Genomic DNA, 56,738 nt, shown 5'->3' on the forward strand with positions numbered 1-56,738 from the left:
TTGAGGATTAATCACCATCGTTCCCTCCTTGTTGATGTAGCCCCAGCGCTCGCCGACCTGGACTTGCGCTAGCCCCTCTGAGAAATACCAAGCCGAATCAAATTGAGGATTAATCACCATCGTTCCCTCCTTGTTGATGTAGCCCATGCGCTCACCGACCTGGACTTGCGCTAGCCCCTCTGAGAAAGTCCCAGCCCTATCAAACTGAGGATTGATAACTATCGTTCCTTCTTTGTCGATATAGCCCCAGCGCTCACCAACCTTAACTGGCGCCAGCCCCTCTGAGAAAGGGCCAGCAGAATCAAACTGAAGATTGATCACCATTGTTCCTTCTTTATCGATGTAGCCCGCGCGACCACCGGCCCAGACAAGAGCCAGCCCCTCCGTGAAAGGTTCAGAATAATCAGATTGAGGGTTGATCACCATCGTCCCTTCTTTATCGATATAGCCCCAACGATCGCCGACCTTAACTGGCGCTAGCTCTTCCGAGAAAGGTTCAGCCTCATCAAACTGAGGGTTGATCACCATCGTCCCTTCTTTATCGATATAGCCCCAGCGATCGCCGACCTCGATTGGCCAGAGGCCGACCGTTTCTGTCTGTTGATCTGCTTCTGTTTGCTCTGCGGTATTTTCAATAGGATCACCCGTTCCACTACTAAGCTGAGAACAGGCGACGGTTCCTGATGCAGCACCCATCATTAGTAAGGCGGTTAGAACGGAAGAACGGATTTTTTTCTGAAAAAACATATGCCGAAGTGTAGGTTTAAAGTAACTGTAGATTTTTTTGGGAAACAGCTTTGCTGAGGACGCCAGCGAAAAAAAAACGAGAAAGGCCGCAGCTTGGGGGAGAGGAATGCTAAATAAAAAGCTTTTAGTCTGTATCATGAAATACTACTCAGAAGAACATCAAATTTTCTATTGAAAATTTTGACAAAACTTAAAAAAGAGCCTCTATAATACTTTTAAATGTGTATCTTCTGTCCTATAATTAATTGACACAATTCTTAAATCAAGAAATAAAGAGTCATGAATTCGCAAGAAAAATCCTTTTTTCAAAGACTTGATTTCACCCAAAAGCTTTTGGTCGCCACTTTAGCCTTGTCGCTTTTGAATTTTTTGATTCTATTTAGTTTTTTGCCAACTATGTTCCGAATCGATAATCTAACAAGGGAAATAGAAAGCACTATCGAGGAACTCTCTGACTGGGGATTGTAAAACATATCCTCAGAAGTACTTTTGCGGAAAAATAAAATAAATCAATGTATTCTCAATTGTCTGGATTTAGATTGCTTCAATTTATTTCGGACGTATAGAATTCGTCTTAAACTAAAGTAAGCTCAACTTCTGAGAATAAAAAAATGCACAAAATACTTTGTGACACTTATTGACATGGTGACTTTAGTAATGCTACTTCAGAGTTTATTAAAGAAGTTTACAATGTTTACTTAGGTATGTCTTAATGAGTTTGACGTGCCGACTGAGCAACTAATCTTCCCCTAACTTTCTAACTATTTCTTTAAAAAATTTCTTCTCGTCTCATTTGAAGAAAGTTTCGGCGATCGCGTATGATGGGACGCTGGTTCACATAAGGAAATCGCGGATATGGCACGTCGTTTAGCACTATTGAGCGTCTCAGACAAAACTGGCATCGTTGAATTTGCCCGGCAACTCGTAGAAGAATTTGAATTTGACATCATCAGTAGCGGCGGCACCGCCAAAGCCCTCAAGGATGCAGGCGTCCCCGTCACCAAAGTCAGCGATTACACCGGTTCCCCAGAAATCCTCGGTGGCCGTGTAAAAACTCTCCATCCCAAGATCCACGGGGGCATCCTCGCTCGCCAGGACTTCCCTGAACATTTACAAGACTTAGACGACAACAAGATTCGGCCCCTCAGCCTCGTCGCGGTCAATCTTTATCCCTTCGAGCAGACCATTGCCAAAGCGGGTGTAACTGTTCCCGAAGCCGTTGAACAAATTGATATCGGTGGCCCCGCCATGCTCCGGGCAGCGGCGAAAAATTTCGGGAGCCTTACGGTCATTTCTAATCCCCGCTATTACGACGAATATTTAACGGAACTACGCAATAACAGCGGCACTGCCACGATTGAATTCCGTCAACGGATGGCCGGAGAAACCTTTGCCCTCACCTGCGCCTATGATCAGGCCATTTCCAGTTATTTTGCTAGCACCGTGAATGCTGAAGCTGACTTACCTCAACGATTGGGAATGAGTGGTGAAGCAGTGCAAACCCTCCGTTACGGCGAAAACCCCCACCAAAAAGCCACTTGGTACAAGACGGGCACCCAAGTTAGTGGTTGGGCCGCCGCTGAAAAACTCCAGGGCAAGGAACTCAGCTACAACAACCTCGTGGATCTCGAAGCGGCACGACGGATCATTGCGGAATTCCCCGATGGCGATCCTGCCGTCGCAATTCTCAAGCACACTAATCCCTGTGGTGTCGCCCTGGGTTCGACGTTGCGAGAAGCTTACGAAAAAGCTTTTGCCGCTGATTCTGTGTCTGCTTTTGGGGGCATTGTCGCCCTCAATAAACCCCTCGATGGCCCTACTGCCGAAGCCATGGGGAAAGTCTTTTTAGAATGTGTGGTCGCCCCTGACTGCACCCCAGAAGCCAGAGAAATTATCGCGAAGAAAAAAAATCTGCGGGTTTTAACCCTCCCCGATCTGCTCACTGGCCCGACCCAAACCCTAAAGGCGATCGCCGGTGGTTTTTTGGCCCAGGATGCCGACATTCAAATTGAAGACCCCAAGGATTGGCAGTGCGTCACGGAGAAGCAACCCAGCGAAGCGGATCTCGCGGAATTGTTCTTCGCCTGGAAACTGTGCAAGCACGTTAAATCCAACGCGATTCTTGTTTCCAAGGATCGCACTACCGTCGGTGTTGGCGCAGGCCAGATGAACCGAGTCGGTGCCGCAAAAATTGCCTTTGAACAGGCGGGCGAAAAGGCCCAGGGTGCGTATCTGGCCAGTGATGCTTTCTTTCCCTTCGATGATTCGGTACGGAATGCGGCCGCAGCAGGGATTAAGGCGATCGTTCAACCGGGTGGCTCCATTCGGGACGAAGATTCGATCAAGGCGGCTAATGAATTGGGGCTGATCATGATGTTCACGGGTTCCCGCCATTTCCTCCACTAGGATGTTGTACTGAAATAAAGTGAGAAGGTGTGTCGTAAAACTTTTGATGCACCTTTTTTTATTGCCTATTTGAGCCTACTTGATCAGTTCCACAGCGTCGCGGCCATCTAAATCCTGGAGATAAACTTTGACTTTTTCGTCTTTGGCGGTGGGGAGCTTTTTCCCGGTAAAATCTGGCTGAATCGGCAGTTGGCGATGACCCCGGTCAACTAAAACCGCTAGGCGGATCACTTCCGGGCGACCATAATCATTCACGGCATTGAGGGCGGCGCGGATGGTGCGACCTTTATAAATCACATCATCGATTAGGACGAGATTCTTGCCATTGAGATCAAAGGGAATATCTGTTTTTGAGGGTGTGCGTACCCGAATTTGGTCGAGGTCATCGCGATAAAACGTGATATCAAGGGCACCGACGGGCACCGCAATGCCTTCGAGGGTTTCAATTTGCTTGGCGATATTTTCAGCAAGGGGAACACCACGGGTATGAATCCCCAGCAGAACTAAGTCGGTCAAATCCCCCGCTTTTTCGACAATTTGCGAGGCTAGGCGGGTGATGGTGCGACGCATCTCCTCAGCGGATAAAATTTCGATGACGCTCTTTGTCATGGGCAAATTTTGAGGGAAAGTATTGCCATTGTAGAGCTTGTTTCGGGTCGATGGGAATCAACAAGATACGGGGCTGTAACCGTTAGAAAAATTCATAAAGCACGGCGTTTTAGCGGTGGAAATGCCATGCTAGAGGTAGATTAGGGGGCAGTAACGCTCGATTTTTCTGCTTTTTGACCTAGCAAATAAGATAAAAGCTGCTGCCGAAAGGCGATCGCCTTTTCCTTAATCAATTGGGCTTAGGCCAGATATTAAGCTGATTAACTTTAAAATTACGCGCCGATTTTGTCGATAAATCCCTGACACGCCTGAGCCTTGTTGCACCTCAACCACTTTGAAGTTGCCACGGAGGTTTCCAATGTTTCTCAACCACGCCCCAGAACAGGTCTTGATCGAAGTGCTGAACCTGCCCGAATTATGGGATCCGTTCAAAACGAAAGTTTGGGCCCGTGCCCATGCCGGGGAAGAAATGCAAGATCCGGAATTTTATCCGAAAGCTGAACTTATTTTCCCTTCGGGGGAATCGCTCCCCAAAGCTTGGGTTGATCCCCACTATCGCGCCAATGTCCCGATGCCAGAGCATTTGTCTGCCGCTGCGGCGACGGGCTAAGATCAGCCTCTTTTTGAAATCCCATTGAGCTTTTGAGGCTCTCCCCGTCATTGTTGTGGATCAAGGGAGAGTTTTTTTATGCTCAGTGAGGAAATTAGCCACAGAAATCGTCATAAAAAAAGAGGGCCAGTGAGCTAACTTTCACGGCACCCTCTATTTCCTTACAAATCAATTTGGCCGATTACTTAGGAATGACAAAGTTCACCAATTTGTTCGGGACAACGATCACTTTTTTAATTTCTTTGCCCGCAATATAGCGTTGGGCAATGTCGGAAGCTGTGGCAGTTTTCTCTAGATCCGCTTTGCTAATCCCTGCTGGTACTTGGATTGTCCCCCGGGTTTTACCGAGGATTTGGATCACGATGGTAATTTCGTCCACTGTCAGGGCAGCTTCATCCAATTGTGGGAAGGGAACGGTGTGGATCGATTCACTGTGACCGAGATTTGACCAAAGTTCATCGGCGATGTGGGGCGCAAAGGGAGCCAGCAGTAAAATCAGCGTTTCGATCGCCTCTTTGTACACGGGGGAATCCACGCATTTCACGTCTTTGATCGCGTTATTGAGCTTCATCAGTTCGGCGATCGCCGTATTAAATTGATAGTCCCCTTCGAGGTCTTCTTGGATTTCTTTAATCGCAGTGTGCACGGCCCGACGCAGATCTTTTTCTGCCTTAGACAGTTCGCCTGTCGCTTTAACGCTAGTTTCTGCCGCTTCGTAGCCAGCGACTAAATTCCAAATCCGGTTCAAAAAGCGGAATTGCCCTTCCACATCGGCATCGTCCCACTCTAGATCCTTTTCGGGGGGCGCTTTAAAGAGAATGAACATCCGCGCCGTATCCGCGCCGTATTTGTCTAACACCAGAGCCGGGTCGACGCCATTGTATTTCGACTTCGACATTTTTTCGTAGAAGCCTGCGAGCGGTTCGCCGGTTTCTGGATCTTTGGGATCATTGGGATCAACTTGATCAGCGGGTACATATTTATTCGTGCGGGAATTTTTGTAGGTCAGTGCCTGCACCATTCCCTGGGTTAACAAGCGCTTGAAGGGTTCATCTACGCTCACCAGTTGGCGATCGCGCACCACTTTTGTAAAGAAACGGGAGTAGAGCAGGTGGAGAATCGCGTGTTCAATGCCGCCCACGTATTGATCCACCGCCATCCAATCGTTAACTGGGTCAAGGGCGAAGGGTTTTTCGGTATTGTTGGCGTCGGTGTAGCGCAGAAAATACCAGGACGAATCAATAAAGGTATCCATCGTATCCGTTTCCCGGCGGGCCGCTTTCCCGCAACAGGGACAGTCCACCGCTTGCCAATCTGCCATCTGGGCCAAGGGCGAACCACCCCGCGCCGAAAATTCGACATCTTCGGGCAATACAACAGGAAGATCACTGTCGGGCACCGGCACCACACCGCAATCATCGCAGTAAATCATCGGGATTGGGCAGCCCCAGTACCGCTGTCGAGAAATTAGCCAATCTCGCAGACGATATTGAATTTGTTCTCGACCGAAACCATTTTCAGCGGCAAATTTGGCGATCGCCTTTTTCCCTTCGGTGGAAACTAGGCCATCGAACTGGCCACTATTCACCATAATGCCCGCATCGGTATAAGCCTCTGTGAGTGCCGCCGTCGCGTCGCCCCCTTCCGGAATAATTACTGTTTTGATCGGTAAATTATTTTCCTTAGCAAACTTAAAGTCACGGCTATCGTGGGCCGGAACCCCCATTACTGCCCCTGTGCCATATTCATACAGTACATAATTGGCGATCAGAATCGGCACTTCTTCCCCAGTGAAAGGATTCGTCACCATCCCTCCGGTTGCCACCCCTTTTTTCGGCTTATCATCGGCGGTGCGATCCTGTTCGCTTTCCTGGCTCACCTCAGCGATAAAGGCATCAACGGCAGCTTTTTGTGCGGGCGTTGTCACCTGTGCCACGAGGGGATGTTCCGGCGCGAGGACAACGTAGGTGACCCCAAAGACCGTATCTGGGCGCGTGGTAAAGACTGCGACTTTTTCAGCGCTACCGACAACGGGAAATTCTAGGTGCGCCCCGGTGGATTTGCCGATCCAGTTTTCTTGCATTAATTTCACCCGCTCCGGCCAACCGTCGAGGGTATTGAGATCCTGGAGAAGTTCTTCGGCGTAATCGGTGATCTTGAGGAACCATTGGCGCAGTAATTTCTTTTCAACGATCGCCCCCGACCGCCAGGAACGGCCTTCCGCGTCTACCTGTTCATTGGCAAGTACCGTTTGATCAATGGGATCCCAATTTACTGCCGCTTCTTTTTGGTAGGCTAATCCAGCTTTATAAAACTGCAAAAAGAGCCATTGTGTCCATTTGTAATAGTCGGGGGAACAGGTCGCTACTTCTCGATCCCAATCGATAGAAAGGCCCAACTGTTTGAGTTGCTCACGCATTTGAGCAATATTTTGATACGTCCATTTCGCGGGCGGAATCCCCCGGTCGATGGCGGCATTTTCTGCGGGCAGCCCGAAAGCGTCCCAACCCATGGGATGGAGCACCCGATAGCCTTGCATCCTTTTGTAGCGGGCAATGACATCGGTGATCACATAGTTGCGCACATGACCCATGTGGAGCTTGCCGGAGGGGTAGGGAAACATCGACAGAGCGTAAAATTTTGGCTTGTCACTTTGGCTAGGGGTTGTGTCTAAGCCAAGCTCTAGCCATTGTTGTTGCCATTTCGCTTCAATATCAGCGGCACTGTATCGCGTTTCCACTCTTGGTTCTCCGTGTTGTAAGGGTCAGTGGCTTATTTTAACCTCCGAGTGGATGGGTTGCTGCCTAGGAGGGCCAGGGATTTTTTTAGGGGCGATCGCCTTTATTCTCGCCTCGGAAAAAGATCGGGCACAATGGGAAATAGGGCCACAGGAGAAAAGATGTCGCCAAGCGATCGCCAATGTAATGCACGTTCTTCTTGAGCAAAGATCAAGAAATTGAGAAAACATCGACAAGTCTATCCTGGAAGTTGATGATGGATAATTGGAAAACCACTTTTTGAAATAGACAGCTTTTCATCAATCACTGGAAGCGTTGGAGAAGATTACCCATGGTGAAGCACATTTATCGGCTAGGGATTGTCGCTGTGTTGTTGGGTTTAAGCGCCTGTGAGGTAACCATTGGATCGGATCCGCAAACGCCCTCGACAGAGGATGTGACCGCCCAAGAGCCGCCAGCAAATACGGCAACCCGGTCTGAGGCCAGTGACGAGGGGAGCGCTGAAACAGGCACTGGTGGAGGGATCGCAACATCAAGACCGACGCAACCGCAACCCCCGGTACAACCCCAATCACCGCCACAACCCGTTGCCCAAACCTCAACCAGCTTTGAAACCCGCTGTGGCTGGTTCTCGAATCCGACTCCCGGCAATATTTCTCTCTACGATGCCGACCGCGAATGGATCATTGGCGTTCAAGGGGGGCACCAGGTAGCAACAGACTGGAACTGGCCGAATTTTGCGCCGGATCAGTGGGTGGTGACCAATGTTGGCAGTTACGGCTATGGTTGCGCTTGCATGGATGTGCGGACGAACCCAGCGGCAGGAACCATCAATGACATCCGCAATGTGCGCGCCCAGGCGATCGCCATTTGTCAGCAGGATCCGGCCCTCAATCGCTGGGCAAATCTTTTCCCTTAAAATTCATGTCCGATTTTGTAATCTAGGGAAAAAGGCGATTATTCGCTGCTAATCGCCGTCGCCGGAGAGGCGGAAAGCCTTACCAGAAAAGAGTTTTAAAAAACTTACTAATCTGCCAGTGTAAATGTTGCCTAAATTTTTCTGCTGGTTTAGTGTACGATTTCTGCTAACTGGCTATAATTGGAAAATCTACACCTACTTGCCCCAGCTCCGGTGCCATTATGACGGATTCTATTCACGAACCTACCTACGACGGAAAACCTGGCTCTCACCGAGTATCAGGATATACAAGGCACGATGGTACACAAGTTGATGGATATTACAGAAGTAATCCGAATGAAACGACTGCGGATAACTTTAATACTGATGTAGATGGTGATGGAATTCCGGGTTTTTTCGACCCAGATGCTGATGGGGATAACATTCCCGACATTGCTTATCTTGGGGCAAATTTTAACAACGAATTTCTTAATGAAGGACAATCTGATCTTGCATGGGTAGAATCCTATGTCCATGGTGCTTCAACAGTCATTGATGGTGATGGAACAACAGCGGTAAATGAAACTATCGCAAATGGCTTTGATATGGACATCGACGGCGATGATATTCCGGATTTTTTTGATGCGGATGCCAATGGTGATGGATGGTTAGAAGCAGTTGATACTGACGGTGATGGTGTCGCGGATGTGTTTCAAGACTTCCTCGCGAGTCTCGAAAATGTTTTTGAAGATTTACTTTAACTTAATCACTGTTTTAGAGAATAAAAAATGGTTTTGCCACTAATTGCGCCACTGATCGGTGGTGTTCTTTCAGGAGTTGGTCTTGCAGCGGGAAAAACATTATTTGACAAATTTACAAAAAAGAATAGTTCGAGTATCACACCAGCAACGCCTGTTGCCATTGAAAAAGACGATCGATATCAAAAACGATTGCAGCAGTATGTCATTCAGCAAGAAAAAAGAGAGGCTGAATTAAAGCAGTTGGTTATTGACTCTAATAAAATGCAAGGTGAGATGATTTTGCAGGAGGAAAAATGGAAAAAGTTAACCTATCAACAACAGCAGCAACTGATTAATAATACTGCCCAACATAACCAGCGTATTGCAGAGCTAAAAGCCCAGGAGCTAAAACAAATTAAAGAACTGGAACAGTTAAAGCTGTCGCTGATGGAGCAATGGCATCGAGAAAAGTTTAGCCAGCAAAATCGCCAAATCTTGCAGCAGTGGGATCTCAGCAACTGGAACTCTAAATTAAATCGAGAGGAAACAGAAGATTTACTGCAACCAAAAAAGTTTAAGCATCGATTGCTGACGTTGGTCTCACGCCCCAAAATTGTGGGCAATGATCTTTTTTGTCCTGATGTTCTCCATGAGCAAATCAAAAGCACTCTTTTTGACTTGAATGAACATATTCCTAGATCAGAATTAGAAGTTTATTGTGACTATTTTAAAAGTCCAATCGAAGATACTGATATTCCTAGGGTACAAAAAATCCTAAATAGTATTCCAACTCTAATTCTCTCAACCAAGATTATCCGCAATCGGATCTATTTTAGTGGTGTCTTTTGGGGAATGGGAGACGAAGAAAATACAACAATTCAGCTGTCTGCTTGGGATATGTCTGAGATTTTTAAACAATTAGATGATCAGGAGGAAGCAATCCTCCAAATTGAGGAAACAATTTCTTATATCCAAAAAATTCTCATTGTTTACATCAAGGATCTATATTTCTTGAGTTTTAATTTTCACTATGAACCAATAATACTTTCCAATAACTTCCAAAATATCTTTCCAGAAGATATCGCCAAAATTCATGCTATTTTAGCAGAGCCTCTCAATAAAGTTTATGCCGAACAAGTTAATCAATTGAAAGCTTTACAGGAAAAAATAAAGAGGCAATCACAGAAGAAGGAAGATTTAAAGTCAAAAGCTATTTCTTTGTTCGCCAAGAACGAATATCATTTGACTATTACGACTTGTAAACAAATATTAGGGCTAGATCCTTCCGAACAAGAAATTTTGTTTCTTAAGGGCAGAGCCTTGTCTCAATCAAAAAAACATGAAGAAGCCATAAAAGATTTTGATGAATTGATTGCGCTGAATCCGAATAATGCTTGTTGGTATAATTGGAGAGGCTGTTTGTATCAACAATTAGACGAGCATGAAGAGGTGGTAAAAAATTTCAATGAAGCGATCAGACTAGATTCAAACGATGCTTATTATTACAATCAGCGAGGTCTTGCCTATTATCACCTAGAAAAATATGGAGAAGCGTTACAAGATTTCAAAAATGCCGTCAGATTAGATCCTCAAAACTCAACATACTTGAAAAATAAAGCTCAAGCAGAAACATGTTATTTGTACCATATTCCCTTTTGAAAAGGGTTCTGATATTTTTTCTTGAGTACTTCTTATTCAGTGGCGAAGCGATCGCCATTTGTCAGCAGGATCCGGCCCTCAATCGCTGGGCAAATCTTTTCCCCTAAAATTTATCCCCAGTTTTGTAATCTAGGGAAAAAGGCGATCGCCCCTGAAAATCTCCCATGTTTTATCTATCCCAAGCCCACCTCGAACGCTTCCAACGTTGCCCGCCAGCTTTCCAAGCTCTTTATCTGGAGCAACTGACGGCTCCCAACAACCCCAATTATCTGGAAAATCAGCAATGGGGCATCCGGTTTCACCAGGCGATGCAACAACTCCAGCTAGGCTTGCCCCCAGCGCAAATTACCACCGATCCCAATCTCCACCAGAGTCTCCAAGCCCTACTCACCGCCCAACCCCAACTCCTCGACCAACAGCAACAGACCGCTGCCGAATATCGCCGCACCCTGATGATGGGAAATTTTCTGCTCACCATTATTTGTGATTGGATCAATTTTGGTGCTGACACCCTCCAGATTTACGACTGGAAAACCTACCGTCAACCCCGCCAAAGCGATGATCTAAAAGACCACTGGCAAACGAAGCTCTATCTTTATGTCATGGCCGAGACCACGGGTTATCAGCCTGAACAACTCGCGATGACTTACTGGTTTATTGCCCCAGGCCAACCGCCCCAATCCCTGACGTTTCAATATGATCAGACTTGGCATCAGCACATTCACACTGAACTGGTCGCCCTGCTGACCCAACTGCAACGGGATTTAGAGCAATACTTTCAAGACGGTACGCCTTTGCACCATGGCGATCGCCAAATTTGTCCCCATTGCCCACCCCACCAGCATTTGTCTAGGGCTGAAACCTTGGATTTTCTCAGCGGGAAAAGCCTAGAGGACTTTCTGGGGGAGATTGAAGCAGTACAATTGTAGACGCACCATTCATCCAGAAGCACAAACCCCAGACCAGATTTATGGCGACAGAATTGCACACAGAGCTAGAAGAAGCCGTCCGATTGCGACGGAATTTTGCGATCATCTCCCACCCGGACGCAGGTAAAACCACCCTCACCGAAAAACTTTTGTTGTACGGAGGTGCCATTCACGAAGCCGGGGCCGTCAAAGCCCGCCGGGAACAGCGCAAAGTGACCTCTGACTGGATGGAGATGGAACAACAACGGGGGATTTCCATTACCTCGACGGTGCTGCAATTTTTATATAACGGCTATCAAATTAATCTGCTGGATACCCCTGGTCACCAAGACTTTAGTGAAGATACTTACCGTACCCTCGCAGCAGCGGATAATGCGGTAATGCTGGTGGATGCGGCCAAGGGTCTAGAGACCCAAACCCGTAAATTATTTGAGGTCTGCAAACTGCGATCGCTGCCCATTTTTACCTTTATCAACAAATTAGACCGTCCGGGGCGAGAACCCCTCGAACTCCTCGATGAAATTGAACAGGAACTGGGTCTGCAAACCTATGCGGTCAATTGGCCCATCGGCATGGGCGATAGATTCCAGGGAGTTTATGACCGTCGCCTCAAGGAAGTGCATTTATTTGAACGGACGGCCCACGGCACCAAGGCCGCCACGGAAACTGTTTATAAAATTGATGATCCGGCCCTCGAAGGTATTTTAGATGCGGATCTTTACGAACAACTCCAGGAAGAATTAGAAATTCTCGAAGAAATTGGTGCCGACTTTGACCTAGAAGCGATTCATGCAGGCAAACAAACCCCCATTTTCTTTGGCAGTGCAATGACCAATTTTGGGGTGCAACTTTTCCTCAGTGCGTTCCTAGAATATGCCTTGAAGCCGGAGCCCCGTGCTTCTAGCCTCGGTGATTTGGAACCGACGTACCCGGAATTTACTGGGTTTGTCTTTAAGCTCCAGGCAAATATGGATCCCAAACACCGCGATCGCGTTGCCTTTGTGCGAGTCTGTACCGGGAAATTTGAAAAGGATATGACCGTCAGCCATGCCCGCACCGGGAAAACAGTGCGCCTATCTCGCCCCCAGAAGCTTTTTGCCCAGGGCCGCGAATCCCTCGAAGAAGCCTATGCGGGGGATGTGATTGGTTTGAACAATCCGGGGGTCTTTGCCATTGGCGATACGATTTATTGCGGCAAAAAATTGGAATATGAGGGCATTCCTTGCTTTTCACCGGAACTATTCGCCTATTTAAAAAATCCGAACCCCTCGAAGTTTAAACAATTCCAAAAAGGGGTCAAGGAACTCCAGGAGGAAGGGGCCGTACAAATCATGTATTCCGCCGATGAATTTAAGCGGGAACCCATTCTTGCAGCGGTGGGACAACTGCAATTTGAAGTGGTGCAACATCGTCTCAGAAGCGAATATGGCGTGGATAGCAAGCTCGAACCGATCCCCTACAGTGTGGCGCGCTGGGTCACGAATGGTTGGGAAGCTCTGGAAAAAGCAGGCAAAATCTTTAATACGATGATCGTCAAAGATCTCTGGGAACGGCCAGTGATTCTCTTTAAAAATGAGTGGAATCTTCACCAAATTCAAGGGGATCATCCGCACCTAAAATTGTCGGCGATCGCCCCCATTGGTTCTTCTGTTAAATGATGTTTCGCTTGGTAAAAGCCCATGGCAATTCAACTGAAAAAAGGCAACCGCATTTCCCTCAAAAAAGAAGCCCCTGGCCTTAAAAAAGTGATGCTTGGCCTCGGCTGGGACATGGCAACCAGCAGTTCAGGGGGCGGTTTCCTCGGCATTTTTAAAAAGCCCGCCGGTAGCATTGACCTCGACTCCGGGGTTCTGTGCTTAGATTCCCAAGGGAAACTCAACAGTGCCAGTGACTTTGTGTATTACGCCAATCTTAATCACAAATCTGGGGCGATCGCCCACCAAGGGGACAACCTCACTGGCGCCGGCGAAGGGGATGACGAGCAAATTTTTGTCGATTTAGAGCAGGTGCCTGCGACGATCCAAAGCTTGTTATTTACCGTCACCATTTACCAAGGCCGACAACGGGGCCAGGAATTTGGCCAGATTAAAAATGCCTTCGTGCGCCTCGTTGACCTGAGCAACAACCAAGAGATCGCCCATTACAAACTGTCCGGGGAAACCTACCAAGGTAAAACGGGAATGTTGATGGCCGAATTACGCCGAGAGGAAAATGGCTGGGCCATGACTGCCCTTGGTGATGGCCTTGACCCCCAGGATTCTGAAAATCTGCTCAAAAAATATCGCTAATGGCCCAATTTTTAGAGGTGATCAATCAAAGTAAATTAATTGGCTCAGTCTCTCGCTCACTCCAGGTTGGGGATCAATTTTTTGAGATGTCCCATCAGTGACGGGAGGGATTTTTGCGTTGTCAGCCAAATTCGTTTATGACTAACTTTTTCATATTGATGGGAAATAATATTGCGCTGGCCAATCAGTGCACTCCATGGAATTTCAGGATGATTTTTCTGAAACTCTAAAGAAACTCTCCGAGCAGCTTCTCCTAAGATCTCAAATTGTCTTTCTACAGCACTTTGGACTAATCCATTTTGACGATAGTTTTCCCACGTTAAGCCCTGAATGAATGTTTGAATTTGTTTACATGCCTCATACATGTCCCAAAGGTGAGCATAGTTTCTATCCATGGCTAGAGTAAAGAATTCGATGATTCTCTTTGATTGATCTCAAAATGAAAGGATTAGAAATACTTTCCTGTTCGATGAGATCAACTTGTCTATCAAAAAGATCGGAGAGTTTCTGTTTTAGTTTTATAATATCCAACAAATCCCAGTCAGCATCTTCTGAGAATTTTACCAAGCAATCAACATCGCTTTCTTGATTAAAACCTCCTTGCACAATAGACCCAAAAACTGAGAACTCTTGAATTTTCCATTGTTGGCAAAGGGCATTAAGAAGTTCTATTTTTAGAGTATTAATTAAAGCAACTTGGCTAACCATAACATTTGGTGATTCTTGAGTGATGTTTTTAAATTGAAATCACAAATTTGCTAAAAATATCGCTAACGGTTCAGCTATTTTTTTGCGGCACGATAAAAAGGTTTTTTCACCACCTGGGCTGGGTACTGTTTCCCGCGGATTTCTACGGTGACAGCTTGACCGACTTTGCTAAATTCCAATGGGAGATAGGCTAAGGCGATCGCCTTTTCGAGGGTGGGGGACATCGTCCCACTGGTCACAAGGCCCACTGCTTCACCATTCACGAGCACAGGATAGTCATGGCGAGCGATACCGCGTCCCTGCATCTCTAGGCCCACCAAACGCCGTCGAATGCCCGCTGCTTTTTGGGTCTGCAAAATACCCTTAGCGATAAACGTATCTTTTTCTTGCCAGTGGATCAGCCACCCCAAACCCGCTTCCAAGGGGGTTGTCTCGTCGTTCATGTCCTGACCATAGAGGTGTAACCCGGCCTCTAGTCGCAGCGTATCCCGTGCTCCCAAACCACAGGGCATCACCCCCGCATCGATTAAAGCGCTCCAAAGTTTTTTCCCTGCGGTCGGCGCGACCATCACCTCAAAGCCATCTTCGCCGGTGTAGCCAGTCCGGGCAATAAAAGCCGTTTCCCCGAAAATTTGTCCTTGACCGTGGTTAAACAGCTTCAGGGTCGCTAAGTCTAAATTTTCCACAAAAGGTTGCAAGGCTTTCTCCGCCTGGGAGCCTTGGATCGCCAGCAAGATATTTTCTTGGGAGACATCGGTTAAAGTGATCCCCTGCGCTGTCAAATGGCGCGTTAACCAGTCCCAATCCTTCTGGGTGGTAGCCGCATTCACAATCAAAAAGCCCTGGCGATCGCCCTGGTGATAGTAGATCACATCATCGATGATGCCGCCGTGGTCATTGAGTAGCACGGTGTATTGCGCTTGACCGGGAGCAAGTCGTGCCAGATTTGAAGGCACCAGTTTTTGCATGGCTGCCATGAGGTTTTCCCCAGCCAACTGAAACTTGCCCATGTGGGAAATATCAAACATTCCCGCTTCTGTGCGCACCGCCTGATGCTCCACCTTTAGGCCTTTGTATTGCACGGCCATCTCCCAACCGGAAAACGGTACAAATTTGGCACCCGCTGCAATGGCGAGGTCATGGAGGGGCGTGCGCTGTAAAGTCATAGGGGCTTCATCTAAGAGACATCACCACCAATGATACGAGGTTCTTAGAACGGAATCTCATCGTCCGGGGCAACTGGCACAGGTGGACGGCCTTGGACAATGGGGGTAGTTGGTGGTTCGGGGACAGATGGCGGAGATTTTTCGGGTTCGGTAGGCAGCACAACCTGCACATCCGTTTCTTCTGGGGGGACAAAGTGAGTCAGTTCGATCACCTCTCCGTCAAACAATTCTGCAAACTGTTGGGCGATCGCCTGAATATCATCGGTCGTTTTTGGGATCTCTGCTGCGGCTGTGGGTTCAGGCGATGATGCTGATTCAACGGTTGGAGGAACCGCTGGGGCTGGCGGGGCGGTCTCTCCGAGATCTGCTTTGCGGTGCGCCGTTGGTGTTGGTTCCGGAGGTTTTGGATCTGGTGCTGGTTTGGTTGGCGACCCTAGGGGCGGTGGGGCCATGGGCTGCGGAGTTTCCGTAACCGGGGGCGGCGGCATCTCGACAGGATTTCGCGCCGGAGAAATAACTGTTGGTGCTGGTGCAGGCGTAGATAAAATCGGGGTTACTGATGTTCCCCCCTGGCCATTTTCTAAACCATGGCCTACTTGTAAGGTCACCTTAAGGGGATTGCCACAGATTTTCTCAAAGGCCGCCTCAAGCTGGAGGGTTTTATTTTTGGCAATTTTGAGTAAATTGGCGCTTTTAATGCCGATGAGGGCGGTGTGCTCTGTAAGCTGGAGCAGTTTGCCATGGTCTCGAAACAAAGACTGGCTCAACAGGGGCAATTGGCGCACAATGCCTTGCCATAGTTCCTCCCGTTCCAGGGCCGAAATTGTCGGGCTGGTGGTTGCAGGAGGTGAAGGTGATAAAGGGGGTGGCTCGGTGGGCTGAACCGTTGGAGGGATTACATCCTGGGACGGTGGCGCTTTGGCGATCGCCTTTGCTTCTGGTACAGGGGCCGGAACTTGGGGAACTTCGGGTTTGGGAGGAACTTGGTGAACTTGAGTGTCTACCGGAGATGGGGGCGTTCCAGAGCCATGGCCATTGGTTGCAGGGGGTGTTTCCCCAAAGGGATGGGGAATGTCCTGCTGTGGTGGCGGAGAAGTCGGCGGTGTCGCGGTAGGCTGCGTTTGTAGATTGGTTTGAATATTTAAAGGAGTGGTCGCGGTTCGAGTAGTTTGGGTCTGTCCAAAAGCAGCGGGAAGTAATCCCAACAGGGTAATTTCTAACCACAGACGCGGTTGGGTCGTATTTTTGAGTTGATATTCACTTTCTTTGAGGTGTTGCTGTCCCTGCAAAATAGTCGAAAGCTCCCACTGGTTTGCTTCCTGGCAAAGGATTTCCCACGTTGGTTGGGTCACAGCGATCAGATCTCCCCGTTGGGGGGCAGTTTTGGCAATGAGCAAATTTAGATAAAAGCTCGCCAAATTTTGCAGCACAACCAGGGGTTCCCGACCTCGGTTTAACAGGCTCCGGCATTGTTGAATAACTGCCTCTGGATCATTGCTGTGAATCACTTGGAGTAATTGCAATAGATCCCGCTCCGGCACGGCCCCTACTAAATCCCAGACCTTATCAGGGGTAATTTCACCGGACAACAAACTCAGTTGATCCAATAAACTTTCTGCATCCCGCAACCCTCCGTTGGCAATTTGCGCAATTAACGTCACCGATTCGAGGGGAATATCGATATTTTCTAAATGGGCAATTTTCCGTAGGTGGGCGACCATCGCATCGAGGGGAATGCGTCGATAGTCAAACCGTTGACAGCGGGAAATAATCGTGGGTAAAACCCTTTGGGGATCCGTTGTTGCCAGGACAAATACGACGTGGGCAGGGGGTTCTTCGAGGGTTTTCAATAGGGCATTGAACGCCGCCACACTCAACATATGGCATTCGTCGATGACATACACTTTGTAGCGGCACTGGACAGGGGCAAACTGCGATCGCTCGATGAGTTCGCGAATATTATCAACGCCTGTATTACTCGCGGCGTCAATTTCAATCACATCCAAGGCTGACCCGTTGGCGATCGCCCGACAAACTTCACACTCGCCACAAGGGTGGGGCGTCGGTTGGGCTGCATTTAGACAATTTAGAGACTTAGCCAAGATCCGCGCACTGGAGGTTTTCCCTGTCCCCCGTGGCCCTGAGAATAAATAGGCCGGGGCAATGCGTCGCTGTTCGAGGGCATTACTCAAGGTTGTGGCGATCGCCTCTTGGCCAACCAACTGCGCAAAAGTCTGGGGACGGTATTTGTGGTGGAGCGGTTCGTAGGCCATGGGAAACAACGAAAAATTCGGTAAAGGACGGCGATCAGTAAACAGTTATGGATCCAGCAGCAACGATAAAGAATCGATATCTAACGTCCAATGTCTAATATCTGGGGGTTAACAACATAAAATGGGTGAGTACAAGAACGACTAGAGCAAGCAAAAGGATTATTAAGGATATGGCGGGTTGGTTAAAAAAGCTATTTTCTCCCTCTCAGGGTCGGGGCCAAACACCCACCGTAGACCTTCCCCCCCTCACCGACGCAGATTTTGAATTTTTATTGGCGCAGCTCCTCCAGGGAATCTCGCGGGGATGGCAGCCTGATCGCCTAGAAGTATTTATCGCTGATTTGGGGATTCGCGGTAAAGTCACCGCCTGGGAAGCATGGTTAGAACGCTACAGTACGCAAATACTAGCACAGGCACAACCCCCCCAACAACAACAGGTTGGCACACGACTGCTCTATATCAGTAATGCCTTTAAAAACTCACCAAAGCTACAGCGTTTCGCCCGTGCTTTCGGGGATACAGGGCAACAATTAGTGACCGGACGCGGAAAAATCGCCATTGAAATTTGGGAATATGCTGGTGCCGATCAACTCGCTGAGCAAGAAGTGGCCCCAGAAAATACCCCAACATCAGCACAACCCCAAGAAGCGTCCCCAGAAGTAGCAGAACCAGTTGCCACCCCCGAAGCAGAAATGATGGTGGAGCCCCTGCCTGAAACTCCGGAAACGATCAATCCAGAAGCATCAGAACCACCAACCCAAGAGGCACCAGAGGAATTCACCCAAGAAGCCACAATCGAGGCCTTATTTCAGACTGGTCTGACAAAAGCCGATCAGGGGGATTTTGCCGGGGCGATCGCCGCCTGGGATGAGGTGATTGAAATTAATCCAACAATTTCTGCAGTGTGGCATAACCGGGGCAGCGCCTTTGGTCGCCTCAAGCAATATGACCAAGCCCTCGAATCCCTCAAACAAGCAATTCTGTTAGCTCCCGATAACGTTCTCATTTGGCGCGATCACAGTTATGTGCTCATGGCCCTTGAACAATGGCAGGCGGCTCTCAAGAGCTGGAATACCACCATCGAATTGCAAGAAGACCTCACCGAAGCTTGGTACCAGCGGGGCCTCACCCTCGAACAACTCAACAAACTAGAAAACGCCCAAATCAACTACCGTCGCGTTTTGCATCTTGCGCCGGATTTTGCCCAGGCCCAGGAGCGTTTAGAGGCCATCGAAGCAGTGCTCAATGCCCCGTCCTCACCGCTACCGACAGATCCTTGGGCTGAATAATTAAGCGCGGCCACTGCTCTGTCCCCATCTCCATTGTTCTTTCCCCGTATTTCATGGCACAACAACGCACAATTGACCGCATTTATACCGACGGTGGCTGTATTCGCAATCCTGGCCCCGGTGGTTGGGGAGTGGTGATCCAGTTTACCGATGGCACCGTTCTGGAAATGGGCGATCGCCAACCCGAAACCACCAATAACCGCATGGAAATGCAAGCCGCAATCCAGGCTCTCGAATTTGTCCGCGACTGTCCCCAGCCGGAACCGGTGCGCCTTTTTACCGATAGCAAATATGTCATCGACGGCATCACCAAATGGATTAAAGGCTGGCAAAAAAAGGGCTGGAAAACCGCCACCGGCAACCCCGTTTTAAATCAAGACCTCTGGCAGCAGCTCAATCAACTGAACCAACCGACCATCTCTTGGTGTCACGTCAAAGGCCATAGCGGTGAGGCGGGGAATGAACGGGCCGATGCGATCGCCAATGGCTTTGCCCGGGGTCAAGCTCCTAACCTACGCAGCCCCAATGCAACCAAAGATCTACCAAAATCTAGAGGTACGAGCACCAACAGCCCGCCACAATTGACAATAGATTACCCAAAATCTAACGTTGTAACGCCGAATCCATCTCCCCAAGAGCCCATGACAGATCTCACCAGCCTTGCCCCTGAAGACATTACCCTGCCCTACCATGAACGAGTTAAGCGCTTAACAGACCTCATCGAAAGTCTCCGCATTGCCGATGAAATTGCGGAAAATGGTTATTTTATTAGTAGTTCTGAGTTGGCAGATCTAATGGATGTAAATGCCAGTGCCGTCACCAGTCGGGGCCATGAATGGACTTGGCGCAATTGGATTGTCTCCCGGGTCAAACGAGAAGGTAATCAGATCCTTTGGCAACTCGACCGCATTATCGGTGATGAGACGACGACCTAAACTCACCTATGACCGGGGCACCCTGATCCTCCATCCCCCACCCCAGGGTAAAACTTGGCTAGATTTCGTCACTTGGGATGACCGCATTGAAAAATTTAGGCTTTCGGCCCAGGATTATCGCCCCCTCGTGGAACGGTTACGAAACGAAGGGGTGGATTTTATCGATGCGGCCCAACAATTTTCACCCCTAGATTTTGATCCGGCCTTCCCCCTCGAACCCTATCCCCACCAACGGGAAGCCTTGTTAGCCTGGAAAAAAGGCGATCGCCAGGGGGTTGTGATCTTGCCTACTGCTGCCGGAAAAACCTACCTTGCCCAACTGGCCATGGCCAGCACTCCCCGCACGACCTTAGTAGTGGTGCCTACCCTCGATTTGATGCACCAATGGTATGCCCAGCTCAGCACTGCTTTTCCGAACATTGATGTGGGGCTGTTGGGAGGCGGCTCCCGTGATCGCACCCCTATCTTGATTGCCACCTACCACAGCGCCGCGATCCACGCCGAAACCCTCGGAAACCAATATGCGCTGATTATTTTCGATGAATGTCACCATTTACCCAGTGACTTTTTCCGGGCGATCGCCGAATATTCCATTGCCCCCTATCGTCTCGGTTTAACCGCCACCCCTGACCGGAGCGATGGCCGTGAGCAGGATCTAAAACACCTCATTGGGCCTGTCGTATATGACCGTACCCCCAGTTCCCTCTCCGGGAAAGCCCTAGCCGAGCACCAAATTATTCAGCTCAAAATTCCTCTGACTACCACCGAGGCCGACCAATATCAACAACTCATCACCACCCGCAACCAATTTCTCCAGGACAATAATATCTATCTGGGTTCCCTCGAAGGTTGGCAAAATTTTGTTGCGCTCAGTTGTCGTTCCGCTGCGGGTCGCCGTGCCATGTTAGCCCACCGTCAGGCCAAAGATATCGCCGCTGGCACCGCCGGAAAATTGCGCACCCTCGCCCAGTTGATCGAGCGTCATTACCCCGAAAAAATTCTGATTTTCACCAACGATAACGCCACTGTTTATCGCATCTCCCAGGACTTTTTAATTCCCGCCATTACCCACCAGACTCCGGTCAAGGAACGGCACCAAATCCTCGAAAAATTTCGTCGCGAAACATACCATATCCTGGTGACTTCCCATGTTTTGAATGAGGGGGTTGATGTGCCCAATGCCCGGGTAGCGATTATTCTCTCCGGTAGTGGTTCGAGTCGAGAATATGTACAACGTTTAGGGCGAATTTTACGCAAAGGTAAATCATCGACAAAGTTGGCCCTTTTGTATGAATTGGTAGCAGAAAATACAAATGAAGAGCAACTTTCCCAACGGCGACGTTCTCCCCTTAACCAAACAAAGCAATCACTTACCTCTGTCAATTTAAACAGCAATTTACCACGGGTTGCAGAATCCCAGAATTCTTACAGAGCAAACTCTTCAGGAGAATCTACACCCCCCAAAGTTCCACCAGATTTAGGTCTTCCTGACGACTAAAATGCCCTTGATTTCGCCCATAAAGCGCCTCTTTTTACAAAGAAAACTGCTCAGAAAAATCGTTAACCAAATTATAACTTAATCTTTTTTAAACTTTGGAATTATAATGTAAGAATAGTCTCTATAAAAAGCGATATAAAGAAACGCAATTTAAAATCTATGCAATTGTTTCATCAGTCACCCCAAAGAGAACGAACGCAATTTGAACGTTCCTTACAACGTTTAGAACAAGAAGTTTTGCGGATGGGGGCGCTGGTCGAGCAAGCCTTTCGTTTAGGTCATAATTGTCTGTTTAAAGAAGATTTAGAGGCCTATGAAACACTCCGGGCCTTAGATAAAGAAATCGACCGCTACTATCGCCGGATTGAAGCTGATTGCTCGGCAATGCTGACTCTGAAGGCCCCAGTGAGTCAAGATTGTCGGTTTGTGAGTGCGTTTATGCAGTTGGTGCGAGATTTGGAGCGGATCGCTGATTATGCTGAGGATTTGGCGGAAAAGTCCATGCGTTTAGTCCCCTATCCGACCCACATTCTGATGGCGGATATTGAAGGGATGTCGGAACATGCCCAGTTGATGTTGTCCACAAGCTTGGTGGCCCTAGCGGATCTAGATCCCAATGCCGGTGCTTATGTGAAGAGATTAGATGATCGGGTCGATGATGATTATGATCGCATTTATGCAGCCCTAGCCCAGCAGCAAAATCAGCCTGGGGTGATTGAACCGTTCATTTTGATGGCGTTGATTATCCGAGATCTAGAACGGATGGCTGACCACGCGACAAATATTGCCCAGCGCGTTTCTTATATCATTACCGGACAACGGGGCTAACGATAGAAAGAATATCCTTCTAGCTTTTCTCAAGTATTGACACCCCCTCTAGCTCCCTTAAGTACTAACACCCCTCTGGCTCCCCTCAAGGACTGACACCCCTCTAGCTCCCCTCAAGGGGAGAAGCCCCTTCCGGCCTAGCGGCCACCTTCCCCAAGGAAGGATAGTGGGTTTATTGGGTGGCGTCGGAGAGATCGACGATATCGAGCCAATTTTCGAGGGCATCCCAGCCGAGGCCTTTACGGATGAGGGTCGGTTGGCGATCGCAAAAGTCGAGAATCGTTGAAGTCTTTGTGCCAGGTTCGCTGTCACTGTCGATGATGATATCCACAAGGGATTCTAGGGCATCAAATAGGCGTGCTTTCTCGAGGCCGAGGGTAAAGGGTTCACCATCTTCGTCGGGTAGATGGGCGGAAGTGGAAATAATCGGATTACCAAGGGCCTGGAGTAAACCCTGGCAGATGGCATGGTCGGGGACACGAATTCCGGTGCTGCGGCGTTTGGGGCTCATCACCAGCTTCGGCACCTGTTTTGTGGCGGGAAGCAAAAAGGTATAGGGGCCAGGAATTGCCCGTTTCATAATCCGGTAGGCTTCGTCACTGACCAAGGCATATTCAGAAATATTTGACAGGGACGAGCAGAGGAAGGTGAGGGGTTTATCGTTGGCGAGGCGCTTGAGTTGGCGCACTTTTTGCACGGCTTGCTTTGCGGTGAGATCACAACCAATGGCGTACACTGTATCTGTTGGATATAACATCACGGCCCCAGCCCGGAGTTGTTGGGCGATCGCCTCTAAATCCCGTTGTTGGGGATTTTTCGGGTGGAGTGAATAATAATTAGCCATTGTTTTTGCCGCTATGAAAAAAATTGCCTATCTCGAATGCCCGACGGGGATTGCAGGAGATATGTGTCTCGGTGCATTGGTAGATGGGGGCGTACCGCTGGAATATCTCAAAAATCAGCTAAATCGCTTGGGAATCGCCGCTGAATACGATCTTCGGGCGGAAACGGTGATTCGTCAAGGACAGCGGGCGACAAAGGTCTTTGTGGATCTCAAAACTAAAGCAACTCACCATGACCATGATCATTCCCAGGATCAGACCCATCACCATCATGCTGACCATGCACCCCACCGCCATCTGCCAGAAATTCAGGCCATGATTAAAGGGGCAGGCTTACCAGAGCGGGTCGAACGTTGGAGTTTGGCAATTTTTCAGAATTTGGCGATCGCCGAAGCAACGGTTCACGGTACAACCCCAGAGCAAGTACATTTCCACGAAGTTGGCGCGACCGATGCCCTGGTGGATATTGTGGGGACTTGTTTAGGACTAGATTGGTTAGAGATTGATGAACTATATTGTGCGCCGATGCCCACTGGTGGCGGCACGGTGAAAGCGGCCCACGGAATTTTGCCCGTCCCGGTGCCGGCGGTACTCCAACTTTGGCAACAACGCCAGGTTCCGGTTTATAGCAATGGCATCGACAAAGAATTAGTCACTCCCACCGGCGCGGCGATCGCCACCACTTTAGCAACGGACTTTTGTCAGCCACCCGCCATGACCCTCGCAAAAATTGCCCTGGGTTCCGGCACCATTGATTTACCCTTGCCGAATTTATTGCGGCTCTGGATCGGCCACCTGCCAGAAACGCCCCATCTGGAAACCATAGCTACCCTCGAAACCCAAATTGATGATCTCAATCCCCAGGCGATCGCCTATGCCTGCGAAAAATTACAAGCGGCCGGGGCGTTAGACGTTTTCACCCAGGGGATCACGATGAAAAAAAATCGCTTGGGTACTCTCCTAACGGTGATTTGTCCCGTGGCATTGGTCGAGATTTGCGAAGCAATTCTATTCACCGAAACCAGCACCCTCGGCATCCGTCGCCACACCCAAACCCGGTCAATTCTCCAGCGGCGCTTTGAAACTGTTGTTACCCCTGCTGGAGAGATTCAACTGAAAATCGGCTACCGGGGTGAAAAAATCTACAACGTCCAACCGGAATACGAAGACGTTAAGGCGATCGCCCAACAAACTGGACAATCCTGGCAGGCGATCGCCCAACAAGCCCTTTGCCAATTCCACACCGAGTCTTGACCTCTGAAAAAATCCAGCACCGTCGTCCCCTATGCCTTACGAATATTCAAAAAACGCTGGTATTTCTGATAGAGGGGTAAACCGGGGAAATCCTGCTTAAAAACATCCGGCACATCATAATCATTGGGAGGATAGGTATCTTTAATGCTCTGTAACTCCCCGGCAATTTGCTCCCACTTTCGGAGATCCCCCAGGAGAGCCTTAAACTCAGCCCCTGCATTTTTATTGCGGTAGTTCAATGCGAGAAAGTGAAACACTTTGACGTGGCCCAAAAGGTTATTTTGGTTCCTCGGCATCCCCATCGCCGAACACAGTGTGTAAACTGTTTCCTCGATCTCCGAAACCCGCTGTTCCAAAACCTCTAGATCGGTGCCAATCGGCTGTGTTAACACTTCCTGGGCCAGTTTAAAGGTTGATAACAGCAGAGAATAGCGGGATTTCAGGTTTCTCAAAATGTTCAGCAACTTCACGCCACTTTTATAACGACTGACCTCTTTAATCGCCAAAATATAGTTTTTGGTGACCCGCAGGCCCTCATCGGTTTTAAATTCCTTGAGGAAAGGGGTGACTTTCGCTTTCATTTCGAGGACAATTTCGGTGCTGTCGGTGTGATGGTCTAAAATATCGGCGATCGCCTCGTAGACCTTAAGCTGAGTCGGGCTGCGATACAGAAATTCCGTTTCGTTAATCAAGACAAAACTTTCAAGGGAAAATAACATCACCTCAAACAAATCAATCGTATTCTTGAGGTTTTTGAAGGTGCCCATGTTCAGATCGATTAAAATCCGAATCCGAAAGAAATCAAGGAACTCCTGATTGCCGAATTTTCGATTTTCCAAGCCCTGGAGAGTGATCGCCTTCGTTTCAAGTTGCTTCCAAAGCTGCCCATAGCGATCAAGAGAATAAGGCGGAACCGCAGGCTTCGCAAAATAGTTTGTGACCTTCTCCACCAAGCTCTTGTTGCCAAAAATCGGCTTCTTCCAAAAAGAATCGGCGGTTTTTTCTTCCGTCGATGGAGACTCTGGGGCCGCAGTCGCCTGATTCGTCGTACCTTGAGGGGTGGGAGTTATTTTGAGGTCAAAGTGAGCCTGGAGTACACCAAACTCCTCCTGGGTAAGCTGACCTTCCTTGACTAAAGAGAGTAGACGCTCTAATTGTGGTGCGTTATTGATGGGCATGCTTTCCTCACTGATTTGATCAAATAACCCCAGCGCTACCATGTAGTGTATCTCTCCCCTGGGGTTTGTTACATTGCGTTGTTGATCTTTTACGAAACCGCCGAAAAATTACCGAAATAATTTTTCCATTGAGCGAGGCGTCAACCCAAGGACAAAAATTCCTCACCCCTTGCCCAAGATTGGGCCTCAACATTGGGTCTTACTATTCGTTCCTAGAAGCGAATTTGGCTAGAGTGAATCATCCCCATGCCGCCGCAGACATCGGTATAGAACCAATTTCCTTGGTTGCCGTAGAGGTTGATGGTTTGGCGCGATCGCACGGTGCACAAAATTGGCCCATTGGGGTAAGTGCGGACATTCGAGGGGGGAGCAAAGACAAAAGCAGTATCATTCGCGCCCGTATTACCAGGATTACCATCACAGACAAAGTTCAGCATATTTTGGGTGGCCGTGGATCTGGGGCTATGGGTCACACCATCATGGAAGCTCGTCCAGGTATTATCCCAACAATGGGCCTGGGCATTAATCTTCATTTGGCCGAGGTAGTACGTAAAGTTAACACTTCGTTCACTGGCCCGCCGGATGGAACAACGATCCACATTGATACTCGCGCCAGTCACCGCTTGACCCATATAGACGTTGCAGGATTGGGCATTGAGATTTTTCTGGGGGCCTAGGGCTGTGGCCAGGACTAAACCGAGGGGGACTAGCAACAGACTTAGGGATTGGTGCATTGTAGGGTGTAACATCTCAGTTACCTCCACCATCAAAAAAGTAATGTAGGGCTAATAATATTGTCGCTATTTTTCCCTGCAACAACGGCTTATTTTTATAAAAAGTAATAACAAATGGCTTGAAAAATTTAATTTTTCTTTATCTTATTTTTTAACCGATTTAAAAATTATTCAATAAGAGAACTGTCCCTAAAAACAGAGGATTTAAGCCATTAACCAGAAAAATCACTTTAGAAAGTAAGGCTTGACCCGATGGGATTGAGGGGTGATCCCCCACATTCGGGGATCATTTGACTCTTTTGAAGGATTTATAACCCAGAGAAAAATAAAAAGTTCTGGGTCGTATTTCTATATTTTTTTTATTGATATTTTCTCACTACTTTTTATTCAGATTGAAAAAGATTTTTTTTTCGGCAGCAATCTATCAAACATCGCACCATTGGTAAACTTTGGGCGTGATTTTCGTCATGAAGATGTACTTGATAATCCTGTCAGCTGACCAGATAATTTTTGGGTAGTGCGACAGCGGCCTGACGTGGCTTTGTGCTTTGGGGGGAGAAGCGAGGCGATCGCCAAGGGAGTTTTGACCGATAAACTAATAGGTAGTGGTACTGTACTTCTTGGAATCTCAAAATGTTTCAGCAAATGCAGCTGCATAAACACGCCCCAAAAAATATGTTGCCCCGATCGGTCAGGCGATGAAACGTTTTTTGCGATTTTTTTTATTTCTTAATCACCGAACGCTGTATTGGACGATCCGCCAGGCGTTACGACGGCGACTGTTGGGGCTTTCGGCGGAGATTGCCTTTAACGTCATGCTGTCTTTGTTCCCGACGATCATTATGGCGTTAACGGCCCTGGGCTTATTCACGGCCACCCTCGATAACCAAACCATTCTACAGTTGGCGAGCTATTACGAAGATGTGATGCCGGTGTCGGTATGGACGCTCCTACGGGAGTTCGCAGCGGAAATTAGTAAGACCCCCAGTAAAAGTTTATTTTCGGTGAGTTTTGTCGCGACGATCTGGGTCTCGTCCGGGGCGCTGAGTGCGGCAATGAATGCCCTCGATCAAATCCACGAAATCCCCCCGGAACAACGGCGTCCTTTCTGGAAAGCAAAGTTGATGTCGATTTTTATTACCCTGGGGGCGATCGCCCTTTTGATTTTTGCCTCATTTCTGGTGCTGGTGGGCGATAGCGTCATTAAAGTCGGACTCGATTTAATTGTGCGCTTACCTGTAGATACGACGGGGGTCAATGTTTTAGTCACCCTCTGGCGGCTATTGAGTTTCCCGTTAGCATTGGGGTTAGGGACAGGCATTATTGCGATGGTGATTAACATTCTGACGAGTCCCCCTGATCGGCGTCATCCGCTGCGCAAACTCAAACAGATGTCCTTTGGCTTAGTGATCGCCCTCATTGCCTTTTTCGCCCTGTGTTTTTCGATTCTCTTTATCCAAAATCTGATCGTCGATATGGAGATCAACTACGATCTGGCCAATCTGTTGGTCATTCTCTGGCGTTTTCTGAGCCTGCCCGTCGCCTTGGCGATCGTTTCCATTGCCTTTGCTTTTATCTACAGCATGGGTTCTAGTCGCCTGATTAAAGGGATGCCCATTTTGCCCGGTGCCGTTCTGGGGGCCGTTTCCTGGGCGATTATCTCTTCTCTATTTCGCCTCTATGTTGCCAACTTTGGCCAATATAACCGTGTCTATGGGGCTGTGGGGACGGCGATTATTCTGATGCTCTGGCTCCAACTCAGCGCCCTGGTGATGCTCCTAGGAGATCAGCTTAATGTCGTTGTCGGCGAAGCAATGCTTGCAGATGCCCTCAAACGCGGCGATCGCCAACTCAACAAAAATCCCCCACTGCCAGAAGAAGCACCAGGGGAAATTTAATTAGCTTTTTAGGTTTAGGACGTCAGTACGCAAGAAAACTAGGCAACTGTTGCCGTGGCCAGTTCCTGTTTGAGAATATCTACCTTATCCAAACGTTCCCAGGGAAGATCTAAGTCTGTCCGACCAAAATGTCCATAGGCGGCCACATCCTGATAAAAACGCCCATTACGTTGGCTCGGTAAATTGCGCAGATCGAAAGCCTGGATAATCCCCGCCGGACGCAGTTCAAAATGTTTCTGCACGACTTCGAGCAACCGATCCTCATCCACAGTGCAAGTACCAAAGGTCTCGATCATCACACTCACTGGACGGGCCACCCCAATCGCGTAGCTCACCTGCACCTCACATTTTTCCGCAAGGCCCGCTGCGACAATATTTTTCGCCACATAACGGCAAGCATAGGAAGCACTGCGGTCTACCTTAGTGGGATCTTTGCCGGAAAAAGCACCGCCCCCGTGACGAGAATAGCCACCGTAAGTATCGATAATAATCTTGCGGCCCGTAAGTCCAGAATCTCCCTGGGGGCCACCAATGACAAACTTACCAGTGGGGTTTACCAGGAACTTCGTACTGTCACTTAAACCCACCGTTGCCCCGACAAAAACAGGTTTAATCACTTTTTCCAACAGATCCGCCTTGATCTTGGCCTGAATCTCCGTATTGTCTGTGAGTGCCCCAATGGTCTCTGTGTGCTGGGTCGAAATCAAAATCGTATCGATCCCCACGGGTTTGCCGTCCTCGTAGATCACCGTTACTTGGGTTTTACCGTCGGGGCCGAGGTAAGGCAGTTCACCGCTTTTGCGCACTTGGCTCAATTTCAGAGACAAACGATGGGCCAAACTAATGGGGAGGGGCATGAATTCGGGTGTCTCGTTGCAGGCATAGCCAAACATTAACCCCTGGTCTCCGGCACCAATTTCATCGAGTTGGTCGTCACTGAGTTTGTCCCGTTGCTCCTGGGCGCTGGTGACCCCCTGGGCGATGTCGGGGGATTGTTCATCCAGGGCAACCATCACAGAGCAGCTATTGGCAGAAAAGCCATTGTCGGCATTGGTGTAGCCAATTTCTTTGATTTTCCGGCGAGCCACCTGGATAAAATTCACATTCGCTTGGGTTGTTAGTTCACCCGTAATCAGCACCAAACCGGTATTGGTCACAACCTCAGCAGCAACACGACTACTGGGATCAGCAGCAAGTACGGCATCTAAAATTGCATCGGAGATTTGGTCACAAATTTTATCGGGATGTCCCTCGGTGACGGATTCGGAGGTAAAGAGATAACGACGAGACAATGTTGTATATCCTCTTGAGTTTAGAAAGTGGACAAGCGGGGTAGTGGCTTTTTATTTTATCTGGTTGAGTTCCTTTCTCTTTCAGAATTCGGGAGTTTCTGCTTGGCGATCGCCAATTTTTTTCACGATTACTTTAGCCATGACGCCGTTGGTGCCAGTGCCAAGCGTGTTTCAAGATAGTTTCGAGGTCAGCGTATTGGGGTTGCCAACCTAAGATTGTGCGGGCTTTTTCGCTGCTCCCTACAAGGCTGGGAGGATCACCGGGGCGGCGGTCGGTGGCGATCGCCTTGATCTCTTTGGCGGTAATTTTGCGGGCGGCCTCAATTACCTCTTTAACCGAAAAACCGTTGCCATTGCCGAGGTTAAAGGCCTCAGTTACCCCACCTTGAAGTAAATATTCCAGACCTAAAACATGGGCATCGGCGAGGTCACTCACATGGATATAATCCCGGACGCAAGTGCCGTCGGGGGTAGGATAATCGGTGCCAAAAATTGAAATACTGTCTCGTTTACCAAGGGCCGCAAAGAGCACCAGGGGAATCAAGTGGGTTTCGGGATTGTGGTCTTCTCCGAGGTTGCCCTCTGGGTCTGCCCCGGCGGCGTTGAAATAACGGAACATCACAGACCGCAAGCCATAGGCCCGGTCAAAATCCCAGAGCATTTTTTCCACCATCAGCTTACTCATGCCGTAGGGGTTGATCGGGTTTTGGGGATGAGCTTCGGGGATGGGAATTTCGCTTGGTTCGCCGTAGGTGGCACAGGTAGAAGAGAAAACAAACTGCGTGACTCCCGCTGCGATCATCGCCTCCAGGAGTGTTAAAGTCCCGACCACGTTATTGCGATAGTATTTGGCGGGCGCTGTGACCGATTCCCCGACATAAGCATAGGCGGCAAAGTGCATCACCGCATCGATTTTGTGGTCTGCAAATATTTGATCTAACAAAGGGCGATCGCCTGTGTCCCCAACGATCAATTCCGCTTTGAGCACCGACGCCACTAAATCTCGATGACCATAGACCAAGTTATCCAGCACGATGACCCGATAACCGCGCCGTTGCAGACTCAATACTGCCTGGGAGCCAATGTAACCCGCTCCCCCCGTGACTAAAACTGTTTTGTCTGCCATGGCTGTCCTCCTGTTTCTCTTCTAAATGACCGTTAGAACATTCGTGCAATTAACTGGTTCGGCATCAAATCTTTTCTCAAATTTAGAAACTAGAATTTAGACACCTTCCCATGGAGCCAATTTACCAGGAGTGTCGGGCAATTTTTCATAAACCAACGCCAGGCCAAAATCCGAAAAATAGGCTTAGAAAATCGGGCAATGTATTTCGCCAAGCGATTGAGGGGGCGGCGGCGGACTTTTTTGTTGATTAAATTCACCGAGCCAATGTCGTAGAGGCATTCTAAAACCAGTTTGACCGTGGTCTCTTCCCGCAAAAACATGGTTTCAATGAGCAGCAACATATCCTGGAGGCGTTTCTCTTCAAATTCTTGCTCCTGGACGGTTTTTGTGAGGGGGGCTGTAACCTCGGATTGGACAGTAATTGGGGCTTTGGACATGGGCAGATCACAATGGGCGCATTGAAAACATCATAGTGGGAGTTTAGGGGGCCTGTACAAATCAAAACTTTGGCCCACTGCGTGATATTCTGAGAGAAATTATTTCTGTTCCTTTTTTGCCAGCCACTGTCTATGTCTTCGCCTTCTTTTGATTCCGGACGGGAGCTTGATGCTCAGGACATCGTTACCCTCACCGATGCCATGGGGCGATCGCTAGATTGTTACGTTGAGAATGAAATTACCCAGGATGGCACTGAATACTATTTTTTGATGCCAGTAGACCAGCCAGTGGTGATCCTCGCTTGGGACGAAGATGAAGCCGAGGAGAGCGATTTACCGGAAACGGAACTGGTTGAAGATCCAGAAGAACTTGCAGAAATTTTCCCCGATGCCAAGGCGGTACTGGCAGAACATGATTTAATCCTCCAGGATACGGCCCATGTGATGACCGTCCGTGGTGAGCTGCCCCCCCTGGAAGAGGATAAAATTCTCTCTTTAGAGATTGAAGATGATGACTTTGAAGACGAAGAGCTAGAGGCCGAAGAGTTACAGGAATTAGCGCGCTTCTACCACCTCGACCAACTCTACAGCATCTACACGCCCCTAGAGCCGATTCCTATTTTTGTGAAGGTGACTGAGGATGAAGAAATGGAGATCCTCGAACCTGGGGATCCGATGATCCAAAGTTTAGTTGATACGCTCCTGCTCCAAGATGCCGACTAATGCGCCCCCCAAAACGCAACCCTTAGCACAGCGAAAACGGGGCTTTCCTTGGTTTTCTGGGATCCTCGCCCTGACAATGGCGATCGCCTTTTGGCAGAGTTGGGCCTGGTGGCGGTGGGCGATCGCCCCTGGGGAAAATGCTGACCAGACGGTACAACTCGACATTCCAGTCGGTACAGGCGCAGCCCAAATTGGCGAAGATTTAACGGCTTTGGGTTTAATCCAATCGCCCAAGGCGTGGCAGATCTGGGTAAAGTGGCTCAGGCTCACGGATCGGGGCGGCAGTCTCAAGGCGGGTACCTACCAATTTCCGCCCAACCAAGATCTCCCGGCGATCGCCCAGCAAATTTGGTCAGGGGACGTGGTACAGACGAGCGTGACCATCCCCGAAGGTTGGACGATCCAACAGATGGCAAACCGTTTTGAAGCTTTGGGGTTTTTTCCGGCCACGGAGTTTATTGCGGCGACCCAGACCATCCCCCGCGAGCAATTTCCCTGGTTGCCAGCAGATTTAACCTCCTTAGAAGGCTTTTTATTTCCCGACACCTATTTTCTCGATACCGCCCAGCCCAGCCCCCCAGCGATTATTGAGCAGATGTTAGGCCAATTTGAGGCGGTGGTCTTGCCCCTCTATGAGGCCGAAACGGTGCCTTTGGATTTGTCCCTCGCGGAATGGGTGACCCTAGCGAGCATTGTGGAAAAAGAGGCGGTGATCCCTGAGGAGCGGCCGTTGATTGCCGGGGTATTTGTCAATCGCCTGGAACAGGGCATGCGCCTGGAAACAGACCCGACGGTGGAATATGGCCTCGGCATTCGCCAAACGAAGGAACAGCCCCTTACCCTTGAGCAGGTGCGCACCCCTAATCCCTACAACACCTATCTCAATGAAGATTTACCACCAGGGGCGATCGCCTCACCGGGACTAGCCAGTTTTCGGGCGACGTCCAATCCTGAAGCGACGGACTTTTTATTTTTCGTGGCCAACTACGACGGTACCCATGTTTTCAGTGAAACCCTGGCAGAACATGAAGCCGCCACCCAACGGATCCGCGCCGCCATCGACGGTGAGACAGAATAGCTTTTCAGTAGCCTAATCGTGACGATGTCTAGCTTGGTGCCCCAGTTAACAGCCGACGGTTCCTATACGTTTTTTTCAGAAGAGTTTCAGGAGCATTTCCACTCCCAGGTGGGGGCCAAACGGGAGGCTAAGGAAAAATTTCTCCTGCCCTGTCGGATCGCCGAACTCGCCCAACAACCCCAACTACGGCTGTTAGATATTTGCTATGGCTTGGGTCACAATACCGCAGCAGCCCTCACGGAAATTTGGCGCGTTAATCCCCACTGCCAAGTGACCTTATTTGCCCTAGAAAAAGACCAGGCGATCGCCCTTGAGAGCATTCAGCAAAATATCCTGGCGGCCTATCCCAAAACGGTAGTTTCCCTACTCCGGGAACTGAGCGAAAATCTTCAGGTCGAAACAAGCCTATTCAAAGCCCAATTTCTCACGGGAGATGCACGACAAACCATTCAACGAGTGATTCAGGCCAATTTTCAGGCCGATGCCATCTTTCTTGATCCCTTTTCACCGCCAAAATGTCCCCAACTTTGGACAGTGGAATTTCTCAATTTAGTGGCCCAATGCCTTGCCCCCGACGGCTATTTGGCAACCTATTCCTGTGCGGCGGCGGTGCGGGTAGCCCTCCAGGCAGCAGGTTTAAAGCTCGGCAAAACCCCCGGTGTCGGTCGAAAGTCTCCCGGAACCCTCGCGCGGTTTATTCCTGAGAATCTGACGCCTTTGTCCCAACAGGAGCAGGAACATCTTTTAACCAATGCGGCGATCGCCTACCGCGATCCGACCCTCCAGGACGATGCAGCAACAATTTTGCAGCGGCGACGGGACGAACAACAGTCCAGCCAGCGAGAATCCACGAGTCACTGGAAAAAACGTTGGTCAGCCCTCAATTCAACTGCGCCCGAAAACGATGCACACTCACCGACAACAAAATAATCGCAAACCCTAGCAATGCCAAAATATTCGGCCACAGGGAACCAATCGCCACCCCTTTGAGAATCAAACTCCGGGCGATCGCCACATAATGGCGCAGCGGGTCAAACCACGAGAGAATCTGGAAAAATTTCGGCATACTCTCAATCGGGGCGATCGCCCCAGAAAGCTGGATAATCGGCGCATTAAAAAAGAACGACGTTAAGACGACCTGCTGCTGAGTACGCGATAGGGTGGCGAGTAAAATCCCTAAACCAATACTCACAAATACATACAGTCCAGAAAGACTATAAAAAATTAAAAAATTGCCCCGAAAAGGTAAATTGAAAATAAATTTCCCCATACCGCAAGCAATTAAAACATCGCCCATCAAAAGGATAAATAACGGCACAATTTTAGCCAATAAAATTTCCCAGCCCGATGCCGGAGTCATTAACAACTGCTCTAATGTCCCCACATCTTTTTCGCGAATCACTGTCACTGAAGAAATCAGAGAACCCGTTAATGTTAATACTAAACCAATCACTCCCGGCACAAAGAACCAACTACTAATCAAACCGGGATTATATAAAAAACGACTTTGGCTTTCGACGGGGGGCGTTTTAAATTCAGGATTTCTTCGGCGAGTATATTGATTCACAATTTGATTAATATAGCCATTTGTAATGCCTGCAGTATTGGCATCAACCCCATCAATAAAAACTTGTACTTCCGTTGAATTGCCTTGGTTTAAATCTCGATCAAGGTTGGGCGGAATAATTAATCCGGCGGTTAATTTACCATTCCGTACTTGCTCCTGTAACTGAGCTTCATTTTTAGGGATTGACTCAATTTGAAAGATGTCATTTTCCGTCAAGGCAGAAACAAATTCACGACTTTGGGCAGAGTTGGCGTAATCAATTAACCCTAAACTGAGGTGATCGACATTGGGGCTGAGGGCTAAACCAAAAACTAATAATTGAATCGTCGGCGGAAAAATCAGGAGAAAAATAGATTGGCGATTCTTCAAAATTTGTCGGATTTCTTTGAGGGTCAATGCCCAAAATCGACTATCAAAAAAGCGATATAGAAAATTAATTTTCATAACTTCATTTTTCACTCCGACAACTGCATTTTTTTCATGATTTTTGTAGCGGCTTTAAAGAGAAGTAAACCAATCACGCCGACAACAATGGGTACATACCAAATACTGCTCCAACCACTGCCCCGCACAAAGGCATCTCTCGTAAGCAAAATGTAATAGCGGGCGGGAATAATGTTAGCAATTAAAGATAGGGGAAAGGGAATATTTTCTAAGCGGTAAATAAAGCCAGAGAGCAAAAATGAGGTCAAAAATCCGGCGATCGCCGTACCTTGGACTGCGGCATTTTGGTTTCCGCCCCGTGCGCCGATAAATAACCCGAAGGACACCGCCGCTGCGAGGTAAATGGCTGTGCCAATGATCAAGGGGAAGGGACTGGTTTGTAAGCGGATATGGAACAAGACAAAGGAGACGGTCATCACCACGAGGGTTTCGGCGATCGCCACCAGCCAGTACGCCAACCCTTTCCCTAACAGCCATTCCGTAGAACTGAGATCGGAGGCATAGACCTGAATTGCGGTTCCCTGTTCCTTTTCTCGCACCACGGCGATCGCCGCCAGCATCGAGGGAAACACCCAGAAGACGACCCCAAAAATCCCCGGCACAATATATAGGGCTTCCTCTCGACCGGGGTTAAACCAAATGCGCACCCGCGCTTGAATGCCTTCGGGACGTTGGGCATTGGGCAGAGTTTGGATAAAAAAGTTGGTTACCGCCCGCACACTGTTTTGGATCACCCGCGCATTATTCACATCGGTGCCGTCGATCAGGGCTTGCACCTTGGCATTGCCCGCTGCGACATCTTCAGCAAAGGTGGGGGGAATGACGATGGTTGCTTTGGCTGTGCCTCGATCCAGAGAAGATAATGGCGAACTATCGACCAAGGGGGTCGGAATAAATTGATTGGTCGCAAAAAGTCGTTCCACATAGCTACGACTGAGGGGTGAATTGTCAAAATCCTGCACCGCCAAAGGAATATTTTTCGTTTCCAACCGGATCGCGTAGCCATAAATTAACAACATCCCCAAGGGCAGCACCAACGCCAAGGCAACGGTCAGGCGATCGCGGCTAAATTGTGCCAGTTCCTTTTTCGCTTGGGATAAAACACGTTTTAGGCTCATGGTTTAGCGTAAATCCTCCGCCCGTTGGACTGTGCCGATAAAGGAATCTTCGAGGGTGAAGGGAATGGTGCGCTGGCTATATATTTCAATCCCTGCTTGCTGTAAGGTTTGCTGGACAAAATTTAAGTCTTGGGCGGGATTATCTAAAACGAGGTGCAGGCGATCGCCAAAAATCGAGACCCGCCAATGGGCTAATTTTTCCTTGAGTAAATCCGAACTGTGCTGAATTTGGTTGGTACAAAGCTCGATCAATTGCCCCGGTTGCGCCGCCTTAATTTCCGTGGGGGAACCCTGCGCCACGATCTCCCCCGCTACCATAAATGCCATCCGATTACAGTTTTCTGCCTCCTCTAAATAGTGGGTCGTGACAAGGATCGCCGTCCCCTGCCGCGCAAAATCCCGAATTAACCGCCAAAATTGCCGTCGCGCCACCGGATCCACCCCTGAAGTCGGTTCATCGAGAAATAAAATATCCGGCTCGTGCATCACCGACGCGCCAAAGGCGACCCGCTGTTTCCAACCCCCCGGTAAACTGCCCGTTGTGATTTTTTCCCGACCGAGTAACCCGCAGGTTTCCAACACCCACGCGATTTTTTCCCGTCGCAATTTTCGGGGAATGCCGTAAACGCCGCAATAAAATTCCAAATTTTGCTGAATACTCAGATCATCGTACAGGGTAAATTTTTGGCTCATGTACCCCAGCCGCGATCGCACTTCAGAACGGTGGAGATTTTCCGTTTCCCCTGCCAGTGCCATCATCCCCGCCGTCGCTGGGAGCAAGCCACAAATCATTTTAATCGTGGTGGTTTTACCCGCGCCGTTTGCGCCGAGGAGTCCATAAATTTCACCGTAGTGGACATCGAAGGTGACATTTTTTACCGCCTGAAATTCGCCAAAGGTTTTTTGGAGTTGTTGGGCAGAAATGGCGAGTTTGGGAACTTCTGGGTTTAAATTGCCCCGTTTACGGTAATAGGGGAAGGATTTATACACCGGATCTGCCCCTTGCTGCCGCAAATGATTCACAAAGACATTTTCGAGGGTCGGTTCATTCGCCTCTAAACTTTGCACCTGAATGTTCGCAGCGGCTAGGGTTTGCGTAATATCCCGCTGGGCTTGGTCAACGTCGGGGGTCAAAATATCGAGGCGATCGCCAAAGGATTGCACATCGACCACCGTTTCCGGGGGCTGATTACGTAACAATTCCTCTGCTGCTACCAGAGCATTCGCCCGCAATTCCAAGCGATGCAAGCCTAAATTCCGCTGCAAGTCCCCCAACGTGCCAATCTGCTGAATTTCCCCGTCATAAATTAGGGCAATGCGATGACAGCGTTCCGCCTCATCCAGATAGGGCGTTGCCGTCACAATCGTTACCCCCTGGGCCGCAATCCCCGCCAGCAAATCCCAAAACTCCCGCCGCGACACCGGATCAACCCCCGTCGTCGGCTCATCGAGCAGCAAAATTTTCGGCTGGGCAATCAGCGCACAGCACAACGCCAGCTTCTGTTTCATCCCCCCCGACAACTGCCGCGCCAACCGATCCGGAAACTGATCCAAATTCATCAACTCCAGCAAATGACGGTGGCGATCGCCAAATATCTGCTCTGGCACATTCCGTAAGCCCGCCACATAGCGCAAATTTTCCAGAATGCTCAGATCCAAATACAGCGAAAACTGTTGCGTTAAATAGCCCACATCCAAGCGGCACTCCTGCGGTGTTTTGCCGAGCATTGCCACCGAGCCAGCCGTGGCCCCCATCACCCCCGCCAAAATCTGAAAAGTACTCGTTTTCCCCGCCCCATCCGGCCCAATCAGCCCAAAAATCTCCCCCGCTTTCACCGAAAAATCAATGCCCCGCACCGCCCGCACCGCGCCATAGTCTTTCCGCAGTCCCGCCACCTGAATCGTTGTTTCCCCGTAGCGTAACCCGTTGCTAAAAGTTGAATGATTGCTCGTCGCTGTCATCATCACTATCGCTGCACATTTTGGGTCGCATCCGTCAAAATCGTCGCATCCGCAGGCATTCCCGGTTTCGCAAAACCCGCTTCATTTTCAATCTGCAATTTCAAACCGAACACCTGGGTCACCCGATCATCCCGAAAATAAATATTCTCCGGCGTAAAGGAAGCCTCCGTATCAATTGCCGCCACCGTTGCCCGTAAAGGTTCCTCCGGCGCAGAGTCCAAAAACACCGCTGCCGTCTGCCCAATTTGAATCGCCCCCACCTCTTTTTCAGGAATAAAGCCCCGTAGATACACATCCCCCAAATTCACTAGGGTTAACAGGGTTTTTCCCGTTGCCACCACTTCCCCCGGTTCGGCGGTGCGCGTTAACACCACCCCATCGATGGGACTGACCAATTCTAAATCCTGGAGTTTCGCGGCAATTTCGTTGTAATTGGCTTGGGCATTTTGCACTTGGGCTTGGGCGGCACTAAGTTGAGCTTGAGCTTGGACGAGTTGGGTTTGGAGCCGTTGCACTTGCACCGCACGGATATCGGGGTTAAATTGGCTGGCTTGGGTTTGGGTGAGATTTCCCTCGGCGGTTTTGACCTGTTCAGCGGCGGCAGCTACGACGGCACGGCGGGCATCGAGGTTTTCCTTCGTCGATAAATATTGGGTTTGGGCTTGTTCTAAGCGCTGCTTGGACACCACACCGGATGCGTACAATTCCTGAAAGCGATCGCCATCGGCTTTGGCAAGGGCGAGTTCTGCTTCGAGTTGTTTGACCTGAGCTTGGGCTTGGGCGAGTTGGGCTTTCGCGGCGGCAACATTGGCTTGGGCGGCATTCACCCGTCCGGTGGTGTCATCCTGGGCCTGCTGTTGGATGAGTTGGGCTTCGGTGATCTGATTTTCAATGACGGCGATTTGCAGTTGGGCTTGGTTCACCTGTTGCTGGGCGGCGTTAATCCGAGCCTGTGCCCCCTCCAAAGCAGCTTGTAATTCAGCACTGTCGAGGGTGACGAGGACTTGCCCTTTTTGTACCGTATCCCCTTCTCGCACGGCGATCGCCTCTATTTTCCCGCCCACCTTGGCGCTAATATTCGTTTCATAGCCTTCGATTCTGCCGCTGAGTTCGATGCCTTGGGTGGGTTCTGGACGGAGGAAATAGTTCACCAGACCAACGCCCAATCCCCCCACCAGCACGATGGGCAGCGCAATTTTAAGAAATTTTGGAATGCCTTTGTTTTGGGTCGTTGCGGCAGCAGTCATCACATTTCTAGGAGATTTTCGTCGTTAATCTAACTACCTTTCATTATGGAAGGGATACGCCGGGGGATGGCTCAGCACGTAGTATTTCGACAAATTGCCATCGCTGATAAGGTTTATCTATTTTTGGCGACACCCGGCAAAATTCCAGGGAAAATGGTGGGCAACTTAAGGCGATCGCCCATGGCCAATCTCAAAATCCCGAAGCAAGAGTATTGCCCCTACGCCCAATATTGGGAACCAAAATCGACCCCAGAAGGTTATGTGCTCTCAGCAGAATCTCCCCAATCGAGAAGCTGGGCCGCGATGGGCTGTGCGGGTCTTTTTATTACGGTGTGGCTGGGGATTTGGTGCGGGGTTTCTTTTACGATGTTTGCGATCGCCTTAGTACAGATCTTCCAAGGCCCAACATTGGGAGCCATATTTATGTTGCTGTTCCTAATTCCCTTTGTGGCCATTGGCGTGGGCGGACTGGTTTGGGTCGGGCGACTCCTCTACCAAAAATATCGAATCAAAACTGGGGTACTGATTTTACCAACCTATCCACTCTACGCTGGGGAAACCTATCGGGTGCGCTATCGCCGCCTCTTGCGTAACGGGCAAACAACCCAAACGGCTCTTCTGTCTGCCACCTGGTTGCATTATGAATGGGTGCAATATTATCGCGGCACAGACCTCGAAACTGTGACCCACGGGCTTTCAACCCAGGCTTGTTTGGAGCACGCCATTGGTCGGGGAGTCAAGCAACTAGAATACACAATCGATCTGACCATTCCCGCCGATGCCAAGCCGAGCATCTACGCGCCGCCCCACAATCAACTGCGCTGGGAACTTCAGGTGCGTTGTCATTTGCCCCAGGTTGTGCGGGATACATCTTTTTTTAAGTTAAGGGTGGTGAGGAGACCATGACAACGCTGAAAACGCCCATTATGCTACATCTTGACCGTGATGCAGTGAGTTTGGGAGAGAGATTATCGGGTGATTTTGTCTGGCAGCCAGAAGATACGGAACGTTGCCCGAAAAAAGCGACGGTTTCTATTCTGTGGTCAACGGAAGGCCGAGGCAAAGGCGATCGCCACCGGGTCAGTTCCCAAATCCTTGACCCAAATATGGTGCTGAATCTCATGGGGCGAAACCATCCTTTTAAGTTTGAGATTCCGTTGGATGCGCCTATTTCCTACGATGGCTTTTTATTTCGGTTGATGTGGTCTGTGGAAGTGCGGATCACGTTTCCAGGCTTGTTTAGCGACAAAGATACAGCGGTAGCTTCTTTTCAGGTATTGGCTTAGGCATGGCGACAAATCCTTACCAGGCCATAGGTTTACGGCACAATCCCTTTATCGGCACGGAACAACTGGCGCAGACGGTCGCATTTTGGCTGGATCGCGGTTATTCTGAAGCGCCCTTGCCAGGGAGAAATCAGTTTGTGCAAATCCTGGGGGAAAAGGGTTTCGGAAAAACGGCCCATCTGCACCATTGGCGATCGCAAACGGGGGGAAGTTATTGTTATGTGCCGCCCAATTATCTCCAGCGTTGGCAATGGCTAAAAACGGGGGCGATCGCCTATTGGGATGAAGTGGATCGCCTGCCCCTAGGGTTATTTCTGGGGGGATTGCTCCGGGTGCGTTTCCGGCGGGGGACGGTGGTGGTTGGTAGCCATGTGGATATTAGTTTTTGGGCGAAACTGGTGGGGCTGAAAACAACAACGATTCAGCTTCCCTCTCTCGACATACCCACTTTGCAAGCCTGGGCCGCGTTCAAAATTGCGGCAACCACCATCCCGGATCAGACTTGTCCTCTAACCCTTTCCCCAGAAAAGGCGGCGGAAATTGTGACCCAATCCCAGGGATCTTGGCGACGGGCCGCAGATTATCTCCACATCTGGGCAGCGGCGATCGCCTTTTCAAATTCACAACAAAATTGACTCAACTGTAATGGAAAAAAATTCAAGTCATCTTGTCGAGCCACTGCATCAGTAATTTGTTTGATTCACTACAAAAGTGCAGATATTCACCATCAGTTCTGTTTTTTTAAGTGGAGAAAAACCAATGACTATTTCTTTCAAAGCCCTTTCTTTCGCAACCCTCGGTACCCTTTCTTTAACTACTGGCTTCATGCTCAACGCAGCGAATGCTTCACCATTGCCCCGATCCAAGCCCCTGACTCAAATTAGTCAATCTAGACAATCCCAAACCTTTGATCTGCGACCGATTCCCGCCCAAAATATTTTTCAACCCCAGTTCGATCTGGCTGCTCCCGTTTCTCTCGTTGGTCGTTGGCAGGGGAATATGGGCAGTGTTGGCGATGATGTTTTAACTAACTTTGATGTGACGTTGTCCCCTGGGGGCAATGGTTCCTGGAAGCTTTACGGTGGCCAGGGTGTGATGCAACAAGGAACCGCTTCGGCTTCACTTCAAGGGAGTAATGTCACCATTCAGCTCAATGGTTTTTCTGGGCAAACTGTCGTCCTCGAAGGCACCCTCCAAAATGGCAGTACGAAGATTTCCGGTAAACTAGCGGGCTATCCCAATAGCTTCTTCAATCTTCAAAAGTAAGACTAAGACAATGTACAAATGATGCAAAATTTGGCAGCAGCACTGAAATTATCCCGCAAGATAATGGCAGTGCTGATTATTTTGTTGGCGATCGCCTCAATGTATGTATAGAGCATTACCCTCCTTTACCAATAGCTTCATGCGGCAGGCAGAAATGGGTTAAACACACGCACTTCCGCTTTCTCAAAATCTTCTACATTGCGAGTGACGACACATAAATCATTCACCGAGGCGATCGCCGCGATGAATAGATCTGGCTGACTAAAAGTGTAATTTTGCTTGCGTCCCCGCTCGACCATCCAGCGCCACTCTAAAATGACAGCCTCATCTACGGACAATAGGCGATCGCTAAACCAAGGACGTAAGGTATTTTCTAGCCACTGGATTAACTCTTGACGAAAAACTCTATCTTCCACCCGCTCTATCCCAAAACGGATCTCTGCCATCGTCACGGTACTGAGGTAGAACGATTGGGGTGGTTGGCGATCGCTCCAAGCCTTTACCGCTGGGTGACAATGTTGTTTTCGCAGTTCTGAGATCACGTTTGTATTCAGTAACCAGCCCTTCATAGCTCCACTTCTCTAACGGGACTCTGAACACCCGACGACTCAAAATCCAGGCTATTCAAAGGGGATTGAGAAAGTAGCTCGTGAATATTGGGTTGTTTCAATAAAGGTAAAAGTTTAGCGAATTGATCCGCAGCGAGGATAACAACTGCATCTTTTCCTCGTACTGTGACCAGTTGTGGATCAGCATCCCGCGCTAGACGCACCACCTCACTAAACCGGGCTTTGGCGTCTTCTAATTTCCAAGTCTGAAGATTCTCTAAACTGTGGACTACCGCATCGCCAGAAGAAACCGAAAATGAAGTCATTTTTCTTACCTGACTATATCTAGTTAGATACTAACCTAGAGGCGATCGCCTTGTAGATTGCACCTAAGGGATCTACAAAAATCTCCGGAAAAATAGGGAATCAATTTTCACTTTGGAAATTACAGGGACTATCCCCGTTAGTTTACGGGGAAAGTTTTAACGGAACGATGGCTTCCTGCCACAATGGAAAGGTTTCTGTGCGATCGCCACTGATGATTCTTTGCCTGAATCCCACTTGTTCCCAACCCCGTAACCCTGATCAGGGGAAATTTTGCATGGCCTGTGGTCAACCCCTGGTGTTAGGCGATCGCTATATAGTCCGGCAAGTTCTGCACCAAGGAACTAAGGGACGCACCCTCTTGGGCATTGACCGGGGCACTTTTCCCGAAAGTTATTGCATTCTTAAGCAAGTTTTTCTGACCCAGAGCGTGCAAGCCCAGCAGTTTGTGGAAATGTTCCAGGAGAATGCGGCGCGGTTAAAAACGTTAGGCGATCGCCCGGAATTTCCGACGGTTTTAGGGCTATTTTTACCGGAACATTGGCATCAAATCACGATTCCACCGACCCTTGTGTTTGAAAAAATTGCTGGGGAAAGTTTACGGCAGCGGCTCGATCTTATGGGGCCATTCTCCGAGGCAAAATTACGGGAGTTTCTCCAGGACATTCTCCCCTTGGTACAACTCATTCATGATCATGGGCTAATTCATCGAGATCTAAACCCCGATAATCTTCTATTTACTCCAGCACAGCATTGGGCGATCGTCGATTTTACGGCGGCAAAGGTAACCTCAAAAATGGCCAGCGCAGAACCCGGCACCCTAATCGGTTCGGGGATTTACACCGCCCCAGAGCAACTGCGGGGTCAAAGTTATCCTGGCAGCGATCTTTACAGCCTGGGGGTGATCTGCCTGGAACTGCTCACCTCAATTCATCCCTTTGATCTCTACAGTGTGCGCGAAAATCGCTGGGTCTGGCGGGATTATCTCACCACACCGATTAGCAATAATCTGGGCCACTTACTGGATCAAATGCTGGCTGAAGCCGTCGGCGATCGCCCCCAGTCTGCCCAGGCGATCCTCGATCAACTTTTTCCAACCGCCAGACCAGTCACCCCAAAACCGATACCGCGAGTTGCCCCCGAACCGCCTCAAATTATTTCCCTAATTGAACCCAGCCCCGTGCCCCAATGGTATTGTTTTCGCACCTTTACGGGCCACCACGCCTATATCACCGCCCTACAGTTTGCCCCGGATAGTCAGTTTCTCGCTAGTGCCGCTGCGGATCAAACGATTCGCCTCTGGGATCTAGACCGCCGTCGGGAGTCTCGTTGTTTGCGGGGGCACTGGGGGATTATTTCTGGATTAGCCTTTTGGGGCGATCGCCTTATTTCTGGCAGTTGGGACTACACCATTCGTCTCTGGAATTGGCAACAGGGAGAACAGACCGCTTGTCTCCAGGGAAGATCGACTTGGATTCAGGGGCTTGCTTGCTGGGAAAAAACAGGGCAATTAGCCACTTTGGGGGCCGATCAGGAAATTGTTGTCTGGGATTTAACGACACAAAAAATTCTCTACACTTTTACCGTATCGGGTGCTCAACTGATCCGAGCATCCCAGGCGAAAAACCAGCTCTGGCTCGCCCAGGGAAATGGTTTAACTTGCTATGAACAAGGCCAGTCTGTTCAAACTCTCCCGGAACATCAAGGGGAAATTCTTGATTTTCAAGTGAGTGCCGATGGTCAATTTTTAATCAGTATCGCCACGGATCAGACCCTCAAAATTTGGCCCCTCGCTTCTGATTACACACCCAAAATTCTCCGGCCAGTCATTCCCTTTACCCAATTGGCGATCACCCCTAGTCAACGTTTTTTTGCTGGCGGCGATCGCCAAGGAAACCTTTCCCTCTGGCAACTCGGTCAGGAACAACCTTTCGTCGCACTAGCCGCCCACAGCAGCGAAATAAAGGCGATCGCCATTGCCCCAGACAGTCAAGTTATTGCCACCGCCGCCGCCGATAAAACCATTAAACTCTGGCGATTCGGGATACAATGACCACCGAGCAAAAACAAGAATTTAAAACATAAAGCCCCATGCTACGAGCCGGAATCGTCGGACTGCCCAACGTTGGAAAATCCACCCTTTTCAATGCCCTCTGTGAAAATGCCAAAGCAGACGCGGCCAATTTTCCTTTTTGTACCATCGAACCCAATGTGGGGGTGGTGGCGGTTCCCGATGGGCGTCTTGATGTCCTCGCCGACATTTCCAAATCCGCCAAAATTGTCCCCACCCGCATCGAATTTGTCGATATCGCTGGCTTGGTAAAAGGGGCGAGCCAAGGGGAAGGTTTGGGCAATCAGTTCCTCGCTAATATCCGTGAAGTGGATGCGATCGTCCATGTGGTGCGTTGTTTCGACGACGATGACATTATCCATGTGTCCGGTTCCGTTGATCCGATCCGCGACATTGAAGTGATTAGCCTAGAGTTGATCCTCGCTGATTTGGCCCAGGTGGAAAAACGTCTCGACCGCGCCCGCAAACAAGCCAAGAGCCGCGCCAAGGAAGCCCTGTTGGAAGTGGCCGTTTTAGAAAAGATTTTGCCCGTCCTTGAAGATGGTCGTCCGGCCCGGGAAGTGGAACTAGATGAAGACGAAGAACTAGCGATCAAAGCCCTTGGTTTGCTGACCCGTAAGCCTGTAATCTATGCGACCAACGTTTCCGAAGAAGATCTCGCCGATGGTAATGCTTGGGTAGAACAGGTCAGGGAGTTAGCCCAGCAGGAAAATGCCCAGGTGGTCGTGGTTTCGGCCCAGGTGGAAGCAGAATTAGTGGAATTAGACGCCGCCGAAAAGAAAGATTTCCTCGAATCCCTCGGCGTAGAAGAAGGGGGGCTGCAATCTCTCATTCGCGCCACCTATGAACTGTTGGGTTTACGAACCTATTTCACCACTGGCCCCGAAGAAACCCGCGCTTGGACAATCCATGTGGGCATGAAAGCACCCCAGGCCGCCGGGGTAATTCACACAGACTTTGAACGGGGCTTTATCCGGGCGGAAACGGTGGCCTACCAAGATTTGGTGGATTGTGGGGCAATGCCTGCGGCCAAGGAAAAGGGCCTAGTGCGTGCGGAAGGAAAAGAATACTTAGTCCAGGAAGGGGATGTAATGTTATTTCGTTTTAATGTCTAGGGCAATGGTCAAGATTTGGGGAAAAGTGCTTGTTCTGGGTTTATTGATTTGGTTTTTGGGGTGGAGTCCGGTTTGGGCCGAATCCCTAGGCGATCGCCTTGATCATTATCCCCAGTGGCAGGATTTACCAAGCTTGAATCCGGTGCAAACTGGAGAAGACCTAATTTATCCGGATTGGTTTGCGGGCACCTGGCAGGTCGCGAGTACCCTGATCGACCAGGTGGCTCCCCTCGCACCGGATTTAGTGACACCTGGCTTTGCCGCTAACGAAACATTAATTGGCCAGCCTTTTCTGTTTCGGGTGCGGTTTCAACCCCAGACGAACTTTTTAGTAAAACCTTTATCTTTACCGAGGTCGACTGGGGCGGCGATTGTGGCAGACCGGGCATTTAATGGTGCTGAAATTGCCCAGGCTTACCTAGGCAAAAAAACGGTACAAAAAGTAGAAGTTGATCCCCAACATCCCAACCGCCAGTTAACGATTTTAAAAGGCGATCGCCGTCTGATTTCTACCGTCACAGGCCGCACCCAAGCTCAACTTAACCCCGACCAGTTTTTCAGTAGTGAACTCACCCAACAGCAATTTCAAAGTAGCGAGCAAATTTATCTGAATCGCGTTGAAACAACGACGGATTATCAACAGCTTGACTCCGATCATGTTACAGCCAATCAAGTAACTGCAATTTATTTATCTTCCAGTGATCCCGACTTTTTTAAGGCCCAAAATAAACCTGTAGCCCTTTACCATTACCATTTAGAGTTAACAAAAGTTTCTGAATAAATTAGGAATTTTAAACACGTTTCAGAACGATTTTTAAGGCAAGGCTAATCTTTTAAAAATTAAGGTGAATCATGAAAATTCTTGGCACAACAAAACTCCTTGGTGTGATTGGGGATCCCGTTAAACATTCTTTCTCGCCAATCATGCACAATGCGGCGATCGCCGAACTGGGAGTGGATTATGTTTATCTCGCGTTCCCGGTGGCGGCGGCGGCTCTAAAAGCGGCCCTGGATGGGTTTTGGGCGATTGATCTCCAAGGATTTAGCATCACCATTCCCCACAAACAGGCGATTATGGCGCACCTAGAGGCGATCGCCCCGGAGGCTGAACTGGTGGGCGCGGTGAATACCGTTTGGCGCACGGAAACGGGTTGGCAGGGGACAAATACTGATGTGGCGGGCTTTGTGGCTCCTTTGCAGGCGTTGGAACGGGACTGGTCGAATGTGACCCCGGTGATCCTCGGCAATGGCGGTGCGGCGCGGGCAGTGGTAGTCGGTTGCCATCAATTGGGTTGTCCGCAGATCCATGTGTTGGGGCGTGATCCCAAAAAATTGGCGCAATTTAGCGAAAGTTGGCAAAATACGCCCCTAGCGGGCAAGGTACAAACCCATCTTTGGGGCGATCGCCAACGGTTAATTCCCCAGGCCCAACTGCTGGTCAATGCCACCCCCATCGGGATGTTTCCCCAGGTCGATGCGTCCCCAGTCAGTGACGAATTGATGGCCAATCTTCCCCCAGGGGCGATCGCCTACGATTTAATTTATACGCCTTCTCCTACCCAGTTTCTTAAACAAGCCCAGACCCAGGGCGCAGCAATTATTGACGGGAGCGAAATGTTGGTACAGCAAGGGGCGATCGCCCTAGAAAAATGGCTCGGCCAACCGGTACCTGTCGATACCATGCGTCAAGCGTTACTTAATCATCTCGCTCGGTAAAATCAGAACCGGACAGATCTATCGGTTCCTCGATCAAAACTGCGTATGATAAAAGCATCTCCCTTGGCTAGGCCAGGGCCAACTCTCCCACTCTTCCTCGCCAGGCGCTCACAAAAGATAAATTCCCATGGGCCTATACAAAAGAGTCTATAGAATCCAGAGCATCAGTCCTTCTGACCTCGTGCTCAAACAAGGCATTGATAAAAACACAGCGATAATCCTTGCCTTCGTGCCAACCCTCGCGATTATTTTATGGCCAATTTCTGATTTTTTGGGCTATCGCTATGCCGTTTATCTTGTGGGTTTATTTATCTATACTTTTATCTTTTTTCCCTTTTATCTGATGCCCTACGCTCGCTATCTAAAAGTAGATGCCGATGCGAACCAAATTATTTATTTAGAAGCCTATTTAATTCAACTCTTTAAGCGGGGCCGCCCTTGGTTTCAATTCTTGCCCCAACCCAAGGTTTACGCCCTCAAAATTCCCCAACTCAAAGCACTCCACGTTACTCAATATGACACCCTGCGTTTCTTGGGCAAAGGAGAAAAAATTCTCTTTCCAGATTTTAAATTCGATAATATCTACGAATTAACGCGTACAGTGGTACGAATTTTTCCCCTCCTGGAAGCGGAAGTTTGGGTCAACCCTTGGGAAGGGAATTATGGCAATCCCTACACCTACCTCCGCCGTAAACTGAAAGGGGCAAATATTATGTTTTTAACGGGCAGTTCTGGCTCAGAGCTGTTGGGTGATGATGAGCAACTGTGAACGACGAGCTTTTATTTCCGCAGGTGGGAAGGCAATTCGATGTGGGGAATAATCTCCCGTAAATCATCAAAGGACACCAGACCAAAATTCAAAATGGTCGGTAAAGGTAAGTGGCAATCAATGAGGGTGGTGCGGATGCGTTCCTTGGCCTTACCGCCATCGATAATGAGCGAAACTTGTTGCCCAAAAAAGGCTTCAGCGGTTTTTGCATCATTTGCACGCATCTCACTCCCTAAACTTGCGGTGCCAGCGGCAATGGGAAAAGGAGCTTGGGCGGCGAGGTCGTAGATAAATTGGTCAGGACAGGACACAAAAACCTCACTATGACCAGCAGTTACGCCTTCGGCCAAGTTGTTGCGGTGGGGAAGAATGACGCTAATGGGATAGGGAAATTGATTGACGAGGGTTTGGGCTTCGGCACTGAGGATGCCGTATTCAGGCACCTTTGGGGGCGTTAAGAGAAGGGTCAGGGGCTTGCGGGGCTCCCAGCCTTTGAGTTCGTGGATCTGATTGGTCGCCTGGGGATTTAGGGCATTGGCAATGAGCAGATACACCACGTCGGTATGGATCACAACGACCTGCCCACGGTCTAGTTGTTCGATGATGGGGGCGATCGCCTGGGGAGATTTGGGCAAAAATGTTGCCATAGTAATTGCACCTAGCTATTTTTTCCATCCTAAGTGATGCAATTGCTGCATGATGCGTTTTTCGCATTAAAATATTTAATTTTTCGCATATCTAATCCAAATGGCAGCGAGGCTCGCCCTTTCTCAAGGCCAATGAACTGCTGGCAATGTTCTTTCCTATGGCGAAGATTCCAGCGGTATTGAAGACTTGCCCTGGCTCAAAATGCCATATTTCGGCGCAAAAAACATCGCCAATACAAAGACAATCGTCAGTAAAACCACGATCGCCCCCCCTGTCGAAACATCAAAGTGATAGCTCAAATAGGTGCCGAAAACACAGGAAAAAATGCTGCTCGCCCCAGAGATCCACAGCATATGATCAAAGCGGTCTGTCAGTAGATAGGCGATGGAGCCTGGGGTCACGAGCATCGCAATGACGAGAATAATGCCCGCCGTTTGTAGGGCCGTCACAATGGTCAACGCCAGCACAGACAAAAGCGTGTAATACATCAGTCGAGTATTCAGGCCGATGGCTTTGGCGTGATTTGGGTCGAAGCAAAAGAGTAGCAAATCCTTCCGTTGAATGAGGATCACCACCAAGGTTAGGGTGCCGGCGATCAAGGTTTGCACAATATCACTGTTGGAGATCCCAAGAACGTTGCCAAACAGAATATGGAAAAGATCGATATTACTGGGGATTTTCGTAATTAAGACCAAGCCGGAGGCAAAGAACCCGGTGAAAATCACCCCAATGACAGCATCTTCTTTGAGCCTTGTTTTTGACTTTACATAACCAATGGCCACAGTTGCGCCAAAACCAAAGATGAAGGCGCCAATGGCGAAGGGAATATTGAGGGCATAGGCCACCACGACTCCTGGAACGACGGCATGGGAAACGGCATCCCCCATCAGTGACCAACCCTTGAGGGTGATATAGCAGGACAACACCGCACAGACGAGGCCGACAAAGGCACTTACCCAAATGGCTTTGACGAGAAATCCATACTGTAGGGGTTCAATAATCCAATTCACTAAGCTCATTGATCTACTTCTTCTAAACTGTTGGGCTGCTGTTGGTAATGGGAGGATAATTTTTCGAGACTGGCGACGGGTAACCCCCCAAAAGTCATCACGAGGTTTTCTTCTGTGAAGGTATCGGCGGTGTAACCTTCGGCAAGAACAGTGCGATTGAGGAGAATTGTGCGATCGCAGAACGTTGAGATCGAAGCAAGATCGTGGGTCGAGATTAAAATCGTGTGCCCCTCATCCCGCAACTGCACCAACAGATCGATGATGCTTTTTTCTGTTTTGATATCAACTCCCGTAAAGGGTTCATCAAGCAAAATAATTTTGCCTTCCTGGGCCAAGGCCCGCGCGAGGAAAGCCCGTTTTTTTTGGCCGCCGGAGAGTTCGCCAATTTGACGGTGACGGAATTCCACCAGATCTACCCGCTCTAGACTTTCCATCACTAAACGACGGTCTTTTTGACTGGGAATCCGCAGCAGATTCATATAGCCATAGCGACCCATCATCACCACATCAAACACGCTCACGGGAAAGTTCCAATCCACTTCATCGGCTTGGGGAACATAGGCCATCAGTTGTTTTTTCTGGGCCTGCTGCACCGACTGACCCGCAATGGTGACACGCCCTTGGGTCGGTTTCAAAAACCCCATAATCGATTTAAACAGGGTTGATTTGCCACAACCATTGGGGCCAACAAGGGCGGTGATGGTGCCTGGTTTGACGTGACAACTGGTGTTGTAAAGGGCGAGGCGGGTGTTGCTGTAGGTGACGCTGATATTTTCAACGGCGATTTCTGGGATTGGGTAAGTCATCGCATTTTACCGGGGTAGTGGGTTTAGGAAAGTCTGATTAGAGCGGGTTTTCTCCTACTGGGCTGTTCCGGCGAGGAGGCCATTGGCGATCGTCCGCACGTCATACTCGAGGAGATCTAAAAATGTTGGCACTGGGCCATCGGGGGTTGAGAGGGAATCGACATAGAGGTTCCCCCCAAAGCGGGCGCCCGTCGCCTTAGCCACTTCTTTTTGGCCTTCGTCGCTGACGGTGCTTTCACAGAAAATGGTGGGGACATCGTTGGCCTCAACTTGGGTGATGACGCTCTGGACTTGCTTGGGGGTAAATTGTTGTTCGGCGTTGATGGGCCAAATGTAGATTTCTTCGAGGCCATAATCCTGGGCCAGGTAAGAAAATGCGCCTTCACAACTGACGAGGAACCGCTGTGCTGTGGGAACAAGGTTGAGATCGGCTTCAAATTCGGCGGCGATCGCCTCTAGTTCGGCACTGTAGGCAGCGGCATTGGCGTTATAGGTTGCCGCATTGTCTGGATCGAGTGCCACAAACGCTTGACGGATATTTTCGACATAAACCAGGGCATTTTTTGGCGACATCCAAGCATGGGGATTGGGCTTGTCGGTATAGGGGCCTTCAGCGATGGGAATCGGCTCAATGCCTTCGGTCACAATGACGGCGGGGACATCGTTGAGATTGCCTAAAAATTGCTCAAACCACCGTTCTAAATTCATGCCGTTATAGAGCAATAAATCCGCATCCTGGGCCCGCACGAGATCACTGGGGGTGGGTTCGTAGCCGTGGATCTCGGCCCCAATTCTGGTGATCGATTCAACGATTAATTTATCGCCCGCCACATTCTGGGCGATGTCGGCGATCACGGTGAATGTGGTTAAGACTTTTTTGCGCCCGTCTGTGTCATTAACCGTTGTTTCGTTATTGGTCGAAACATCACTATCGACTGGCGGAGCCGCTTGCTGGGTACAACCTACTAACCAAATGCCGCAGACAATACCGACGAGGCCAAGGGTTTGCCGCGGTAAGTTTATCCGAATCATGAAACAATTATGAAAAGATCGTAGCCAGATTATCTCATTTTCTTTTCATATTTGCCAAGGTTGCCCTCCTAAAAACTGCTTTTGTAAAGTTTCTTTACTATTCGTTCTGTAGGTACTGCATCGTTAAGCTAGAGGAGTGGCCATAGTTGCCGATATCTAATGGGTCGTCGAAAAATTTATGTTGAATGTTGTATTTGCAATGGTTTCAGAACCCCAATTTCCCGTCGTTTCAGAGGTAGTACCGCCCTTAGCTCAGGGTTTAGAGTTGCCCCCAACTGCTGCGGGGAAAGCGGCTTATCAGTCGGGGGTTGAGTTCCATGAACTGGCTGATTTTGACCAAGCGATCGCCGCCTACCAAAGGGCGATCGCCGTTGATCCGGATTTTGTTGATCCCTACATTAATTTGAGCTTGATCTACATCAGTATGGGCCAGTTGGACGACGCGGAAGCGTTGTTGCAGACAGTGTTGTCATTGCCGGATCACCCGGAGGAACCCGCAAGCATCCATGCCCTCGCCCATTACAATCTGGGCATTATTTATAGTCGCCAAGGGGACTCAACCCAGGCGTTGGCTCAGGTGAATCAGGCCCTGGCGATCGCCCCAAATTTTGACCAAGCCCAAACTTTCTACCAACAGTTACAGACTGCGCCGGAGTAAGCCTTGTGATTTAGACCGGAATTTTTTCGAGGGTGGCTTGGATGACGGCGAGGGGAGCCTGGGCAAAATACTGCTTTTGGAATTGCTCTTCGAGGATTGCCTGTTTAAATTGGGCAAAAGCTTCTGGATCAGGAGTGACGGTCGTCTGCTGAAAACGCACTTGTTCGCCTTGAATTTCAGCGACAAAGCCGACATTCTTTAAAGCCTTTAGACCGAAATCTAAGGGGCGATCGCCGCAATGGAGTTTTGCTTTCAGGTCAGCCAGGGAAACCGTTTGATCCTGGGCCAGTACATATTTCGCAATGCCAATCAGCGTTTTAAAACACTGTTCCGGAGTGTCGGCAGTCGGTGAAACATAGTGGAGGGCCAAGGGTTTCCCCGTGGCGATCGCCTGCTGATAATTCCCATAAAGTTCCTGCCAAGTGACAGGGCAATCCTTTTGCAACACATACTGATCCAAAGCTTCCTGGGGGAGAGACTGATGGCGAAAATCGAGTAATGTTTGTGGGGCCGATTCTGCGGCGATCTTTGCGGTCGGGGCCACAGCCAAGAGACGCACAAAATATTGATCCTGAGTCTGGGCCTCTTTGCGGTCTAGCTCAACTACCACGTCCAACCCGGCCCCCTGGGTTAAATCGTCGGGATGGCCGCCCCACCAAATGCCACTAATTTCATCCGTTTCATCCCAAAGTTCAAAGTTTGTCTTGAAATAATTCAGTTTGCGATTAAATTTGTCCCGCAATTTGCTAAACCCAGTCACCGTCAGACCACAGTCTTTGATCAATAGTTTTGGTTTTGGATTCCCCATCCCAAAGGGTTCTAGGCATTCTAAAGATTGAAATAATGATTCCCCCAGGTCGGCGATCGCCACCACAAGATCAATGGTGATTTCTTCCTGATTCGTTTCCATGGAACTCCCCCACTGTTGCCGGGCCTGCTGATTAATCGCCGTCTTAAACATCGCCAAATTTTCGGGCCGCACACTCAAACCCGCCGCAAAGGGATGCCCGCCAAAGCGATGCAACAGGTGACTTTGGGCTTGCACCAAATCATACAAATCGATGCCGTGGGCGGAACGGGCGGATCCTTTCCAGAGGTCTTGCTCTGAGTCGTAGGTTAAAAGAATGGTCGGGCGGCCAAAGGTTTGGGCAATTTGGCTCGCTACCAATCCCAGTACGCCCCCCTGCCACTGGGCATCACACACCACTAAAACGCTCGTGGTCGATAAATCTAGGGTTTCGATCTGGGCCTTGGCCTGCTGGACGACCTTTTGTTGAATCTCTTTACGACGGGCATTGGCGAGTTCTGTCTGTTGGGCGAGGTAACCACAGCGCCCCCGTTCACGACTGGTGAGCAGTTCTACACAAAAGCTTGCATCCCCATAGATGCGACTGACGGCATTAATCCGTGGCCCGATGCCAAAGGAAATATCGGTTGGGCGATCGCCGGTTTTATGGCAATTATCGAGGAGCGCTTTGATGCCTGGATGGACGACAGTTTTCGGGTTTGTTTGTTTTTGTAGGGCTTGGATCCCCACCTGGGCCAGATAACGGCAATCTCCTTTGAGGGCCACTAAATCTGCAATTAAACCAATCGCCACAAGGTCTAAGAGATCGGTAACGGGCGGCCTTGTCGGATCCGGTAGAGTTTCTGATAAGGCCTCAACTAATTTATAGGCCACGGCAACCCCAGACAGATGAAATAGGGGATGATTTTCAGCAAAATAACGGGGATTAATAATCGATAAAACGTCGGGTCTGGTTTCCGGTAAAGTGTGATGATCGGTAATAATCAGGTCAATATCAAGGCTTTTTGCGTGGGCAATTTCTGTCAAGTTTGTGCTACCAGTATCGCAGGTGATAATTAAACTTGCGCCCCAGGTTTTCAGGCGATCAATACCTGGATTATTTAAGCCGTGGGATTCCGTTAAACGATTGGGAATATAATAGGTTAATTGGGTTTCTTGGGAAAAAAATTGCCCTAATCCTTCCCATAAAACACTCGTCGCGGTGACGCCATCGGCATCAAAGTCTCCCCAGATGGCCACCTTTTCACCCCGTTCTTTCGCTTGTATCAAGCGGTGAATCGCCCGTTTCATTTCTTGGCCAAAGGCAAAGGCAGAAGTTGGCGCGTAAGCCTCTGGGTTGAGGAAGCCAGCTAAGGTATTTTCATCATTAAAGCCCCGTTGCCATAGGAGTTGGGCTAAATGGCGATCGCCTTTGCCATCGGTCAGGATTTCGACCCGCCGAATAAAAGAGTCCGGCACCTGTGGTGTTGCTAAAACCTGCCAATTCACTTTAATGCTTTTTCCTCTGGGTTTAATGGCTTGACTGTTAGATTTTATTCAATAGCCAATTACGGCAAAATTATATTCTTATAATTGAGCGATCGCCTCCTGGGCCTGCCAAGAAAACTGGTCGGCACGGCGAAACATTTCCTGGCCACTGTGGAGGTATTCTTCATTGTAATTGAGGGTAAACCATTCCAATTGCTCTAGCCCGTCACCCAGATGATTTAAGCAATAATATAAATCCCGTGCGGCCCGCGCTACATTGGCTGGATTTGGCAACGATTGAAATAATTTTTGGGCCTGGTCTAAAATGGCTTGGCAATCTTCTAAATAGGTTTGGAACGTTGCCATCAGATCATCATCAAAGGGGTCGGCTGCCAACTCATCAATTTGATCTTCTAGGGGTTTAATAATCTTTAAAATTGCCTGGTTTAACGGTCGATAAATGTGCTGTAACCAAACATCTAAATCCGTCTCTGTGGTTTGGCGGGGACGCACCGTTGTCCCCTGGGCCGAGCGAATTCCGCGATAGTTTGCCGCATCCCGACTGAGATCATACTGCTTGCGCTGGTGGGCATCCCCCAAGATTTCGTAGGCATGGTTTAGGGCCACAATGCGATCGCCGTTGGCGGTTTGACTTTTATCGCAGGTGTCTGGGTGGTATTGCTTCGCGAGGCGACGATAGGCGTTTTTGATCTCCTGCTGGGTGGCCTTCGGAGAAATGTTGAGCACTTTGTAATAATCTGGCGTTGTCATACTCCGAAATTCGCTGAAAATTGCGAGAAATTGCGGCGAGATTACGAGCTATGCTAACCGAAATTGGCGGCTGTTTCAGGCGTTTTTTGAATTTTTGTGACCCCTAAATGTGGGTAAGCTAAGGTTGAAAATTTGAGGAATGCGATGAATTTAGATGTGATTGTCGAGTTGGCGATCGCCTTAGCCTTGGGGGTGATTATTGGCCTAGAACGGGGCTGGCGCAACCGGGCCGACGATGAGGGTTACGGCGATAGCGGCCTCCGCAATTTTTCAATTTGTGGCTTACTGGGGGGAATTGCCGCTTTACTGGCGCAAAGTTGGGGATTTAGTATTCTTGTCGGCATTTTCCTCGGTTTAGCGGGTTTGGTGGCCACCTCCTACGTTTTGACCGCGAAAAAATCCGGTGATTATGGCAGCACGACAGAATTGGCCTTAATGATCACCTTTTGTCTGGGAGCCTTGGCCTTGAGTGGCTTTACCCAAGAGGCGATCGCCGTGGCGGTGGTGGTGGCCTGGATCCTAGGGGCAAAACCGGAACTCACAAAAACCCTCAATTGGCTCCAGCGCCAGGAATTAATTGCAACTCTCCAACTACTGCTGATTGCGGTGGTCGTGTTACCCCTTCTGCCCAACCAAGCCATGGGGCCATGGAATGCTCTTAATCCACGGGCGATCGGTTGGCTGGTGCTCTTGATTGCGGGGATTTCCTACATCGGTTACTTTGCGATTCGCATTTTAGGTAGTCAAGTCGGGCTGATGTTAACGGGCTTTTTTGGGGGGATTGCTTCCTCCACTGCCTTGACGGTTTCCTTTTCTCGCATGGCCAAACAACAACCCAGCGAAACCATTTCCCTTGCGGCTGGCATTGTCCTTGCCAATGGCATTATGGCCCCTCGTTTGTTGTTGGTGATTGCTGTAGTCAGTCAAACTCTGGCCTACAAGTTGGCGGCTCCTTTATTAATTTTGGGTTTGATTCCTGTGATTGCCGCAGTGGCGATCGCCCGTTGGAAAACCCAACCCCAGGATAGACCCGCCGCCGAAGTGAGCGTGAATAATCCCGTTGAACTGGGTTCTGCACTCCAATACACCGCCCTCCTGGTGATCTTGTCGCTGTTGGTGCGGTGGGCCCAGGAAGAATTTGGCGAACAAGGGATTTATCTCCTTTCTGCCCTGTCTGGTTTTGCCGATGTGGATGCCGTGAGTTTATCCCTCGCCAACGCGG

General features: G+C 49.4%; 53 protein-coding genes and 1 pseudogene (1 of these 54 running past the window's edge). 29 read left to right on the forward strand and 25 right to left on the reverse strand.

From position 1 onward, the window contains the following. The coding region (locus tag AACR41_RS05025) for a WG repeat-containing protein (RefSeq protein WP_161768744.1) at positions 1-885 on the reverse strand (885 nt) is incomplete at its 3' end. A gap of 717 nt (positions 886-1,602) precedes the next feature. Here AACR41_RS05025 and purH point away from each other — a divergent pair. Next, complete coding sequence (gene purH / locus AACR41_RS05030; protein WP_030007449.1) at positions 1,603-3,153, forward strand: bifunctional phosphoribosylaminoimidazolecarboxamide formyltransferase/IMP cyclohydrolase; 1,551 nt, start codon at positions 1,603-1,605, stop codon at positions 3,151-3,153. Between the two features lie 75 nt (positions 3,154-3,228). Here the strand turns inward: purH and pyrR are convergent, their stop codons facing one another. Beyond that, positions 3,229-3,762 carry a bifunctional pyr operon transcriptional regulator/uracil phosphoribosyltransferase PyrR gene (gene pyrR / locus AACR41_RS05035; RefSeq protein WP_030007450.1) on the reverse strand — a complete coding sequence of 178 codons (534 nt, stop codon included), beginning with the start codon at positions 3,760-3,762 and terminating at the stop codon, positions 3,229-3,231. Between the two features lie 358 nt (positions 3,763-4,120). Here pyrR and AACR41_RS05040 point away from each other — a divergent pair, with 358 nt between their 5' ends. Next, a complete protein-coding gene (locus tag AACR41_RS05040; protein WP_030007451.1) occupies positions 4,121-4,372 on the forward strand; it encodes a hypothetical protein in 252 nt (83 codons plus the stop codon). A gap of 181 nt (positions 4,373-4,553) precedes the next feature. Here AACR41_RS05040 and leuS read toward each other — a convergent pair whose 3' ends face one another. After that, complete coding sequence (gene leuS, locus AACR41_RS05045; protein ID WP_030007452.1) at positions 4,554-7,112, reverse strand: leucine--tRNA ligase; 2,559 nt, start codon at positions 7,110-7,112, stop codon at positions 4,554-4,556. A 329-nt stretch (positions 7,113-7,441) separates the two neighbouring features. Between leuS and AACR41_RS05050 the strand changes: the two genes are divergently transcribed. The 6 genes from AACR41_RS05050 to AACR41_RS05075 all read left to right on the forward strand — a co-directional run bounded on the left by AACR41_RS05050 (position 7,442) and on the right by AACR41_RS05075 (position 13,624). After that, positions 7,442-8,029, forward strand: a complete 588-nt coding sequence (locus AACR41_RS05050; protein WP_052349686.1) for a DUF4087 domain-containing protein — start codon at positions 7,442-7,444, stop codon at positions 8,027-8,029. 221 nt (positions 8,030-8,250) lie between these two features. Beyond that, positions 8,251-8,769, forward strand: a complete 519-nt coding sequence (locus AACR41_RS05055; RefSeq protein ID WP_030007454.1) for a hypothetical protein — start codon at positions 8,251-8,253, stop codon at positions 8,767-8,769. 27 nt (positions 8,770-8,796) lie between these two features. Beyond that, positions 8,797-10,407, forward strand: coding sequence for a tetratricopeptide repeat protein (locus AACR41_RS05060; RefSeq protein WP_030007455.1), 1,611 nt, complete (start codon positions 8,797-8,799; stop codon positions 10,405-10,407). A 164-nt stretch (positions 10,408-10,571) separates the two neighbouring features. Further along, positions 10,572-11,336: a PD-(D/E)XK nuclease family protein gene (locus tag AACR41_RS05065; protein WP_030007456.1), complete on the forward strand. Its 765-nt coding sequence runs from the start codon at positions 10,572-10,574 to the stop codon at positions 11,334-11,336. A gap of 41 nt (positions 11,337-11,377) precedes the next feature. Next, positions 11,378-12,994 carry a peptide chain release factor 3 gene (gene prfC, locus AACR41_RS05070; protein WP_030007457.1) on the forward strand — a complete coding sequence of 539 codons (1,617 nt, stop codon included), beginning with the start codon at positions 11,378-11,380 and terminating at the stop codon, positions 12,992-12,994. A 21-nt stretch (positions 12,995-13,015) separates the two neighbouring features. Then, entirely contained in the window at positions 13,016-13,624 is a 609-nt protein-coding gene (locus AACR41_RS05075) for a TerD family protein (protein WP_030007458.1), read from the forward strand. A gap of 56 nt (positions 13,625-13,680) precedes the next feature. On the opposite strand, the gene AACR41_RS05080 is transcribed toward AACR41_RS05075, so the two are convergent. The 4 genes from AACR41_RS05080 to AACR41_RS05095 all read right to left on the reverse strand — a co-directional run bounded on the left by AACR41_RS05080 (position 13,681) and on the right by AACR41_RS05095 (position 17,771). Continuing rightward, positions 13,681-14,019, reverse strand: a complete 339-nt coding sequence (locus AACR41_RS05080; protein ID WP_030007459.1) for a HepT-like ribonuclease domain-containing protein — start codon at positions 14,017-14,019, stop codon at positions 13,681-13,683. Continuing rightward, positions 14,012-14,332 (reverse strand): nucleotidyltransferase family protein, encoded by a 321-nt coding sequence (locus AACR41_RS05085; protein ID WP_030007460.1) that lies wholly within the window; start codon positions 14,330-14,332, stop codon positions 14,012-14,014. Before AACR41_RS05085 ends, AACR41_RS05080 begins: the two co-directional genes overlap by 8 nt. A gap of 74 nt (positions 14,333-14,406) precedes the next feature. Continuing rightward, positions 14,407-15,498: a glycine cleavage system aminomethyltransferase GcvT gene (gene gcvT / locus AACR41_RS05090; protein WP_030007461.1), complete on the reverse strand. Its 1,092-nt coding sequence runs from the start codon at positions 15,496-15,498 to the stop codon at positions 14,407-14,409. Between the two features lie 44 nt (positions 15,499-15,542). Beyond that, complete coding sequence (locus tag AACR41_RS05095; RefSeq protein ID WP_030007462.1) at positions 15,543-17,771, reverse strand: DNA polymerase III subunit gamma/tau; 2,229 nt, start codon at positions 17,769-17,771, stop codon at positions 15,543-15,545. A gap of 170 nt (positions 17,772-17,941) precedes the next feature. Between AACR41_RS05095 and AACR41_RS05100 the strand changes: the two genes are divergently transcribed. From AACR41_RS05100 to phoU, 5 genes and pseudogenes are all read left to right on the forward strand, one after another. Next, positions 17,942-19,060 (forward strand): tetratricopeptide repeat protein, encoded by a 1,119-nt coding sequence (locus tag AACR41_RS05100; RefSeq protein WP_030007463.1) that lies wholly within the window; start codon positions 17,942-17,944, stop codon positions 19,058-19,060. Positions 19,061-19,113: 53 nt separating this feature from the next. Beyond that, a pseudogene (rnhA, locus tag AACR41_RS05105) lies at positions 19,114-19,539 on the forward strand (ribonuclease HI); the annotation flags it as partial. 162 nt (positions 19,540-19,701) lie between these two features. Next, positions 19,702-19,995: a hypothetical protein gene (locus tag AACR41_RS05110; protein WP_315862037.1), complete on the forward strand. Its 294-nt coding sequence runs from the start codon at positions 19,702-19,704 to the stop codon at positions 19,993-19,995. Continuing rightward, on the forward strand, positions 19,979-21,493 hold the full coding sequence (locus AACR41_RS05115; protein WP_030007464.1) for a DEAD/DEAH box helicase: 1,515 nt from the start codon (positions 19,979-19,981) through the stop codon (positions 21,491-21,493). The genes AACR41_RS05110 and AACR41_RS05115 overlap by 17 nt, the downstream gene beginning before the upstream one ends. Before the next feature lie 159 nt (positions 21,494-21,652). Next, positions 21,653-22,321, forward strand: a complete 669-nt coding sequence (gene phoU / locus AACR41_RS05120) for a phosphate signaling complex protein PhoU (RefSeq protein ID WP_030007465.1) — start codon at positions 21,653-21,655, stop codon at positions 22,319-22,321. A gap of 172 nt (positions 22,322-22,493) precedes the next feature. Here the strand turns inward: phoU and AACR41_RS05125 are convergent, their stop codons facing one another. After that, entirely contained in the window at positions 22,494-23,165 is a 672-nt protein-coding gene (locus AACR41_RS05125; RefSeq protein ID WP_030007466.1) for an L-threonylcarbamoyladenylate synthase, read from the reverse strand. 13 nt (positions 23,166-23,178) lie between these two features. Here AACR41_RS05125 and larC point away from each other — a divergent pair, with 13 nt between their 5' ends. After that, positions 23,179-24,417 carry a nickel pincer cofactor biosynthesis protein LarC gene (larC, locus tag AACR41_RS05130; protein ID WP_030007467.1) on the forward strand — a complete coding sequence of 413 codons (1,239 nt, stop codon included), beginning with the start codon at positions 23,179-23,181 and terminating at the stop codon, positions 24,415-24,417. A 29-nt stretch (positions 24,418-24,446) separates the two neighbouring features. Here the strand turns inward: larC and AACR41_RS05135 are convergent, their stop codons facing one another. Together AACR41_RS05135 and AACR41_RS05140 are read right to left on the reverse strand one after the other, a co-directional pair. Continuing rightward, positions 24,447-25,595 (reverse strand): hypothetical protein, encoded by a 1,149-nt coding sequence (locus tag AACR41_RS05135; protein WP_152551008.1) that lies wholly within the window; start codon positions 25,593-25,595, stop codon positions 24,447-24,449. Between the two features lie 212 nt (positions 25,596-25,807). Then, a complete protein-coding gene (locus AACR41_RS05140; protein WP_198158636.1) occupies positions 25,808-26,344 on the reverse strand; it encodes a hypothetical protein in 537 nt (178 codons plus the stop codon). A 683-nt stretch (positions 26,345-27,027) separates the two neighbouring features. Between AACR41_RS05140 and AACR41_RS05145 the strand changes: the two genes are divergently transcribed. Beyond that, positions 27,028-28,227 (forward strand): YihY/virulence factor BrkB family protein, encoded by a 1,200-nt coding sequence (locus AACR41_RS05145; protein WP_012307325.1) that lies wholly within the window; start codon positions 27,028-27,030, stop codon positions 28,225-28,227. A gap of 38 nt (positions 28,228-28,265) precedes the next feature. Here the strand turns inward: AACR41_RS05145 and metK are convergent, their stop codons facing one another. The 3 genes from metK to AACR41_RS05160 form a co-directional block, all read right to left on the reverse strand. After that, positions 28,266-29,519 carry a methionine adenosyltransferase gene (gene metK / locus AACR41_RS05150; RefSeq protein WP_030007470.1) on the reverse strand — a complete coding sequence of 418 codons (1,254 nt, stop codon included), beginning with the start codon at positions 29,517-29,519 and terminating at the stop codon, positions 28,266-28,268. A gap of 133 nt (positions 29,520-29,652) precedes the next feature. After that, positions 29,653-30,645 (reverse strand): UDP-glucose 4-epimerase GalE, encoded by a 993-nt coding sequence (gene galE, locus AACR41_RS05155; protein ID WP_030007471.1) that lies wholly within the window; start codon positions 30,643-30,645, stop codon positions 29,653-29,655. A gap of 89 nt (positions 30,646-30,734) precedes the next feature. Then, positions 30,735-31,082 (reverse strand): hypothetical protein, encoded by a 348-nt coding sequence (locus AACR41_RS05160; protein WP_012307328.1) that lies wholly within the window; start codon positions 31,080-31,082, stop codon positions 30,735-30,737. Positions 31,083-31,214: 132 nt separating this feature from the next. Here AACR41_RS05160 and AACR41_RS05165 point away from each other — a divergent pair, with 132 nt between their 5' ends. The 3 genes from AACR41_RS05165 to AACR41_RS05175 are packed head-to-tail and all read left to right on the forward strand — an operon-like array spanning position 31,215 to position 33,813. Then, positions 31,215-31,805, forward strand: a complete 591-nt coding sequence (locus AACR41_RS05165) for a DUF3727 domain-containing protein (protein WP_030007472.1) — start codon at positions 31,215-31,217, stop codon at positions 31,803-31,805. Beyond that, positions 31,795-32,883 carry an endolytic transglycosylase MltG gene (gene mltG, locus AACR41_RS05170; RefSeq protein ID WP_030007473.1) on the forward strand — a complete coding sequence of 363 codons (1,089 nt, stop codon included), beginning with the start codon at positions 31,795-31,797 and terminating at the stop codon, positions 32,881-32,883. Before AACR41_RS05165 ends, mltG begins: the two co-directional genes overlap by 11 nt. Positions 32,884-32,907: 24 nt before the next feature. Continuing rightward, positions 32,908-33,813, forward strand: coding sequence for a tRNA (5-methylaminomethyl-2-thiouridine)(34)-methyltransferase MnmD (locus AACR41_RS05175; protein WP_045442167.1), 906 nt, complete (start codon positions 32,908-32,910; stop codon positions 33,811-33,813). Here AACR41_RS05175 and AACR41_RS05180 read toward each other — a convergent pair. The 4 genes from AACR41_RS05180 to AACR41_RS05195 are packed head-to-tail and all read right to left on the reverse strand — an operon-like array spanning position 33,764 to position 39,221. After that, a complete protein-coding gene (locus AACR41_RS05180; RefSeq protein ID WP_030007475.1) occupies positions 33,764-34,894 on the reverse strand; it encodes an ABC transporter permease in 1,131 nt (376 codons plus the stop codon). The two genes, AACR41_RS05175 and AACR41_RS05180, sit on opposite strands and share 50 nt — an antisense overlap. A gap of 11 nt (positions 34,895-34,905) precedes the next feature. Continuing rightward, positions 34,906-36,012 (reverse strand): ABC transporter permease, encoded by a 1,107-nt coding sequence (locus AACR41_RS05185; RefSeq protein WP_030007476.1) that lies wholly within the window; start codon positions 36,010-36,012, stop codon positions 34,906-34,908. Between the two features lie 3 nt (positions 36,013-36,015). Next, complete coding sequence (locus tag AACR41_RS05190; RefSeq protein WP_228657529.1) at positions 36,016-37,977, reverse strand: ATP-binding cassette domain-containing protein; 1,962 nt, start codon at positions 37,975-37,977, stop codon at positions 36,016-36,018. A 2-nt stretch (positions 37,978-37,979) separates the two neighbouring features. Next, positions 37,980-39,221, reverse strand: coding sequence for an HlyD family secretion protein (locus AACR41_RS05195; RefSeq protein ID WP_030007478.1), 1,242 nt, complete (start codon positions 39,219-39,221; stop codon positions 37,980-37,982). Between the two features lie 66 nt (positions 39,222-39,287). Between AACR41_RS05195 and AACR41_RS05200 the strand changes: the two genes are divergently transcribed. The 4 genes from AACR41_RS05200 to AACR41_RS05215 all read left to right on the forward strand — a co-directional run bounded on the left by AACR41_RS05200 (position 39,288) and on the right by AACR41_RS05215 (position 41,773). Further along, positions 39,288-40,127, forward strand: a complete 840-nt coding sequence (locus tag AACR41_RS05200; protein ID WP_030007479.1) for a hypothetical protein — start codon at positions 39,288-39,290, stop codon at positions 40,125-40,127. Then, on the forward strand, positions 40,124-40,507 hold the full coding sequence (locus AACR41_RS05205) for a hypothetical protein (protein WP_152551009.1): 384 nt from the start codon (positions 40,124-40,126) through the stop codon (positions 40,505-40,507). Before AACR41_RS05200 ends, AACR41_RS05205 begins: the two co-directional genes overlap by 4 nt. 2 nt (positions 40,508-40,509) lie before the next feature. Continuing rightward, positions 40,510-41,142, forward strand: a complete 633-nt coding sequence (locus AACR41_RS05210) for a hypothetical protein (RefSeq protein WP_030007481.1) — start codon at positions 40,510-40,512, stop codon at positions 41,140-41,142. 124 nt (positions 41,143-41,266) lie between these two features. Continuing rightward, on the forward strand, positions 41,267-41,773 hold the full coding sequence (locus tag AACR41_RS05215; protein WP_030007482.1) for a hypothetical protein: 507 nt from the start codon (positions 41,267-41,269) through the stop codon (positions 41,771-41,773). Positions 41,774-41,910: 137 nt separating this feature from the next. On the opposite strand, the gene AACR41_RS05220 is transcribed toward AACR41_RS05215, so the two are convergent. After that, positions 41,911-42,342, reverse strand: coding sequence for a type II toxin-antitoxin system VapC family toxin (locus AACR41_RS05220; protein WP_030007483.1), 432 nt, complete (start codon positions 42,340-42,342; stop codon positions 41,911-41,913). Next, a complete protein-coding gene (locus tag AACR41_RS05225) occupies positions 42,339-42,647 on the reverse strand; it encodes a type II toxin-antitoxin system prevent-host-death family antitoxin (RefSeq protein ID WP_030007484.1) in 309 nt (102 codons plus the stop codon). The genes AACR41_RS05220 and AACR41_RS05225 overlap by 4 nt, the downstream gene beginning before the upstream one ends. Before the next feature lie 167 nt (positions 42,648-42,814). Here AACR41_RS05225 and AACR41_RS05230 point away from each other — a divergent pair, with 167 nt between their 5' ends. From AACR41_RS05230 to AACR41_RS05250, 5 genes are all read left to right on the forward strand, one after another. Next, on the forward strand, positions 42,815-44,698 hold the full coding sequence (locus AACR41_RS05230; RefSeq protein ID WP_223209938.1) for a serine/threonine-protein kinase: 1,884 nt from the start codon (positions 42,815-42,817) through the stop codon (positions 44,696-44,698). Between the two features lie 38 nt (positions 44,699-44,736). Continuing rightward, positions 44,737-45,831 (forward strand): redox-regulated ATPase YchF, encoded by a 1,095-nt coding sequence (gene ychF / locus AACR41_RS05235; RefSeq protein WP_030007486.1) that lies wholly within the window; start codon positions 44,737-44,739, stop codon positions 45,829-45,831. Continuing rightward, on the forward strand, positions 45,824-46,612 hold the full coding sequence (locus AACR41_RS05240) for a DUF6816 family protein (protein ID WP_339367626.1): 789 nt from the start codon (positions 45,824-45,826) through the stop codon (positions 46,610-46,612). The genes ychF and AACR41_RS05240 overlap by 8 nt, the downstream gene beginning before the upstream one ends. Before the next feature lie 71 nt (positions 46,613-46,683). Then, complete coding sequence (locus AACR41_RS05245) at positions 46,684-47,547, forward strand: shikimate dehydrogenase (protein ID WP_030007488.1); 864 nt, start codon at positions 46,684-46,686, stop codon at positions 47,545-47,547. 127 nt (positions 47,548-47,674) lie between these two features. After that, positions 47,675-48,316, forward strand: coding sequence for a hypothetical protein (locus AACR41_RS05250; protein WP_012307343.1), 642 nt, complete (start codon positions 47,675-47,677; stop codon positions 48,314-48,316). 11 nt (positions 48,317-48,327) lie between these two features. Here AACR41_RS05250 and AACR41_RS05255 read toward each other — a convergent pair whose 3' ends face one another. The 4 genes from AACR41_RS05255 to AACR41_RS05270 form a co-directional block, all read right to left on the reverse strand. After that, complete coding sequence (locus AACR41_RS05255) at positions 48,328-48,963, reverse strand: L-threonylcarbamoyladenylate synthase (protein ID WP_012307344.1); 636 nt, start codon at positions 48,961-48,963, stop codon at positions 48,328-48,330. 156 nt (positions 48,964-49,119) lie between these two features. Then, on the reverse strand, positions 49,120-49,983 hold the full coding sequence (locus tag AACR41_RS05260) for a metal ABC transporter permease (protein WP_030007489.1): 864 nt from the start codon (positions 49,981-49,983) through the stop codon (positions 49,120-49,122). Continuing rightward, positions 49,980-50,780, reverse strand: coding sequence for a metal ABC transporter ATP-binding protein (locus tag AACR41_RS05265; protein WP_030007490.1), 801 nt, complete (start codon positions 50,778-50,780; stop codon positions 49,980-49,982). Before AACR41_RS05265 ends, AACR41_RS05260 begins: the two co-directional genes overlap by 4 nt. 54 nt (positions 50,781-50,834) lie before the next feature. Next, complete coding sequence (locus tag AACR41_RS05270) at positions 50,835-51,812, reverse strand: metal ABC transporter substrate-binding protein (RefSeq protein WP_030007491.1); 978 nt, start codon at positions 51,810-51,812, stop codon at positions 50,835-50,837. Positions 51,813-52,011: 199 nt separating this feature from the next. Here AACR41_RS05270 and AACR41_RS05275 point away from each other — a divergent pair, with 199 nt between their 5' ends. Continuing rightward, positions 52,012-52,470 (forward strand): tetratricopeptide repeat protein, encoded by a 459-nt coding sequence (locus tag AACR41_RS05275; RefSeq protein ID WP_161768745.1) that lies wholly within the window; start codon positions 52,012-52,014, stop codon positions 52,468-52,470. Positions 52,471-52,480: 10 nt separating this feature from the next. On the opposite strand, the gene recJ is transcribed toward AACR41_RS05275, so the two are convergent. Together recJ and AACR41_RS05285 are read right to left on the reverse strand one after the other, a co-directional pair. Beyond that, positions 52,481-54,766, reverse strand: coding sequence for a single-stranded-DNA-specific exonuclease RecJ (gene recJ, locus AACR41_RS05280; protein WP_030007493.1), 2,286 nt, complete (start codon positions 54,764-54,766; stop codon positions 52,481-52,483). 78 nt (positions 54,767-54,844) lie between these two features. Then, positions 54,845-55,516 (reverse strand): J domain-containing protein, encoded by a 672-nt coding sequence (locus AACR41_RS05285; protein WP_030007494.1) that lies wholly within the window; start codon positions 55,514-55,516, stop codon positions 54,845-54,847. Between the two features lie 144 nt (positions 55,517-55,660). Between AACR41_RS05285 and AACR41_RS05290 the strand changes: the two genes are divergently transcribed. Then, positions 55,661-56,738, forward strand: the 5' portion of a protein-coding gene (locus AACR41_RS05290; RefSeq protein WP_030007495.1) for an MgtC/SapB family protein. 179 nt of this gene lie beyond the right edge of the window; 1,078 of the gene's 1,257 nt are visible here — the first part of the coding sequence; the start codon lies at positions 55,661-55,663; its stop codon lies off the right edge, out of view.

Source organism: Picosynechococcus sp. NKBG042902, from assembly GCF_963864045.1.
Classification (GTDB): Bacteria; Cyanobacteriota; Cyanobacteriia; order Cyanobacteriales; family MRBY01; genus MRBY01.

What these genes read in the sequence shown, in the direction of transcription:
- purH (WP_030007449.1), top strand. Translation starts at nt 1,603, where the DNA reads ATGGCACGTCGTTTAGCACTATTGAGCGTCTCAGACAAAACTGGCATC.
- pyrR (WP_030007450.1), bottom strand. Translation starts at nt 3,762, where the DNA reads ATGACAAAGAGCGTCATCGAAATTTTATCCGCTGAGGAGATGCGTCGC.
- AACR41_RS05040 (WP_030007451.1), top strand. Translation starts at nt 4,121, where the DNA reads ATGTTTCTCAACCACGCCCCAGAACAGGTCTTGATCGAAGTGCTGAAC.
- AACR41_RS05050 (WP_052349686.1), top strand. Translation starts at nt 7,442, where the DNA reads ATGGTGAAGCACATTTATCGGCTAGGGATTGTCGCTGTGTTGTTGGGT.
- AACR41_RS05055 (WP_030007454.1), top strand. Translation starts at nt 8,251, where the DNA reads ATGACGGATTCTATTCACGAACCTACCTACGACGGAAAACCTGGCTCT.
- AACR41_RS05060 (WP_030007455.1), top strand. Translation starts at nt 8,797, where the DNA reads ATGGTTTTGCCACTAATTGCGCCACTGATCGGTGGTGTTCTTTCAGGA.
- AACR41_RS05065 (WP_030007456.1), top strand. Translation starts at nt 10,572, where the DNA reads ATGTTTTATCTATCCCAAGCCCACCTCGAACGCTTCCAACGTTGCCCG.
- prfC (WP_030007457.1), top strand. Translation starts at nt 11,378, where the DNA reads ATGGCGACAGAATTGCACACAGAGCTAGAAGAAGCCGTCCGATTGCGA.
- AACR41_RS05075 (WP_030007458.1), top strand. Translation starts at nt 13,016, where the DNA reads ATGGCAATTCAACTGAAAAAAGGCAACCGCATTTCCCTCAAAAAAGAA.
- AACR41_RS05080 (WP_030007459.1), bottom strand. Translation starts at nt 14,019, where the DNA reads ATGGATAGAAACTATGCTCACCTTTGGGACATGTATGAGGCATGTAAA.
- AACR41_RS05085 (WP_030007460.1), bottom strand. Translation starts at nt 14,332, where the DNA reads ATGGTTAGCCAAGTTGCTTTAATTAATACTCTAAAAATAGAACTTCTT.
- gcvT (WP_030007461.1), bottom strand. Translation starts at nt 15,498, where the DNA reads ATGACTTTACAGCGCACGCCCCTCCATGACCTCGCCATTGCAGCGGGT.
- AACR41_RS05095 (WP_030007462.1), bottom strand. Translation starts at nt 17,771, where the DNA reads ATGGCCTACGAACCGCTCCACCACAAATACCGTCCCCAGACTTTTGCG.
- AACR41_RS05100 (WP_030007463.1), top strand. Translation starts at nt 17,942, where the DNA reads ATGGCGGGTTGGTTAAAAAAGCTATTTTCTCCCTCTCAGGGTCGGGGC.
- AACR41_RS05110 (WP_315862037.1), top strand. Translation starts at nt 19,702, where the DNA reads ATGACAGATCTCACCAGCCTTGCCCCTGAAGACATTACCCTGCCCTAC.
- AACR41_RS05115 (WP_030007464.1), top strand. Translation starts at nt 19,979, where the DNA reads ATGAGACGACGACCTAAACTCACCTATGACCGGGGCACCCTGATCCTC.
- phoU (WP_030007465.1), top strand. Translation starts at nt 21,653, where the DNA reads ATGCAATTGTTTCATCAGTCACCCCAAAGAGAACGAACGCAATTTGAA.
- AACR41_RS05125 (WP_030007466.1), bottom strand. Translation starts at nt 23,165, where the DNA reads ATGGCTAATTATTATTCACTCCACCCGAAAAATCCCCAACAACGGGAT.
- larC (WP_030007467.1), top strand. Translation starts at nt 23,179, where the DNA reads ATGAAAAAAATTGCCTATCTCGAATGCCCGACGGGGATTGCAGGAGAT.
- AACR41_RS05135 (WP_152551008.1), bottom strand. Translation starts at nt 25,595, where the DNA reads ATGCCCATCAATAACGCACCACAATTAGAGCGTCTACTCTCTTTAGTC.
- AACR41_RS05140 (WP_198158636.1), bottom strand. Translation starts at nt 26,344, where the DNA reads ATGTTACACCCTACAATGCACCAATCCCTAAGTCTGTTGCTAGTCCCC.
- AACR41_RS05145 (WP_012307325.1), top strand. Translation starts at nt 27,028, where the DNA reads ATGAAACGTTTTTTGCGATTTTTTTTATTTCTTAATCACCGAACGCTG.
- galE (WP_030007471.1), bottom strand. Translation starts at nt 30,645, where the DNA reads ATGGCAGACAAAACAGTTTTAGTCACGGGGGGAGCGGGTTACATTGGC.
- AACR41_RS05160 (WP_012307328.1), bottom strand. Translation starts at nt 31,082, where the DNA reads ATGTCCAAAGCCCCAATTACTGTCCAATCCGAGGTTACAGCCCCCCTC.
- AACR41_RS05165 (WP_030007472.1), top strand. Translation starts at nt 31,215, where the DNA reads ATGTCTTCGCCTTCTTTTGATTCCGGACGGGAGCTTGATGCTCAGGAC.
- mltG (WP_030007473.1), top strand. Translation starts at nt 31,795, where the DNA reads ATGCCGACTAATGCGCCCCCCAAAACGCAACCCTTAGCACAGCGAAAA.
- AACR41_RS05175 (WP_045442167.1), top strand. Translation starts at nt 32,908, where the DNA reads ATGTCTAGCTTGGTGCCCCAGTTAACAGCCGACGGTTCCTATACGTTT.
- AACR41_RS05180 (WP_030007475.1), bottom strand. Translation starts at nt 34,894, where the DNA reads ATGAAAATTAATTTTCTATATCGCTTTTTTGATAGTCGATTTTGGGCA.
- AACR41_RS05185 (WP_030007476.1), bottom strand. Translation starts at nt 36,012, where the DNA reads ATGAGCCTAAAACGTGTTTTATCCCAAGCGAAAAAGGAACTGGCACAA.
- AACR41_RS05190 (WP_228657529.1), bottom strand. Translation starts at nt 37,977, where the DNA reads ATGATGACAGCGACGAGCAATCATTCAACTTTTAGCAACGGGTTACGC.
- AACR41_RS05195 (WP_030007478.1), bottom strand. Translation starts at nt 39,221, where the DNA reads ATGACTGCTGCCGCAACGACCCAAAACAAAGGCATTCCAAAATTTCTT.
- AACR41_RS05200 (WP_030007479.1), top strand. Translation starts at nt 39,288, where the DNA reads ATGGCTCAGCACGTAGTATTTCGACAAATTGCCATCGCTGATAAGGTT.
- AACR41_RS05205 (WP_152551009.1), top strand. Translation starts at nt 40,124, where the DNA reads ATGACAACGCTGAAAACGCCCATTATGCTACATCTTGACCGTGATGCA.
- AACR41_RS05210 (WP_030007481.1), top strand. Translation starts at nt 40,510, where the DNA reads ATGGCGACAAATCCTTACCAGGCCATAGGTTTACGGCACAATCCCTTT.
- AACR41_RS05215 (WP_030007482.1), top strand. Translation starts at nt 41,267, where the DNA reads ATGACTATTTCTTTCAAAGCCCTTTCTTTCGCAACCCTCGGTACCCTT.
- AACR41_RS05220 (WP_030007483.1), bottom strand. Translation starts at nt 42,342, where the DNA reads ATGAAGGGCTGGTTACTGAATACAAACGTGATCTCAGAACTGCGAAAA.
- AACR41_RS05225 (WP_030007484.1), bottom strand. Translation starts at nt 42,647, where the DNA reads ATGACTTCATTTTCGGTTTCTTCTGGCGATGCGGTAGTCCACAGTTTA.
- AACR41_RS05230 (WP_223209938.1), top strand. Translation starts at nt 42,815, where the DNA reads ATGGCTTCCTGCCACAATGGAAAGGTTTCTGTGCGATCGCCACTGATG.
- ychF (WP_030007486.1), top strand. Translation starts at nt 44,737, where the DNA reads ATGCTACGAGCCGGAATCGTCGGACTGCCCAACGTTGGAAAATCCACC.
- AACR41_RS05240 (WP_339367626.1), top strand. Translation starts at nt 45,824, where the DNA reads ATGTCTAGGGCAATGGTCAAGATTTGGGGAAAAGTGCTTGTTCTGGGT.
- AACR41_RS05245 (WP_030007488.1), top strand. Translation starts at nt 46,684, where the DNA reads ATGAAAATTCTTGGCACAACAAAACTCCTTGGTGTGATTGGGGATCCC.
- AACR41_RS05250 (WP_012307343.1), top strand. Translation starts at nt 47,675, where the DNA reads ATGGGCCTATACAAAAGAGTCTATAGAATCCAGAGCATCAGTCCTTCT.
- AACR41_RS05255 (WP_012307344.1), bottom strand. Translation starts at nt 48,963, where the DNA reads ATGGCAACATTTTTGCCCAAATCTCCCCAGGCGATCGCCCCCATCATC.
- AACR41_RS05260 (WP_030007489.1), bottom strand. Translation starts at nt 49,983, where the DNA reads ATGAGCTTAGTGAATTGGATTATTGAACCCCTACAGTATGGATTTCTC.
- AACR41_RS05265 (WP_030007490.1), bottom strand. Translation starts at nt 50,780, where the DNA reads ATGACTTACCCAATCCCAGAAATCGCCGTTGAAAATATCAGCGTCACC.
- AACR41_RS05270 (WP_030007491.1), bottom strand. Translation starts at nt 51,812, where the DNA reads ATGATTCGGATAAACTTACCGCGGCAAACCCTTGGCCTCGTCGGTATT.
- AACR41_RS05275 (WP_161768745.1), top strand. Translation starts at nt 52,012, where the DNA reads ATGGTTTCAGAACCCCAATTTCCCGTCGTTTCAGAGGTAGTACCGCCC.
- AACR41_RS05285 (WP_030007494.1), bottom strand. Translation starts at nt 55,516, where the DNA reads ATGACAACGCCAGATTATTACAAAGTGCTCAACATTTCTCCGAAGGCC.